This is a genomic window from Paenibacillus fonticola DSM 21315 (assembly GCF_000381905.1).
Taxonomy (GTDB): domain Bacteria; phylum Bacillota; class Bacilli; order Paenibacillales; family Paenibacillaceae; genus Fontibacillus; species Fontibacillus fonticola.
This window is the reverse complement of sequence record NZ_KB907249.1, coordinates 230,687-275,173: the sequence shown is the minus strand read 5'-3', so window position 1 is coordinate 275,173 and position 44,487 is coordinate 230,687. Positions and strand designations below refer to the sequence as shown.

Below are 44,487 nucleotides of genomic sequence, written 5' to 3'. Positions count from 1 at the left end.
CTTCGCTCCCATGGAGGTGATCCAGCGGTACGTTTCGTAACCCGTAGGACCTGCTTCGTAACAAAACGAAAGGGGATCGGCTGGCCCCAGTTCTTTGATGAGTTTACGAAGTGCCGCCGCCGAATGTGGAATGCTCCCGTAATAGCGAGGGGCTTCCCCGGTTGAATCCGCAATGGCCACCGAAATTTTTTCTTTGGATACATCTAAACCGACGAATTTTGTGATAGACTGCATAGTATCAGCTCTCCTTTGCTATGTAGCTCTGAAATGGTTGGTCTTTCCACTTTCCATTTTAACCTACGAGATGTAGCAATGTGGAGGGCTGTCTTTTGTTTACGTTCATCATAGCTAGAATCAAACAACAGTGGAACGGTCTTATTGGTCAAACCCTCGATCCCTTCACCGCATAGCGGGGCGTTTTTTGATTCGCGCGTTTCACGCACTTAACGGGCAAGCGCCTAAACAAAAAAGGAACAGGCCTCAGCCTGCTCCACTGGTTTTTCTGGTTTTTCTGGATTTTCCGGTTCTTTCGGTTTTTCTCAATCTTCCGGTTCTTCCGATTATTCCAATTTCCCCCAACCTTCTGGTACTTCCCGTTCTTCCGGTTCTTCCGGTTTTTCTCGCCCCCCGGTTCTTTCAGTTTTTCTCAATCCTCCGGTTCTCCCGAGTCTTCCGGTTCCTCTCGATCTTCTGGATCAAACGGGATCTTCCAGATCTTCTGGCTCCGCCTGATCTACTTGATCTTCTTAATCGTGCTGGATTACAGGAAGACAACCATGGACAGGATAAACATAAAGATCACGCCTGCGATCATCGGAACCGAGGTTCTTTTGACAATAGCAATCGGGTCAGTCTTCACCGTTCCCGCCACGATCAGCACCACGGCGGCGACCGGGGACACCGCGCGGAACAGATTGCCCGCCAAGCCCATTGGAACGGAAATTGCAATCGGACTGATTCCTGCTGCGTCCGCTAATGGAACCATCAATGGTACCATGGCGAAGATCAAAGCGGTACCGCTGCCGCTAAGAATAACGATCAGCGCCGTAATGGCTACTAGAACGAGCGGCAGAATGAAGTCTAATCCGTTGCCTTGAATATTTTGCATCGATTGCTGCAGCGCATCTACCAGGCCGATAGACTTCAGTCCTGTAACGAATACGGAGGCTGCAACGAGCAGGGCTACAATCGGTACGGCTCCACCCATTCCTTTAAAGAAGGACTCCGTTTTATCCAGTACACTGCGATCGCCTTTATGACGAATGACTTCGCAGACGATAGCAAGCACGAACGATACCAAGGTTGCCACCTCTACGCTGAGCTCAATAGCATTGCCTGTCGTAATCTGAATCGCATAAGTACCCAGCAGCAGAATAATCGGGAAGATTGGCAAAATTGCGTATACGGTTTTGAATAGCTTGCCGCCCTTAACTTCGATATCCTCCTTGGAATCATGATTCACTTCGGCTTCTGCCTGCAAATGGCTTGCTTTCTTGTCCATGCGCTTCTGCCAATAATAATGAACCAGTGCGATAAAGATCAATGTCGGAACGGATACGATAGCATGGTATCTGAACACATAGTCCGTTACCGTCAAGTCGGCGAACATCGCGTGCTTGGCCAATTCCTGGGCGATGGCGACATTGTCGCTTCCTAGCGGAGTAGGAACGATCGTAGCGGAGGTAGCGATGACCCCCGCCGCAGAAAGCGCCGACATGCCTGCTTTTCTAAGGATTGGGAACAAGGTTGCCAGCAAAATGATCGCCAGATTGGATGCACTCGGAATGACGAGAGACAATAGATTGCCTAGTAAAAATACGATAGGTACAAGAATATAAGCCGACTTAATTTTGGAAATAGGCTTCGTTAAAGCGTTGACCGTTACTTCGTTCGCTCCTATGGAGGACATATAAGCGGTATAACCCCCAAGCAGGAGGATGATGAAGCCCGCTGCCGTGAACGTCTGCTTAAACTGGATCACGATCACCTGAAGCGGATCCAGCCACAGTGAACCCGTCGATTCAAAATCCTTAACGGCGATACCATTCCCCATTGCTGTTGCGACCAAAATCAAGATGATCCCCATCAGAAAAAGCGTGATTTTAATGTCCATTTTCTTGATTAACATGTAAATAACGATAAGTACAGCGACAATCGCAGAGCCATACATGACTAAATTAGATCCCATAGCTGGTGTTCCTCCTAAGATGCAGATTGGATGCTGAAAAACTCAAATCAGATGCAGATCAAAGTGTCCTAAGATCATGATTCGTAATGTAGAGCCAGTTGATCAAGCTTAGTTTAGTTGCACTTGCTTAAGCCTTCCAAAAACCACGTTTTGAACATTTGCGGATCGATATCGACGCAAACTTTAGCGTTGTTCTCCTGGCCAAGATAACCTTTCAAATCCACGACAGTGCAGCCGGCTGTTAGGGAACCGCTTAATTCTACGTCCACAAAAGTATCTGCAACGGTAAACATCTCCGGTTGCAGGAGATAGGCGATCGCACAGCTGTCGTACATTTTCAATCCGGTCTTCATGCTGCCGCCGCGGTATTTTTGGAACAGCTGATAGATCATTTGTCCTGTCTCGTTCATGTCCTTTAGCCGCTCACTGTCTTCAGGATATACGAGCGCTTTCAATCCTACGTCAAGCCCAACCATGACGACAGGCAGATTGCTTTGGAACACGATTTTCGCCGCTTCCGGATCGGCAAATATGTTGAATTCGGCCATGACTCCGGCATTGCCGCGGGCTGTCGATCCGCCCATGATGACTACCTCGGCAATCTTCTCCTTTACCTCCGGGTACATTCGCAGGAGAAGCGCGATATTCGTCAAAGGTCCGATCGGGACTAAGGTTATCGGCTGTTCGCTTTCCATGATGACCCGATGCATCGCGTTGACCGCATTTTCTTGCAAGAGCAGCTGTTTCGTTGGCTCTTCGAAATCATAGCCGTCCATGCCGGTAGAGCCGTGGACATTGCTCGCATCGATCGGCGCTTTGATCAGCGGTCTGCCCGCCCCCATCGCTACCGGGATATCCTTCTTGAAGAACTTCAACAGCTTCAAGGCGTTCAGTGTCACCTTATCCAGGCCCACATTTCCGGCAACGGTAGTAATTAAGCGTACATCCAGCTCCTCGCTATACAGGGCGATCGCTAATGCAACTGCATCATCAATGCCAGGATCTGTGTCGATAATGATTGGTCTTTTTGTCATTTGTTTCGTCCTCCTTTAATAAACTGCTCAACCTCTTCTCCGGTTGGCATTCCGCTTTGTGCACCGAGCTTCGTTGTCGATAGAGCAGCAACAGCATTGCCGTACCGGCAAGCATCATTCAATGTCATTCCTCGGCTTAAAGCAACGGCCAGGCCGCCATTAAACGAATCCCCTGCTCCGGTTGTATCCACGACGCCGATTTTGTAGGCCGGAATAGTAAGTTCCTGACCATCTGCCATCAGCGAGACACCCTGGCTGCCTTTCGTAACGATAAGCTTTCCGTTCAATTCCTGCTCACTAAAGCGCTGCTTCAACAAAACTTGCTCATGCTCGTTAGGCGTCAGATAGTCTACCTGCTTTATTAGTTGTACAGGCAGCTCTTGAATTGGTGCCGGGTTCAGAATGACGGTTACGCCATTTTCTTTAGCAATCTCTACGGCCTTTTGCACACCTTCCAACAGTATTTCCAACTGGACAAGAAGAATATCACTGTCCTGGATGACTTCCCGTTTGGATTCTACAAAGGAAGCGGTCACATGGTGATTGGCGGCTGGAACGACAATAATGCTGTTATCTTGATTGTGGACGGTAATCGTAGCAGTAGCCGTATGAGCTGTAACCGGTTCCACATCACTTACATCAACACCTTCATTTCTGAGGTGCTGCAAAATGTCTTGACCGAAGCGGTCATTCCCGACGCAGCCAATCAAACGAACGTCTGCACCAAGCCGTGCTGCGGCTACCGCTTGATTGGCTCCTTTTCCGCCGGGATTCATCTGAAATTGCTTGCCAAGGAGCGTCTCGCCGATTTGAGGCACTTGAGCCGTTATCGTGACTAGGTCCATGTTGATGCTGCCGACAACAGTAATTTTGGGTTTCCGCTCCATTCCTATTTCTCCTTCTTAAGTAGATTCTCTCTCTATTAGCGTGACATCTAATATTTTATAGTTCTCCTGATCCACGGTCTGCTGCTCCATTAAGCTCACCAGCATCTTGGTCGCCTTCTCGCCCATTTCGTAAATCGGCTGCTCTATGGTAGTCAGCTCCGGCGTCGTCGCTTTGGACAGGCTGATACCGTCAAAGCCGATGATGGCAATGTCTTCGGGCACTCTTTTGCCAAGCTGATACGCCGCTTTAATTGCACCAATCGCCATAATGTCATTCGCTGCAAAGATTCCATCGATATCAGGATGCCTTTGCAGCAGCTCCAGCGTCGCTTGAATGGACGACTGCATGTCATATTGGCCTTCTGCGATGTATGTCTCGTCAAACCAAGGCTCGTTTCCGATAATTTCCTTGTAGCCTTCGCAGCGTTCTTCAGCATTGACTACGCTGCTATTTCCTTTAATGTGGCCAATCCTGCGGCAGCCTTTGCTTTGCAAATAGCGCGTTGCCATCATGGCCCCTTTCTTGTTCTCTACGACAATCGTCGGCAGGCCTTTGCTGATGACGCGGTCGATACTGACGACAGGAATGTTAAGCCGTACGATTTGAGCCGCGGTCAGCGTATTGGAAGAAACAATAATACCGTTTACATACTGCTGCTGCAGGATATCCAGGTAGTTTTGTTCCTTCTTCTGATCCCCATCCGAATTGCAAAGAATGACATTGTACCCTAACTGAATAGCCGTATCTTCAACAGCTCTCGCCAGCTCAGGAAAGAAGGGGTTCATAATATCAGGCACGATTAAGCCAATCGTGGTGGACTGTTTCTTAAACAGACTTCTAGCCACCTCATTCGGCTTGTAATTAAGTTCTTCAATCGCTTTTTCAACCTTTTTTCTCGTATCCTGGCCGACATACCCGCTGTTGTTCAAAACTCTGGATACAGTCGCTACGGATACACCTGCATACTTGGCAACGTCTTTGATTGAGATCATATCATGTGTTCACTCCACTCATAGGTAACCGGTTACACATTCAATATACTACTGGCAACGTGATTAGTCAACCGTTTTTTGCTTGTATCCAGAAGGCTCGTCTTTGAAAACCATCTGGCCAATCTTTCATTTTCAAGTCACTCATTTTCCGTTGTTGAGTAAATTTATTACTCCAGTAATTTCCTATCATGAATCACATATTTTTCAGTTTATAAAACTCGCCTTTCTTGATCAGAAGCTCCTCGTATGTGCCGCTTTCCACGATTCCCCCCTTCTTCATAACAACGATCCGGTCGGCATTTTTTACGGTGGAAAGACGGTGAGCTACAATAAACGTCGTTCTTCCCTTCATCAGTTGCTCCATCGCTTCCTGGACATGACGCTCCGACATATTGTCCAGCGCGGAAGTCGCTTCATCGAGAATAATAATTTTCGGATCGCGGACAAGCGCCCTGGCAATCGCAATCCGCTGACGCTGGCCGCCGGACAGCCGGCCCCCATGCTCACCTACCGAAGTATCCAGCCCTTCAGGTAAACTGTCGATCACATCTTGTAAATTCGCCATCCATACCGCCTGCTGCAGCTTCTCCTCGGAAATATGCGGCAGCCCATATGTAATGTTTTCGCGAATCGTGCCTGAGAATAATATATTGTTTTGCAGTACGATCGCCAAAGACTGGCGGTAACGGTTCATGCTCAGTTCATTCATCGGGATGCCGTCAATCCAAATTTGACCCGCTTGCGGCTTATAGAATCCGATAATCAGGCTTAATATCGTTGATTTTCCCGAACCCGATTCACCGACAAAGGCTACCGTTTCCCCTGGTTTAACGTTTAAAGAGAAGTCCTGCAGCACATGGCGATCCGAGCCTTTATAACGAAATGCGACACCTTGGAAACGGTATTCTCCCTGAATACGATCCGGCTTAAAACGTCCTTTGTACTCCTCCGTCTCCTCGGACATAATCACTTCCGTAACGGAATGCAACGACTCAAAGCCTTTGACCAGATTAGGATACACGTTCAAAATCGAAGTGACCGAGTTAATGATCATGGCAAAAAAGCTCTGATACATGACAATGTCCCCGATCTCCATATGCCCCAAATAAGACAGGTACGCCGTAAAGAACAGACAACCGACCTGACACAACTGAAAAACAGCCCAGTTCGTCGAGCCGAAATAAGCTTCGAGTATATCCAGGCGATAGCCTCTTTCCCGAATGTTCTGCAAAGCGGCGTCCACCTTGCGGATTTCGACATCCTCTAGCCCGTGAGCACGGGTGACTGGAATCATTTCCACCGTCTCGGATACTTTCCCTGACATTTCTTCGATCTTCTTCCGTACTTCGCGATTGTGCTTAGACATTTTGGAACGAAAAAAACGAACGAACAAGATCGCCGCAGGTGCCATAAAGATGAAAAACAGAGCGACAAACCAGCTATGATACAAGGTGAGAGTAATGACTATCGTGAGGCTAATGGCTGCGGGAATCAGGCTCGTCATCATTTGCCGCGACAAAAAATCGATCGCTTCTACATCGCGCAGCACTTTCGATTGAAGCCGGCCAGCGCTCATATTTCCATGATAGCTTAAAGATAACTGCTGCATCTTCCGAACGAGAGTGCTTCGCAGCCCAGCTTCTACATGCCGGACAGCTTTACTGATGTAGCTGACATGGAGCGTATGCATCGGAATATTTTGCAATATTACGACGATAATGACGGCGAGATTTATCCAAAATTCACGAATCGAGTGGCGGTCAGGATAGCTGACAATGTTGATAATATTAGCCGTAACAATCGACAGCACCCACTGCGGGGACGATTTGACAGCATAGCATATTGCGGAAAGAGCTACTTTGCTAATATGTTCACGATACAGCCGTGCGAGCAGTCGGAGCGGCTTAATTTTCGCTTCCTGCTCATTTTCAAACACTTTGGAGTAATCGAAGGACACCTCGGTTTTTGCCATGTCGTTCACCTGCTTCTAACTTGTGATAATATATGGTAATGTACCACAAAAAGTATAGAACTCTTCCTATGTTATCTCTATAACATTTTGCGTCTGTTTTAAAACGTTAGTTGAAGAAGTGTCCGATAATTCACCGCATGCACCGTTTGTACGCTTCAATTTCAATGTAAAAATCGGCGTCTGCCGCAATATAAGCAAAAAATAACAGCCCAGGCCAAGATCCCGAACTGTCTCATTTTTACCGTTATGGCGCAAAGCTTATTTGCTTTTCTTCTGGCTGTTGCCCTTTTCACTAGTTCCCCCCTTTTCATATAAGTCAAATTCATTCCAGTTGCTCTTAATTTGTTCGATCTGCTTACGCATGCTCGTGCCCTCCAATTCGGCAACAAGCATATATGCAACCCCTAATATCAACGCGCTTGTACTAAGAATCATTGGCCCTTTACCGACATAGTTCAGCATCTCGTTGAAAAGTTCTGCGCTCCAAGTGGAGGAGTTAGACCCATAAATCGCTGCAGCTAAATAGCGAATGCCGTACAGAAATGCGGCGATAATAATGAGCAGCATCCCTGTAGTTCTTCTATGCATTACTTATCACCTCAGCATATGTATGTATTTAATGCATTATATCACTTTGATAAGTTCATGAAGATGATCTTGGACATATCTATTTATTAGTAAATAATGAGTGGCTCTACAACTCGGCCTACCCATATGGCACTATCCATACACGCCCCCAAGCACGCTGGCGCAAATATCAGCTTATGCCGCCGAATTACAATCTCCTTCAGGACCAAACGGTGTGTGCCTATGTCCTCATGTCACAATTCTACAAGTTGTCACTCGCTTTATACAAGGGACTTAATTCATACTATTCGTACTGCTTTAAAATAAAAAAGAAGAAGATAACGGCTATTGTTCCCGTTATCTTCCTACTAAAATCACATTTTCCGCTGCTCCCGTATTAAATTTTCATTCGCTGCAGTCTCAGCGCATTCAATACGACGGATACGGAGCTCAAGGCCATTGCCGCTCCTGCAATCCAAGGAGCCAGCAGCCCTAGCGCAGCGATGGGAATGCCAAGCGAGTTATAACCGAGCGCCCAGAACAAATTTTGCCGGATGTTGCTCATCGTTTTGCGGCTCATATAGATCGCATCAGGAATGCTGTTCAGGTCGCCCTTCATTAAAGTGACGTCAGCCGCTTCCATAGCTACATCGGTTCCGGTTCCGATCGCCATGCCGATGTCGGCCATCGCGAGGGCAGGCGCGTCGTTAATTCCGTCCCCGACCATCGCCACCTTCTGGCCTTGCTGCTGCAGCTTTTTCACTTCTGCTGCTTTGCCTTCTGGCAGCACTTCAGCCAATACCTCGTTAATTCCAACCTGCCCGGCAATAGCACGGGCGGTTCGTTCATTATCACCGGTGATCATAATTACCTGAATTCCCATCGCCTTCAATCTGGAAATCGCAGCCTGCGAAGTTTCTTTGATCGTGTCGGCTACCGCTACAACTCCCGCATACTTCCCGTCAATTGCTGCTATCATCGCAGTCTTGCCTGCCTGCTCCAGTGCAGACATCCGGGTATCCGCATTAGCAGCGATTTGTACACCGTGTTTCGCCATCAGCCTCCGGGTGCCAATAATGATGTCCCGGCCTTCGACTTCAGCATGAATGCCGTAGCCAGGAATGGCCTCAAAGCTTGCCGCAGCGGGAATATCAATTCCTCTGTCTTCAATGCCGGCCACAATAGCCTCCGCCAGCGGATGCTCTGAACTTTTCTCAGCCGCCCCGACTAGCCGAAGGAAGTCGCTTTCCGCCATCCCTTCCGGTTCCACGTTGGTCAGTTCGGGCTTTCCTTTCGTAACTGTGCCCGTCTTATCAAGGATGACGGTATCCACTGTGTGCGTCGTCTCCAAGTGCTCGCCGCCTTTAAACAGTACCCCCAGCTCCGCTGCACGTCCAGAGCCGGCCATGATGGAGGTAGGGGTAGCTAGCCCCAGTGCGCATGGACAAGCGATAACCAATATAGCTATGGCAATTTCCAGCGCATGTGCGAAGTTGCCGGGGGAAGCCCAGAAATACCAGATTATAAAGCAAAGCACCGCAATGCCAACAACAATGGGAACAAAAATTCCTGATATGACATCCGCTACACGTTGAATCGGCGCCTTTGAACCCTGAGCTTCCTCAACGACTTTGACGATTTGCGCCAATGCCGTCTCTTTGCCTACTTTGGTAGCTAGGATCTTCAAGCTGCCATTTTTATTGATCGTGGCTCCAATGACAGCATCTCCCGCTTGTTTCTCTACCGGAAAACTTTCCCCGGTCAGCATCGATTCGTCTACCGACGATACGCCTTCAAGCACCTCTCCGTCCACCGGGATTTTTTCCCCTGGCTTGACAATGACGACATCTCCGCGCTGCACCTCTTCTACAGGGATCATCTGCTCCTTTCCTTCTCTAACGACAAGAGCAGTCTTGGCCTGCAGTCCCATCAAGCTTTTGATCGCTTCCGAGGTGCGTCCTTTAGCCAAAGCTTCAAACAGTTTTCCAAGAATAACGAGCGTGATCAAGACGGCACTCGTCTCATAATACATTGCCGGAGCATGCTGGCCCCCATTCCCCGCTGCGACCCATTCCAGTGTGAGATACAAGCTGTAAAAATATGCGGCCGACGTTCCTAGTGCAATAAGAACATCCATATTGGCACTCTTATTCCGCAAGGCTTTATATGCTCCAACGTAAAATTGCTTACCAATATAAAACTGCACCGGGGTAGCGAGTACTAGCTGGAACCAGGGATTCATAAATAAATCCGGCAGCCATATCCAAGATAGGAAAGAGAAATGACTGACCATCGTCCAAAGCAGTGGCAGCGATAAGAGCGCAGAAATGAGCAGCTTGCGTTTCTGCCGGGCAATTGCCTGTTCTCGGTAATCGCCCTCGTCAGCTTGTTCCTGCTTTAACACAGCCTCATACCCAAGCTTCGCCACGCGCTCCTGAATGTCCTGAACCGATACCTCCCCGGGGTTATATTGGACCCGCGCGGTTTCCAGCGCAAAATTAACAGCCGCGCTCGATACGCCAGGAATTTTAGCAATCGCCTTTTCGATTCTGACGGCGCAGGCCGCACAGTACATGCCATGGAGCTGCAAATCAGCGACATCTTTGACAACGTCGTAGCCGAGCTTATGAATCGTCGCTTCCAGCTTGGAAACATCGGTGAGTTCTGGATTATACGCCACGGTTGCCCGTTCTAAAGCAAAATTTACGTTCGCTTCCTGTACGCCTTCCAGCCGGCCAAGACTTTTCTCGATCCGGTTGGCGCAGGCAGAACAAGTCATACCCGTAATCTGTAAAGAAGTCGTATTATTCTCGTTGCCCATTTTTAGTACACCTCATTTCTATGAGTCGTGCCGCACAGAACTGTTGTTTATGCAGCATGCTATGTACTAATAAAATATACCCCCATGGGGTATATGTCAACCCCTAATTTCATCGAGATTAGGAGGAACGCGATGCCGCGAAGCTTGTTCATACCCATAAGCAAGCCGAATTAAAGCTGGCTCACTAAAGGCCGTACCCACAAAAGTTATTCCGTGCGGACCTTTTGTCGTATACCCCTCCTGAGTAATGACCCCTTCCGAAACAAAGCCGGCAGGTACAGTTATAGAAGGATACCCAGCCCGGGCAGCAAGATCGTTGACATCATCGTCCCCTAGAATCAGCAATGCGTCCAAATGATAATGCTCTAATGCGGCATCGATCCCCTGTCTCCCGGCCAGTTCAAGATTTCTCCGCTTGCTGTCCAAATACGCCTGCTCGGTCAAGGTACCGCTTGTCCGGTTCGACGAAAGCAGAATATCCTGTCCGAATTTCAAAGCGGCCGCTGCATGCCGCTCGTTAAACCGGATCACATCCTCCAGCGAACAAACTTTAACCGTTTCCGGTAGTGTCTTCAAGTAGTCGTTCAAATATTTCTTGAATTCAAAATATAGCACATTGGCATCCCACTGCTCCCCCTCGCAAGGCAATTCTACGGGATCGATGATCGTTGCCCCTTCGGCCTCAAGTACATGGATGGCTTGTTCGATCAGGGCCAACCTCCCTTCATCAAGATGCTGATAATAATATCGCGGAATGCCGATGCGGGATTTTGCCAGGGCAGTGCGATCGAGAAACGGCGTATAATCGGAAAGCGCCAAACGGCTCTTCGACAAAGTCACGGCATCCCTCGCATCTTGGGCAGTAAGCGCACCCAAGATAAGCGCAGCATCGGCAACCGTGCGAGCCATTGGCCCCGGCGTGTCCTGCGTTTCTGATAGCGGAATGATTCCACGCCGGCTAATCAGGCCCACCGTCGGCTTAATTCCGACAATGCAATTTTGGCTGGCCGGGCTGATGATAGAGCCTGTCGTTTCCGTACCAATCGCCGCAGCCGCCAGGTTGGCGGCAACCGCCGCCGCTGGACCGGAACTTGAGCCACCGACAAATATCTCCCCTGGACCATAAGGGTTTAACGTTTGCCCGCCTCTCGAGCTGTACCCTGCCCACATCGTGCTCGACATAAAATTGGCCCATTCGGTCATATTGGCTTTGCCGAGAAGGACAGCGCCGGCAGCGCGCAATTGCGAGGCGACGGAAGAATCCTCCTTCGGAATGGAGTTCGCTAAAGCTAACGAGCCCGCACTGGTGCGGGTCTGGTCATGCGTTCCGATATTGTCTTTCAGTAAAATAGGAATACCGTGCAGCGCTCCCCTGCTGCCCTGCTCCTTACGTTCCCGATCCAAAGCTCTAGCTGTATCCATGGCTTCCGGATTGACCTCGATTACCGACTTCAGGCGATGATCATAACGATCGATTCGGCCCAAATAGGCCGCAACCAAATCCTCAGAACTCATCTCCCCCTTCTCCATCGCCCTTTGCATCATACCGATGCTGGCCTCGATGATCCACTTTTCAAGCTGAATCCCCATTACACGCTCCCCCTCTTCTTATATTTCCACGTTGAACAGTTGTTTTTGGAATGTACCCTATATAACTTAATCTAACATATAACCGGACCAAACTTTTTCTAAGTCAAATCAAGTTGGTTCATGCTAATATTTTTGAAAATATGTAAAAAGCCCTGCCCCGCTTGCAGCGGTTCAGGGCCTTGCCCGTCTATCCTAATCGTTTATTGCGGATTCGTCGTCCAGATACCAGCTGTTTTAACAAATACACGCTGCGGAAGCTTCAAAGTAGCCAACGCCAGCTCAGCGACATCTTCCGGCTGCATCATCCGATCTTCTTCGCCAATTTTCAAGCCTGCATTTTCGGCAAGCTCCGTATTGACCGTACTAGGCGTAAGTGCCACAACACGAATGTTATTTTTGCGAACCTCCTGCATAACGGCCTCCGTTAAACCCATAACGGCAAATTTGGAAGCATTGTATGCGGAGCCGGTAGCAAAACCTCTTTCGCCGGCTGTCGATGCGATGTTAATAATATTCCCTTGATTTTGAGCGATCATTTTAGGAAGTACCGCTCTAGTCATGTAATAGGTTCCCATCAAATTAACTTGGATGATTCGTTCCCAATCCTGCGGATCCATGTCCACCAGTTTGCCGAATTTGGCAATGCCGGCGTTGTTGATCAAAATATCTACGCCGCCTAACTCGGATACTAGCTCCTCTACGGCCTTCTCTGCCGCTGATTGATCGGAAATATCGGCGGAAGCGATGGCAACCTTAATGCCGTGCTGCTCTCGCAACTCGGACTGTAGCGCCTCCAAATCAGAAGCGGTGCGCGCGATTAGTCCCAAATGAACCCCTTCCTTGGCTAGCGCCCGTGCGATTGCCTTGCCGATGCCTTTGCCTGCGCCCGTAATGATGGCAGTTTGGTTGTTCAAGTTCATGGTTTATCTCTCCTTTTTATTCCTAGCCCAGAACGATTTATTAGTCATTCCACATCCTATTATAACGAATCGCCTATGCCTATAACAAATTGTGGAACCGGAATTAAAGGGCGCACTGCTCGATTTCAAAACCAAGATCTTCGATCATTTGGTGGTCCTCTTTCACCTCTTGCCCGCCCGTTGTCAAATAATCGCCGACAAACCAGGAGTTCGCTGCATAAAGAGACAGCGGCTGCAAATGCCTTAAGCTGGATTCGCGCCCGCCCGATACACGAATTTCCTTAGCAGGACATATCAAGCGAAATAATGCCAGTACCTTCAACGCTTGCAGCGGTGTGACCGGGATAGACGATTCCAGCGGAGTCCCCGGAATAGGCACAAGAAAATTGACCGGAATCGAATCAGCGTCCAGCTCACGGAGCGCATATGCCATTTCTACAATCTCCGCAGGACTCTCGCCCATTCCAATGATAACGCCTGAACAAGGCGACATGCCGGACATCTTGACTTTCTCGACCGTCTCCACACGCTGCTCATAGGAATGCGTCTTCGTAATTGATGCGTAATTGGTCTGGCTTGTATTCAGGTTATGATTATAGCGGTGCACTCCAGCCGCAGCCAGACGCTCAGCCTGATCGTTCCGCAGCAAGCCGAGGCAGGCGCATATTTTAAGCGGCATCGTACGGCGAATTTCCGTTACCGCATCAATGACCTGATCCAGCTCCCCCGGCGTTGGTCCTCTTCCGGAAGCCACAATGCAGTATGTACCGGCCTGACGAGCCATCGCTTCACGGGCACCTGCAAGCAGCGATTCTTTATCTAAAAGCGAATATTTCGGTACGGCGGCGCTAGAGACAATAGATTGCGAGCAATATCCGCAGTCTTCCGGACATAATCCGCTCTTTGCGTTCATAATCATATTCAGTTTGACTTTATTGCCGTAATAGTGGCTTCTTACCTTATAAGCGGCATGCATAATCGGCAAGAGCTGCTCCTTCTCGCCTTCCAGTACAGCCAATCCTTCCTCCATCGTCAGCCGTTCGCCGTTCAGCGCTTTATCCGCGAGCTGCTCCCAATTCAACGTTTTCGCAGCATAACTCATGCTTCCATCATCCTCTTCTGTTTTCTCTATTTCTCGACTGCTCTCTTTGATTTACATTTAGTTCCTCTCGCATGTCATGTACTTTCTTTCAAATTCACTGCTGACAGTTGGGTCTTGAATATAAACACAGTCCTAGTAAATGATTGTTAACCAAGGATATAAATTAAGTTTACAATTAAACCAAACGAGAACATCTTACCAGAGTTGTTTCATTATTGTAAATAGTGTAAATGCCTCCCCGGCAAGATGATTCGTCAAATAGTTTATAAATATGCACTATCATTTCGGCATCGATACCAATAAGTATACAAATGCTGGTAGTTTAATTTATCATACAAACGATTGGCAGCCGCGTTATTTTGCACGACGAGCAGGTAGCTTTTTGTTGCGCCGCTCTCTCTGGCCCATTTTAAAATATGAAGCAGCAATTGCTCGCCATGCCCTTGATTACGAGCTTCTTTGGCGGTAACCAAATCGTATACACCGACGTAACCCTGTTCAATAATGGCTAACCCGCAGGCCACCGGTTTACAATTGTGAAGCAGAGTAAAAAAGCCTTGCTGGAGCGGCGAGCCGCTTAGGAGCCTCCTGGAAACGTCGAACTCTTTTGCAGAGAGTCCATTCATGACCGCCAGCGTTTTCAGCCATTGCTCGCTAAATCGATCCTCTATAATTACTTCCTGCTGCCTAGGCTCCCGGATAGGCTGTAAATTGTCTAACACTTTCACGCTCGAGGGCTCCCTCTTAGTATATCCCCTTTGGCACAAATACTGATCCAAGCCATCCGGTATAAACGGGGTCATTTTAAAAATAGTCGTTAATTTCGCAGCCTCATACATTTCTTCGCAATAGCGAACACGCTGTTCAATGTCTCCTTGTGGTTGAGTATAAATGGGACTGATTGAATTCGATCTCTTCGTATATCCTTCAGCAAAACGCAATAGCCAACCTTCGTGAACTATCGTTCTTAAAGCCGGCCACGCGTTTAAGGAAAGCTCCTCAACCAATAATGACATGTATTCACCCCTCACTATATTCCGTATAAAAATACAACATTCCGGATTAAAATTCAATATTAAATTTAAATTTCATATACTTTTTTGTATCGCTGCCCGATTGTGTTAGCATATACGAAGAAAAAGAACCGCTCTAAGAGCGGTTCTACAGCATACTTTATTTCCAAATGAAAGCATCAAGTTTGAAGCACCAAACAACATAAACCACAAAGCATAAAGTTTAACCTTACCGTTTTAAATCTTGAATCTGCCCACCATCGCCAACAGATCGTCAGACATTTTCGACAACTCGCTTGAAGAGCCGGAAACTTGCTGCATCGTAGCAACCTGTTCTTCCGTGGCTGCCAGCACATTCTGAGTGCCAAGCGCATTCGTATCGGAGATTTGCGCAATCGCATCAAATGCCGTGACAAGCTGCGTTGTTGCGGCAGACATTTGGCTTGAGGCCTGAGACACAGCTTCGATTTGCAAAGATACCTCTTGGATAGAATGCTGGATATTTTCAAAAGAATCTCCCGCGATCTGAACAGAGGCAATTCCCGATTCAACCACCTTGGTACCGCTGTTTACAATGCTAATCGTTTGCAGTGTATCCTCTTGAATCGCCGTCACAAGCTCAGCAATCTGCTGTCCGGATAGCGAAGATTGCTCGGATAACTTCTTCACTTCAGCGGCCACGACGGAAAATCCCCGTCCAGACTCCCCGGCCCGCGCCGCCTCGATCGATGCGTTCAAGGCGAGCAGGTTCGTCTGGTTCGAAATATCCGACATAACGCTAATAATTTGTCCGATCTCTTCGGAGCGCTCGCCCAATTTCGTTACACTTTCAGCGATTTGCTGGACGGTCACATTAATCTCATTCATATGATCGATCGCTGTTTGTACCGCGCCATTCCCTTGGATCGTCAACTCCGCAGATTCGACAACTTGCTTTGAGGCTAACTCGGAGCGTTGGGCGATTTGCTGAGCCTCGCTTGACATGTTATGAACTGAAATGACACTCTCCCGTATATTTCTTTCCTGAACCTCGGTGCCTAAAGCAACCTGCTCCGAAATTTCAGCGACCTGCTCGGTAGCCCGGGTCGTCTGTTCTGCTCCAACGGTCAGTTCTTCGGAAGAGGCCGCCACCTGATTCGCATGGGAGGACACTTCCTGCAAAAGATGGCGAAGATTTGTGCTCATTTCATTAAATGCGGCCGCTAATTTGCCGATTTCATCCTTGCTCTTGACCTGTATCGTATCTACTGTCAAATCACCGCCAGCAATGCGTTCAGCTGCGCCCGACAAGGCCAGCACCGGTCTTGTAATCATCCTGTTCATCGTAAAAGCGATGCCAAGACCAAGCAGAACGCTGACTGCCGCGACGGCAACAACAAGCATAAAAATCGTATTGACGTGCTTGGACGTCTCTTGATAGCTTTGATCAAGCAGATCCTGCTGTTCCTGAACTAACCGGTTGGACGCATTAATAAATGCATTTATAACAGGATCGACTTGTTCCGCGCCTATTTTTAAATAATCCTGCACTTTATTTTCTTGCTTCAAATCGATCATTTGATCGGCGAGAACGGTATACTCCTGCTGGAGCAAGTCCATGCCCTGGATCGTCTGCCAATCATCGATGTCGCCCACCGTAATGATCTCCTTCAGCTTGTTGCTTGTTTCCGTATACTGAGCGATTGCCGCTTCATATTCCAAGAAATTGCTCTCATCCCCATAGAGCAAATAGGACTCGACACTGGACTGTTCATTTTTAATCGCTATGTTCAAATCCTTGACTAAGCCCGAAGCCGCCACCCTCTCATTAATTAAATCCTTGTAAGTCGTATTGAGACTAGTTATCTCCATTAATCCGAAGGCGGCCAAACCAACCATTAACAACAGGATTGCGAAAAAACTCGCATATAATTTAGTGCCGATACTCATCTTCATCGCTAAAATCCCCTTTTATCCCGCTGCCAGGATTTTATTTGCTTCTTCACGAAACTGCTTTGCCGCTTCTTCCACTATCAACTCGCCATTTAGCACCTTGCCTTCGTAACGCTTGAGCACGCTAAGCACCTTCGAGCCCGCATTCGGAGCCGGTGGATCAATGTCCCGGGAATGCTTCTGAACATATTCGATATACTCATACTGAACTTTATCATTGTCACTAATTAAAGGCATGATTTCCTCACGGACTTTGGCAGAAATCGGTACGCCGCGTTCGCCAAGCAGCACTTTATTCGCCTCAACATCATTCGTTATGAAATCTACGAAGCTTGCGGCCGCCTCTTGATGCTTACTATACGATGTGACCGAAAAAAACGTAGCCGGGCGGATATAATTCCCTTCCTCTCCTCCCGCAATCGAAGGAAGGGGAAGAATTTTCACTACCCCCTCTTTCACCAGGTTTGCCGTTTGATTGCTCCATTGCGATATGAGCGCAGCGCCTTCTTCCTGAAACAGAGCAGCGCCGTCAGAACCAATCAGCCCTTCCTGTTTCCATGCTTTTTGCATATTCATATATTCGACAAAATATTTATCTTCTGTATAGCCGAGTGAATTCCCTTCCGCATTGAACATCGCAGCCCCGTTCTGACGAAGATAGTAAGGGAATTCATGCGCCACATTGTTCGCGAGCGGATAAAAACCTTCTTTATTGATATTGGCTTTCAAATCACGGGCCATTTGCATAATATCATCGTATGTCGATTCAGCGGTAGGATAAGGAATACCTGCCTGATCAAACAGCGCGGGATTGTATGCCATACTTGCCGCATTCGTTCCAAGCGGAATCCCATACAATTGTTCGTTAATCATTCCGCCGGAAAGATACGCATCATCAATTTCCCCACGCTGGATGATTCCATTTTCTAAATATGTATCAAGCGATACGATCAGCTTCCGTTCGGTATATTGGGCAATATGGTTATAATCCATTTGAATGACGTCCGGAATTTGCTGATCCGCTGTCAGTATGGCCATTTGCAAAAAATACTCATTAAAATCCATATAAATCGGCTCTACTTTAATCGTTGGGTACTTATTTTGGAACATATCAATAGCTGCTAATGTGCGTTCATGCCGGACATCCTTTCCCCACCATGCTACTTTAATCGTAACCGGTGAATTGTCTTCCTTGCTTTCTTTGATGCCTTTGTTTTCTGTACAGCCGACAAGTCCCATGACAGTTAAGATCACGAGCAGCATAAAAAAATAGTGCCGATTGCTTTTCACAGGTATCCCTCCTAAGAACTAAATCTATTTACCTAATAATCGACAAAATTCGCCAATTTTTTAATAGTCAGAAAGCGAAATGAAGAAATAATTAATTTGGGGCCAGGCAGCGTCCAAAAACGTCTTCAGCATAATGAAAAAAGAATGAAAAAAAGACTGCTCAAGAGCAGTCCTGCAGTACTCATATTATTCAAAATGTCACTTTTTGTTTTGCACTTCCACTTCCATCTCTACCTGAGACGACCATCCCGAAATTCTCGCCTCATTAGGCAATCTGCCTTGAAACTTCATGGTGCCATCAAATTTGCTATGTCTGTCCATAGATAGCTCGTTCTTCTCGAACTTCATATCGGTTAATCCATTCATCTGTTTAGTAAAGATGGGCCTGATTGTAAGGCTCTCAGCTTTCCCATAGTTGAAAAGCGTAAAGGTGCACTCTGCTTCAGTTTGTTTATCATTAATGTTGTAACGGCAGCTGGCCACCGTCACATCCACCGAATCGTCCCCCTGTGCATTGTGTTTTACGACATACATTGCAGCCTCCGAGATGGAAGGGAACACTAGAAAAAACGCGATACTGCCTAGGATAAGCCATCTCAATATACGCGGATATTTAGATCGGTAACTCCGGTATATGCCAGTTATGCCGATAGCAAGCAGTATAGTGCCAATAATGACCGGGAAATGCAACCCTGTATTGCTGCTCCCATTGCTCCATGGCGATATGCCCAGCGCTGTAAATAAAGTATCTCCAACAGAGTATTTTAAATGATGAAAGGGCAATAGAGCTAATCCCAAAATTAGTGCAATTATATAAAAAGGCTTTCTTCTCACTTGTTAGGCCTCCATCATGCTCCGGAAAAGAAGCTCCGTCGTGTTTAGCGCTGAATCTTCACTTCTCTTCACTTCATTTCATTGCTTAGCATTTACAGATCATAAGATGATTCCCGTCCGGATCTTTGAAATTAAACCATTGATTATGCTCGATTTGCGTTATCAGCTCCACTTGCTTCGAGCTCATATACCGATAAGCCTCTTCAATATTGTCTGTATTAAAGTGAAAGGCTGGCACTTTGAATACGTTATCTACCCGAAATATTTTACTATCCAAGACGATGTCGGTTTCCCCCTTCATAGGTAAAACATATAGATGTCCAAATAATACTTCCCCGTCTGCAGGCAAACCCAAAATGTCACAGTACCAGTCACGTGCTTGTTCAATATTGCTTACCGGAATAAATATGGCACCAACTTGATTTAAGATCGGACTCGAATTCATTTACGGCCTCCTTTATATTTTAGTCGCTAACCTCCTTGTCTCATCGATAAAGCGTTCTCGGCCAGCTTTCACCTTCATTTTAGCCTGCTTTACGCTCCAGGTGTAAGACGGTACGGATAAAATTTATCCCGTTTCATTTCGTACTCATTTATTTCAATAATAAGCGAATCTCTGAAATAAACGATACTCACTCCATCCCAAATATATTGCTGCTCATCATAAATGCACGCAAATTGCCACTCCACGCATGCAATTGATTGCTTTTGATCGAAGCCTATCTTTTTTACATTCCAGTATTCTACTTTATTATGACCATTGTTCCATTCTAAAAACCATCTTTCGTGCTCCGCCCTCCCATGAATTACTGCGCCAGTACATTCCCTCACAATCGCTTCATGATGCAGTGTACTTAAGAAGGCTTGGAAATCCTTATCAACCCATGATTTAAAATAGCTCCTGATCATTTGTTCGGCCAACTCATTATTCATAATGAATGAACTCCCTTCTATGTACCCTAGATTTATTCGTTATCTTAGTTCCGTCTTTCAACTCTATTACTCAATTAGTACGATTCTCCCACGCTTGCTCTGCCGCTTGCTGCAATGTATCCAAACCTTCCGGCAGCGAAATGGACCGGCTGAATATTTGATCTGTAATTTCCTGGGATATATCGGCGATTTCGGCCGGCAGTTCGGCATGATCTTCAGGTACGGCAGGAGTTAATTTGTAAAAAGACTGAATTTTCTCCTGAGCCGACGGATCCATCGTCAGCTGATTTAAACGGGTCGAAAATCCATCATTTGGGCGGTGATCCCAGCGGGCCGCTTCCTCGGAAACGAGAAATTTCAATAGCTCCCAGGCTGTTTCCTGATCATCCGCTACGGCCGTGATCGCATACATTCCCGGAATCCGCATTTCACTTGAACGCTCCGGCTCGGCTGGATTGACGGGCACAGTGACCGTAGACCAGTTAAAGGCTGGCTTCTCCTGCTCAATTCTTTTGTACTCTTCATATGAAATGACGACCATCGCCCGCTCCCCCGTTAAAAAGGGAGAAAGATACGTATTTAGATCCGGATTGAAATCCAGTGAACCGGCTTCATATGCCGAGAGAACATGGCCCCATACCGCTGCCCAGGAGCTGCTATTGAATGTAACCTGTTCTTGGTCGTTGAAGAATTGAAGCCCTTCGGTTGTGCCGATCTGCTGGATAAGTGCAAAAGGACTTGAATAGCTAAGGGATAATCCTTTCAGATCAGAGCTCTCAGATTCTGACCTAGTAAACTTGCCGGCAAGCTGCAACAACTCTTCCCAGCTCATCTGATCCGTTGGATAGGCAACGTCGTATTTATCGAACAAATCCTGATTATACACAATAGCCCTGCCATAAAAATTCGATGGCAACCCATATAGCTTACCGTTCCCATATTCTTTTGAAAGCTCAACAACCGCAGGCACAAATTGGTCCAGCTCCAGCTGATCCCTCTTAATAAGAGAATCGATTTCAGCGAGCAGTCCTTCCTCTACAAATTGTTTGATCCGAGATGAGGGAACATAAATCAAATCTACCGGATGATCGCGCAGCCACTCGGCAGGCTGCTCGGATTGAATCAATCCTTTTGTAGCAAAAATATTGAACTGCATATTAGGATATTCTATCGCTAGTAAATTAGAATATCTTTGATTAAAATGCTGCTCGTTCGTATAGCCTATGTCCAAAATAAGCTCCGCATCTTTAGGGAATGGCGGATGAGTTCCTGCTGAACAACTGGCTGCAAATAAAACAATGATTGCAGCTGCCATCATTTTCACTAACTTAATCAAAATGAAACCTCCATCGCTTCTGCATTAAATTTATTCATATGAATGGTACTACAACCTCCTTTGTCTCCCTGATTAGATTCATATAAAAAATAAACAACCCAGCCAAAAGAGGAGCTCTAATCTTCAGCTGGGTTGTTCGTATGCTTGAGCTTATTCTATTGTTAAGTATACACCAGAAGGACGTTCAAGGTCACCCGCCGGCCTCCTGAAGTACGATCCCGCTCCCGCACTAATGGATCGTTCCACTGAATCACTGTCCCCGGACCATCATTCTTGTTTGCCTAGTACGTCTATTAATGCCCGAGGCAAATTTAATTTTTGATTATTTATAATGATACTGGTCAAATCTTCGTGGGAATTGTCCTCATGCGAATGTTTGATCGTCTGGACTTCATTCATTAAGCGTTCCATTTGATGATCCAGCTCATCCGCTGTATCCGCCGCCTCCTTCAACTCCTGCAGCAGCCGCTGGGGAACGGACTGATTATATTTATAAAAAATTTTATGCTCCAGGCTGGCCCAAAAATCCATCGCGATCGTTCGAATTTGGACTTCGACGCAGACAGACTCCACCCGGTCGGACATAAATACCGGTACTTCAATAAGCAGATGCAAGCTCTTATAACCATTTGGTTTAGGCTCTTTAATATAATCTTTCACCTCAAGCACCTTCAAATCACTTTGCTTCTGCAGCATATCACTTACCCGGTAAATATCAGATAGAAAAGAACACGTTATGCGCATGCCGGCAATATCTTTTACCGTCTCTTTAATCGATTCAAAGGAGAAATCCCCGCCCTTGCGATACAGTTTGCTCATTATGCTTTCCGGTGATTTCAGCCTGGTTTTGGTATGCTCAATAGGACTATAATCGTGCAGAGACTCAAACTCCTCTTTTAAAATTTCGATTTTCGTCTCCATTTCGTCCAAGGCAAATTTGTAGCTTAATAAAAATCGGGTGATCTCGTTGCGCATTTTTTTTAGCTGCTCTAATTGTCGTTCGCTCATTCGGCTTCCCTTCCTGCTTGTTCCTTTTCCTATCATTATAACGAATTCGGATTGACGATGCACGCAGCGCGTCCAAGCGCTGCCCCCATTAACGGCTGCCTGGAGTTTTAGGTCTGGATAATAAGGTGGAGCGGCCTGTATACCACGCATACCACTGAAAAATACCGATCATCACCGTCAACCATAATCCGCTGGCCAGTAAAGCGCCAATGATATCGCTTGGATAGTGAACACCAAGATAAATTCGGCTGACACAAATCATGAATATCATCATGCAACTGAGCACAATAAGGAGGATCCGCCCGGATCTGGAACGGACATGACGCCATAGAAGGAAGGTCAGCGCAACATATAAGGCGAAAGCACCCATCGCATGACCGCTAGGAAAGCTGTACCCCGTTTCCTCGATTAAACGGTGCACGAGCGGTCTTTCCCGCTGGAACCCCAATTTCAATATTTTATTCATAAGGGCTGCTCCGCCCAAACTCGCTGCCAGAAACAATAGCTCCATTCGGTGCTGCAATACGAAAAATAATACAGCCATGGCCATACTCATAATAAGGATGGAAAACCTAACCGACCCAAGTGTAGAAAACAGCATCATGATGCCCGTCAAATGTTCATTTTCGTAGCCCTGCACCCATGCGGCGATGCTCAGGTCAATGGAATTCATCGGCTGGCGAGTCGCTATAAAGGCCATTATACTGAAGCCGGCTAACGATACGATACCCCAAATCAAAATGTATGGATTCAAGCGAAAAGGCTTATAAATCTGTTTCATATTTCTGTCCTCTCTTTTTCAGTCGCTCCCGCTAATTCCGGAATATTCATTGCTGGTTCAGCCTTATGCAGACTCACACTTAATACGATCCCGATTGCAATCATATTTGTAATCAGTGAACTGCCGCCATAGCTAATAAAAGGAAGTGAAATCCCCGTCAAAGGAACCAGGCCAATATGCATCCCGATGTTGACGAAAATTTGAAAAACAAACATAGCAATAATGCCGATGACAACATAGGAGCCGGCAAGCTCTTTATTGCCAATAACAACATTAATCAACCGGGTAACGAGGGAAAAATACAGCAGAAGCAGTACGGCCGAGCCTAAAAAGCCGTATTTCTCACCGATGACTACGAAAATAGAATCGGAGTAGGCATAAGGGATATAACCCTGCTCCAAAAAGTAGCCGTCATCACCAGTCAAGCTTCCGGAGCCGATCGCCAGCATTGAATTTTTCACATGCCAGGACTTGTCGGGATCACTCGCCGGATCAAGAAATGTTTGTATTCTTGCCATTTGGTGGGGCTTGGTTACTTTGGAGAGCAACTCGTTGTCCATGTAATACAGCCAAACGACAGATCCAATTAAAATGACCACAGTACCTAGAAAGAGCAGCATATACCGCATACGAATATTTCCCATCCACAGCATACTGATCAGTACGCCGGCAAAGACGAGAGCTGTGCCTAAGTCAGGCTGCTTCATAATAAGTACGATCGGAATCAGAAAAACGAGGCAAATGGGCAGAACATCCTGAACAAAGCGCAGCTTCTTGCCTTTTCGCTTGTTTAACATATCGGCGACAAATAAGATGGTAAAAATTTTAACGAGCTCGGAAGGCTGAAGCTGGAGCGAACCAATACTTAGCCAACGTACCGCGCCGTTAATATTTTCCCCTTTAAATTGGACAAATAGCAGCATCCCTATTCCAGATGCGTATAAAATATAAATCAGTTTGCCGAAAAGAATCCGATAGTCAAATAAAGCCACAGTCAGCAGCAATAGCAAGGAGAAGCTACTCAGCAGCATGTTGTTCTTATGCAGGCCGTCCAATTTTGTACCGGCTGTAGCCCCGTAAATCGCCACAGTGCTTATGATATTTAAACATATGATAATAAGCAAAGTTACGATATCCATTTTTTTAAGCTTGTCGAAAAAAGTCATAGTTGAACCCCTAAATTTAAAATACGTGTTGCCCAAAAAAGGCTGAAAAAAACGATTCATATTACAGAATCGTTCTCCTTGACTCCATTATCGCATCTCGCTTAAGTCGAGATTTCCATGATAACCTCTTCTATCCTGCAGTCTCAAGGTGTTATGATCCCATTCATAAATGTCCAGTCCATTCACATCCGCGCCTAATGACCATCCTAACAGAATTTCGGGAAGCCCGTCTTGGTCCACATCATTAATTGCGGAATAATCCAAACTGTAGCCGTGGCCTTCCATCTGCCACACGATCTGCCATGCTTCTTCCTTCCGCATCAGCAATGCCGCTGTAAGTGTTCGTGCGTTATGCCCATCCAGTTCATATACGACCACGGCCTCATCTGTGCCGTCTCCGTCCAAATCCCCGTATGAAATGCTGTTCTCTACTTGGTCAGACGCTGTCGGCAGCCGGGCTTCTTCCGGAAGCAAGGCTAGGAGGCTCGCCCGAAATTCATCTTCCTTATGAACATGTTCCCCAACATTCGGGGCCGAGATCAGCTCGCCCGGCATCGAAGGCACGGCACATCCGCTTAATGCAAGAAATGCTACCGCCATTAGACTTATGATGAGCCGATTTGACATGCGCATCCCGCTCCTTAATTCTTCTTTTTCCTATTTTATAAGGTTTCATTGTGAAAGGGGTTATGAAATAGTTAAAATTACAGTTCTTCGCTTCTTGGAAGAAAGATCGTCACCTTCGTTCCTTTACCTAACCGGCTGTCAATGGATATGTCCCCTTTGTGAAGCTTAATGATTTGCTCTGAAATGGATAAGCCCAGGCCGCTACCGCTCATACTATGGTTTCCTTTATAAAACTTCTGAAACAGCTTCGGAACGTCCTGCTCCGCGATCCCCGCTCCTGAATCTTCGACGGTAATAATGAACTGCTCTCCGGCAAGCCGGGCTGTAATGACGATAGTACCGCCAGGTTCTGTAAATTTAAGGGCGTTATCCAATAAGTTGATCATTACCTGCTTCAACCGGCTTTCATCCGCTTTAATGACAGGGAGCGAATCCCCGGCCTGCACCTGTAGAGTTATCCCTTGCCTGGCTGCTCTGGGCCGAAGCTGCTTGCCTATATTTTGCAGAAAATCTGCGCTCTGGAATGCCGTATAATTTAATACCATCCGGCCGTCTTCAAACTTCGAGAAGTCCAGCAGCTCATCAACGAGACGTGTCAATCGATCTGTTTCCGACTCGATAATTTCCAGGCCATCCTGAATCGTTGCTTTTCCCGTCAGCAGTCCGGATTTTAATGTAATGACCCAGCCTTTGATCGACGTTAACGGGGAGCGCAGCTCATGAGATACCGAGGAAATGAATTCATTTTTAAGCTGATCCTGCTCTTGTATTTTGACAGCCATCGTATTTAACGTATCAGCTAGCGCTCCAAACTCGTCTCGATACCTCTTCTGGGCTCTGGCCGTGAAATCCCCTTCAGCCATCTTTTCGGCGGTCTGCTTCAATCCGGTAATGGATCCTGTAATCGTTCTGGACAGCAAAATGCCAACAACAGCAACGAGGCCAATCACGATAAGACCAATGGATATCAACAGGACGGAAATCTGCCGGACCGTTTCCTTTGTACCCGCCAGCGAGGTTACAAAGCGTACAACGCCTATGGAATGTCCTGCATCCTGCAGCGGATAGGATACCGCCAATACTTCTTCCTCGGCGATTGGATCATAACCTCGCCACGTTTCAGGCTGCCCCCTGCTCGCCGCCAGGCGAACATCCCGGTATTCGAGCATGCTGTTCTCTGTTTGTAATCCTGTCGAATCCTGCATAAGCTGGCCAGATGAGCTAATAATTTGCACCTGGGCAGCGGAATGATGCGAAAATCCCTTCAACAATTTTTCCGCCTGCTGCTCTAAATTGCCGCCGGCAAAATACTGTTCATAAAAGGACGCCGAAAGCTCCGCCTGGCTGGTTAAAATTTGTTCAATATTATAGTTGTAATAATAATTAACCGCCGCAATAAGAAAAGCTTCCAAAATGATCACCGTTGTCACAATGACAACGAGGTAGCTTCCAACCAGCCTTTGCAGTATTCCCAATTCAATCGTCCTTCCTCCAGCGATATCCGACTCCCCACACCGTCTCGATTAACTGCGGTCTGGTGCTGTCTTCCTCCAGTTTCTCCCTCAGCTTCCGGACATGGACATCCACCGTTTTCGTATCACCGACATAATCTTCTCCCCAGACCAGATTCAACAGCTCATTTCTCGATAAAGCCACATCGGAATGCTCCAAAAATGCCCTTACCATCTGAAACTCCTTAGGGGTTACTTCAATTACATCCTCTAGTTTATACAGCTTATTGGATGTCAGGTCGAGCCGGATAAAGCCGGATTGCAGCACTTTATTTCGCGCCTCTCCCGCTTTATGGACACGGCGCAGTACGGTGCGAATTCTAGCCGTCAGCTCCATCGGATTAAACGGCTTGACGATATAGTCGTCCGCTCCAAGCTCCAGTCCTCTGATTTTATCCAAATCCTGTCCACGAGCTGTCAGAAAAATGATCACGATTTCCGGGTCGATTCCTCTTAAACGCTGGAAAATTTCGAAGCCGTCCTGGTCAGGAAGCATAATGTCCAGCACAACAACATCAGGCCTTTCTGCCGTGAAGCTCTGTAGTGCGGCTTCTCCAGTCGCCGCCTCCGACACTTCAAACCCGCTTCCTTCCAAATTAATCGCCACAAAACGCCTGATATGTTCATCGTCTTCCACGATAAGTACATGATTGCGGTTATCCAAATCCATATGGTCCTCCCTAAAAGCTTGTTCCAAAACAATATCCCCCTATTAAAACACTTATCACACTGTGATGCAAAATCCGCCGTAGGCTTCATATGATCAAAAAAAACCCAAACAGTCCATCAGAACCGTTGGGTTATTTATCCTTGCCACTCTTATTCCTCTATTTCAAAAATGGTGTCCACAATAATCGGCAAATTATCTCTCATAACTTCATAATCATTCCGGTGCTTTAAACCGATATAGCCCTTAAGTATCTAATTTATGACGACTCTAAGGAGGCTGTACGATGAAAAAAATTGTCGCTCTGGTTATCAGTCTGGCTTTGCTGTTATCCGCACAAACTGCCGCCCTGGCCCATTCCGGCAGAACAGACGCTAATGGCGGACATAATTGCTCTGAGAAATCGAAACAGAAAGGTCTTTGCAGCGGCTATCACTATCACAATTCCGGCACGAACAATTCCAGCACCAAATCAACAACCAAGTCCACCAAATCAAGTACTTCAACCAATAAAAGCTCCTCTAGCAAAACTAGCACAAGCAGTAAAAATACCGCTCCTAAAAAAGGATATACCACGATTGATATTACATTGATCGTCAATGGCAGCATCGTGCCTTTGGATCAAAAAGCCGTCATCGTCAATGGCACGGTACTGATTCCGCTGAAAAACTTGTTCGATGCACTGGGTGCTAACTTGGAATGGGATCAGGCCACGAAGAAAATCACCGCATCCAAGGGTGGCTCGACTGTGGAATTGACTGTGGACAGCACAGCCGCCTTAAAGCAAGACAAGCCGCTAACTTTGCGGGCAAAGCCAATTGTTATTAATGGCTATACGATGGTGCCGGCCCGTTTTGCCGCTGAGTCCTTCGACGCAGACGTGGACTGGGATTCGCAGACTAACACGATTACAATTACAACTTCGGAACGATAGACCTTTTGCTTCCAATGCGGTTCGAAGCTGTTTAACACCTTATTTTAATAGAACCCGGCCTAGTTCAAGGCCGGGTTCTGCAGCGTCTAGTATTCATGATGAAATGAACAGCCGAGTTATCCTTCTACAATTAATCTCTCCAGCGCTAACGGTTCTACATACTCGCCGTCTTTGTAGGCCCGCATATTTCCGCCGGAAATTTCGTCGATGAGCACGATTTGAGCGCCGTCGTCTACTCTGCCGAATTCAAATTTAATATCGTACAGCTCGATGCCTTTCTTCGCAAGCTCAGCTTTAACTACATTGCCAATCGATTGCGTCAGTTCCTTAAGCACTTTATACTCGGCGGAAGACAAAATCCCCAGCATGTCCAGCGCATCCTCCGAAATCGGCGGGTCCTGGCGCTCGTCGTCTTTAAGTGTCACTTCCACGAAAGCGTCCAGGGCTTGACCTTCTTTGGCATACATCCCATAACGGCGCAGGAAGCTCCCCACCGCTCTATAGCGGCAAATGACTTCAAGTCCTTTACCGAACATGGTTGCCGGTTTTACCGTCATCGTCGCATTATCGATATCAGCATCTATATAGTGCGTTGGAATTCCTTTTTCCTTTAAAATTTCAAAGAAATGCTTCGTTAAACGGAGCCCAGCCTTACCCGCGCCTTCCATCGTCAATCCGACCGTGTTGGCGCCTGGGTCGAATACGCCATTTTCTCCCGTAACATCATCCTTGAACTTCAGTAAATAGCTTCCATCTTCAAGTCCATATACGTCTTTGGTTTTACCCGTGTAGATATGCTTCATCCTCGAGATCCTTTCCAGTAAAAGATTATACATACAATATAGCACGCCTTTTAGAGGGAATACCAACTTTTTTAAATATCATCCACGGGGGGCACTTCCCTTATTTGCGGATCTCTTCGTCCAAAAGCGACTGATTGTACCGGTCCAACGCTGCCTGCTGGAGCTGTATGGCCCGATCAATGTTCAAGGATTTCAACCTGTCCACGTAGGCATCAAAAGCGCTGAGCGGTTCGATGCCTAGAATAATTTTAAGCGACATCTCGTCCACCAATGTGCTCACATCCTGCATGATCACTGACAATTCCGCACTTTCCTTCCCTGTCTTCGGCGTGGCAGGCAGCGTATGAAGCGCTGCAGCGGTATCCGTCCATAGCCGGATCGCTTCCTTCTGCTCCGGCAGCATATAATATTGCTCCATATAGCGGACATCCTGCACGAACGGCCCGAAATAGCTCGCCCGCGTATACATGGCAAGCGCTTGCGATGGCGCCAGCTTGTCCGGATTATTCAGGATCAGACCGGTATAAGCCGGATACCCGTCGCTCATCGTGTAGCTTAAGTTTTCAATGCCGAAATTGAACAGCATATGCCCTTCCGGGCCATAGCCATAATCAAGCATGCGTACTGCTTCCTCTAAGTTCCTGATGCTGCTGGATATGGCCACACCGCTTGAGCCGATGGCCGGGGCCCTTTGTCCGAATTTCGGCTGATCTCCCTTATGCAATATAGGGTAAGGAGCCGCGGCAAGCTGCGCTGCGGACTCATTCTCCTTAAGAATCGGCAGCCATGTGCCAATTCCCGCACCTGCATTCCATATGCACGCTCCGCTCCGCCCGCTGAGCATGCTCACATCCTGGGTCACCGAATCGACCGCCGCGAAGTTTGGATCGATCAGCCCCTCGGCATACCAGTCGCGGAACAGGGCCAAAAACTCCTTATACCCCTGCTCCTGCGGCCCGAATTTTACGATTCCATCCTCGAGATAGAAATCTTTTTTGACGCCGAATGCGCCGACGAATCCCCCGCCCTCTATGCCGAATAAAGGATAAGGAACCCCCAAAAATGTAAGGGGGGCTTCTATCTGCTTCTCTTTCTTGAAAGCTTGAAGCACCTCGTGCCAATCGTCAATCGTGATGGGGATGCCAAGACCCAGTTCGTCCAGCCAGTCCTTCCGAAGAATCGGCCCTTGATACGTCCGCAAGCGGTCATCACCTTGAATAAACGGGAAGACGTAATAGCTTCCGTCCGCGGTACGAATCTGTTTATCGATATCGGGATGCTCGCGCAAATATTTTTTTAAATTCGGCGCATAACGGTCGATCGCATCATTCAGCTTTAAAATGTATCCGTCTTGAATCGCCTTCTCTGGCCCGCCCGGAAATTTGCTCCACTCATATTCAATCATATCCGGCAGCTCTCCGGATGCGAGCAGCACATTGATTGCCTCCTTGGCCTGGTTGGACGGAGGCTGAATAAAGGTCAGCTTGACCCCTGTTTTTCGCTGCCACTCCTGGAAGAAAGGCACTTCTTGAAAGGTTGACTTAATTCCTGCGGCATTCCCGTTCAATTCTGCCCAGTAAGTGAGTGTTCCCTCGTTCTGGCCATTCCCTTCATCCCTACCGATGCGATCCTTTCCTTCCACAATCTGAGAATCGGCGGCTAATCTCCCGCATGAGGCAAGCAGCGCAGCCGCCAGTACTATCGTTCCGACCCGTGCGAAAATCGTCCCCCTTCTCATCTTCAAAGGCTCCTCCTTTAAGCAATCAGTAGATTTCTTTATACTTTCCCGGGGTAATGCCTTCGTACTTCTTAAATACGCGGATGAAGGTCGCCACATCATTGTAGCCAACCAATCGGGAAATTTCATTAATCGACTCCTGCTTGTTCTGCATCATTTCCTTCGCCTTCCCGATGCGTATTTTATGAATGTAATCCAGCAGTCCTTCCCCGGTCTGACTTTTGAACAGCCGCGATAAATAACTACCCTTCAAATCGAAATGCTCCCCAATCGCGTTCACGTTCAAATTCGCGTCCGTAAAATTGTCCTCGATATAACGGGTGACATTGGCGGCCAGATCGCGTAAGGACACTTCCCGTTCCTGGGATAGATTGGATGTCCGCTTCGATGCGGCATACGCACATACTTCAGCAAGTAATTTTTGCAGCTCTATCTGCATCTCCTGAATCGTATCGCTAGCGATAATATTGTCCATCCATAGCGGTTTTTCGCTTAGAATTCCGCTGTCAGCGCCGCCTAGCTCGTTAATTGCCTTGATCACAGTACCTACAAGATTAAAGATCAGGCAGCGCGCCAGTGTTAATGACATTACCGGCTTCTCAAAGTTCCGTTCGGTAATTTCATTCATATAAGAAGCAGCCTGCTCGATATCCCCCGCTTTAATGAAATTAATAAGCTGCTGTTCCACCTGCAGGGGATAGTAATAGCTGGACTGGACGTGATCGGTTCCGTCTGCATGGAGATCGGCAAAGGCGATGATTCCCTGTTTGCCGAGCACCATCTTGTACTCCATAGCATCGACCGCCTCCTGATAAGCCTCGGCGATGCCGGACCAGGAGGAATGGCTGCCGCTGATCGAAATCGTCAGCTCCATCTCATACTGCCATAGGAAGCTTTGGGCTTCCGCAGCAATGTGGCGGAGCTCTGCCAGCCCGTGAGGCACATCCGGCCGCAAATTGATAAGGCATGCCATCATATCATCGATTTCGGTCACGAAGCTGGCATGCTGACGCTGCAGCACCAGTTCCTCCACAACGTTGGCGATAATGAAAGGTATCAATTTCCTTCGCTCATTTAAATCTATGCCAGGAAGCTTCTCATAGAGGCTTTCTTCATTTTCCAATACGAGCAAAATAACTGCAAACTCCTGCGAATGCAGCGTCATATGGAAGGAGCGAAACGCCTCCTCATAAGGCACCGGGGTGTCCAGCTTGCCTTTCAGCAGCCGGTGAATCATATTGGAGCGAAGCACGTGCTGATGCTTCTTCAGCTGCGACGCAATCTGATCCTTCTCGCTCCTTGTATCCAATATGGCCTGCAGGATCATGCGCAGTTCATTCCCGTCTCCGTGCTCCTCCTCCGTATTCCGGTCATTCAGAGACTCTACAAGCTCCTGAATCGGCGAGTAATTCCGGCGCATAAAAAACCAGGTCAGCACTCCAGCGCCGATCAGGCTGATCATAATGCTGATATAGGTGAATTTTCGGACATACTCCGCTTTCTCCCAATAAATGCTGCTCGGGATAATGAGAGCGTACTTTAGCTCAGACACCGCGGATGATATGTAGAACAGCTCCGACTCCCCAACGCGCGAGGATGAGAGCCGGACGCGCTCTCCGTCCAGGAAAGGCTCCAGTTCCGGAGCTCCCGGACGGTTGGACATAAGTATTTCGTTATCCTGATTCAAAATAAGCAGCAAGCCGCCGCTAAAGCCGGAAATGCTCTCAATCGCTGCCAGAAACTTCGCGGCATCTGCCATGACCACAATGGTCCCGGTTTCCCTCCCATTCAAATCATTGGGGAGCTGGGTGATGTAGGCGATCGATGTCTTCGCCGGAGCAGCATCGAGATGAGGCATGACGGCAAAGCGTTTTGCCCCTCCCTGCTGCACCAACTCCAACCACTCATCGTAGGAGAGAGCTCCGGTGTTATGAAGTGTACGAAAGGCCGTCCTCATGTCCCGGATGTTGCCAGACCGGAGTACAGACTCCCCTTGATCCCAAACGACGTAAAACTCATCGATGAGGGCGTAAGATGTTTTGTATAAACGAAATTCCTTCACCAGCTGATAGGCGACGAACGGAGCCTCTTTTGCCGGCTTATTGGAATACATTAAATTTTGCAGCTTTTCATTCCACGTAATTTCCATATTGAGGCGTTTCATCAAATCGATTTGATTATCGATCGTATAGCGCATCTGCTTCAGCAAGGAATCGTTGGCGCGATGAATCTCGCTCTTAAGGGCATGATTCGCCTGCGCATAAATGACCAGGCTGATTATAATAGGCACGATAAGTACTGCGCTGTAAGACAGCAGCCAAGTGACAATAACGCTCTTCCGTCTTCGCCATAAGTATTGAATATTTAACAAGCTATCATCACCCATATAATATATTAAGTGTATAGAAATAAAACGCTTACAAGCTATTATACCGATATTATATTACATACTGGAATGCTTAATAGCGTCAATTGGATTGATAAAACGTTCAAAGCGGGAAGATATCCGCACTTACACTGGCAAAAAAACCCGAAGGGACATAAATTCGTCCATTCGGGTTCCATAAACCTTATTCATTAAAATCGTTTTATAAGTTCAAAATATTCGGCTAGTCCAGCCATTTAACTTCGCTAACGCTTCTACGAAGAAGTAATCGCCATAAATAAGGGAGACATCTACATTTTGCCCGGCCGGTTTATGTCCGGTTCCATGCAATAGAATGGCTTCATGCTGCGGCAAGTTCCAAGTTCCGTAGTTTTCATATAGTGAGCTCATAATTCGCTCGGCCGCCATTCGGTAATGCCTCCCCTCCGTTCCGCCCAGCTCCTCAGCCAGTTCCAATAACCCTGACGCCGCACAAGCTCCGGCCGAGCTGTCCCGGGGTTCTCCCGCAAGCCCAGTCTCTACCCTGAAGTCCCAATGAGGAACTTCGTCTTCCGGCAAATGGGCGATAAAAAAATGGGCTACGCGCTGTGCAGCTCTCAAATATTTGCGGTCGTTCGTATAACGGAATACGTTGGCCATACTGTACAGCGCCCATGCCGCCCCCCTGCTCCAGGCAGAATCCGGTCCCGCTCCTTGACCGCCTATAGCTTCAACGTATTCGCCTGTCTGCGGATCGAAATGGATAATATGATGAACTGAGCCGTCTTCCCGGATAAAATATTTCAGCATCATATCCGCGTGTGCTTTGGCAACATGCGAATACCGCGGATCACCGCTTTCCTCGGCCGCCCAGAACAGCAAGGAGAGATTCATGCCCGTGTCCACAATCGACCAGCCGTGCTTATCGCCATTCCAAGCACGGATGAAATGGCCCGGCAAGTTATAACGGCCAGCCAAAAAATTGGCAGCAAAGAGCCCACGCCGTTTCGCTTCGGCGTCACCGGTCAGTTTGTGCTTGATTACCGCCGTCGGTAAAAACTGAAAGCCGACGTCATGGTCAAAATGATTGGGCTGCATCATCAGCCGCTCCAGCCGTTCATCCCAGTCCCAGGCTGCCGCCTTGTACTGCTCTTTGCCTGTCATAGCGTAGGCGATCCACAACATACCCGGCCAAAAACCGGACGTCCACCAATCGAGCCGCATATCATCATATTGGCCGGAGGCTCCGGCTGTATGCGGCGACTTCCCGCCAATCGATTTCAACATCCTGTCCAGCTTCAGCAGTGTCTGCTCCCAAGCCGCCTCCACGCTGAACGCGTTCCCCTCACGCATATCCCTACCTCCTCTTTCATGCTGCATCCTGTATTAAACCCTAACCCTTCAAAGAACCGATCATAACGCCTTTAACGAAAAACCGCTGTACAAAAGGGTAGACACAAAGAATCGGTACCGTAGCTACCATGATTGTCGCATATTTGATCGTCTCGCCGATCTGGTGGCGGTCCCCCGCTGACGCTCCTGCCGCCATGCTGTCGGTCGAGTTGGCGATTAATATTTCCCTCAGCACCAGCTGCAGCGGAAACAGTTCCCGGCTCTTGATAAATACCGATGCGTAAAACCAGCCGTTCCATTTATCGACCGCATAATATAAAATCATGACGGCAATGACAGGCATCGATAACGGAATAATGATGCGGAACAAGATCGTAAAGTGATTCGCGCCGTCGATCTTGGCCGACTCCTCCAGACTGTCAGGAATCCCCATAAACGATGTCCGCATAATAATCAGATTAAACGTGCTGACGGCAAAAGGAATAATGGTCGACCATAGCGTATCGAGCAAGCCCACCCCTTTTACGATCAAATAAAGCGGAATAAGTCCCCCGCCGAAAAACATCGTAAACACGATAAAGAACATCAGCAAATTGTTCCACATTACGTTTTTGCGTGACAGCACATAGGCGCCTAGAGCAGTCATGAATAAATTAACCGCAACCCCGGCAATGACGATAAAAATCGTGTTGCGGTACCCTATCCCGATGCCCGGATTCGCCATGACGCTCTTGTAAGCATCGAGACTGAATCCTAATGGCCCCCACAGTATTCCTTTGTTCACGATCAGCCGGCCAGCATCGCTGAAGGAGGCGAACAGCACGTAAAGCAGCGGATACAGCGTAATGATTACTAACAGGATAAGTATGATATATATCCCAATATCGAACATCCGGTCGAAAAAAACCGTTTTAGCATTGTTCATTTTTTTCACTTTCACTTTCATTTTTCACCTCACCATAAGCTGCTTTTGCTCACTTTACGGCTAATGTAGTTGGCCGATACGAGTAAAATAAGATTGATGACCGAGTTGAACAAGCCGACCGCGGCGCTGTAGCTCCAGCCGAATTCCAGCAGCCCCTTGCGGTAAACGAAGGAAGAGATCACATCGGCCGTTTCATAGGTTATCGGATTGTACAATAGTATAATTTTCTCAAAGCCGACGTTGAGCAAATTCCCCATACGCAATATGAGCATAATGGCGATCGTCGGCATAATGCCTGGCAGTGTAATGTAAATCATCTGCTTAAGCCGGCTAGCCCCATCCATACGGGCCGCTTCGTACTGCTCCTGATCGATCCCCATCAATGCGGCGATATAAATAATCGATTCCCAGCCGATCCGCTGCCAAATCTCCGACAATATATAGATGGGGCGGAACAGCTCCGGCTTTTGCAGCATCGCCTGCCCGTCATAGCCCAGCCACATGAACATCCGGTTGATCAAGCCGTCGGCATTCGTAAAATCGGTAATAATTCCGCAAATGACGACGAGCGAAATAAAGTATGGCATGTACGTAATCGTTTGAACTACGCGCTTGAACAAACGATGACGCACCTCATTGATGAGCAGGGCGAGCAGGATCGGTGCCGGAAACTCGAACAACAGCGAGTAAAGGCTGATAAGCAGCGTATTTTTCAAAATGCGCAGGAAATAATAGCTGTTGAAGAAGTCTTGAAAATGCTGAAGCCCTACCCAATCGCTGCCCAATATTCCTTTCATCGGCGTATAGTTTTTAAAGGCGATTAAAGCCCCGTACATCGGCCCATAATGAAATATTAGATAATAGGCAATGACCGGCAGTATCATGAAGTAAAGGTATTTATTGAGGATGAAATCACGAATAAACCGGTTCTTGAAAGATTGCGGATTGTCCATTGTGTTGTTGCTCACCTCATTTCTATGGAGAGGGCCGTTACGGCCCTCTCATTGTCTTTCCAGCTTCGTGTTAACGGCTGTTGTACCGTTCCAAAGCGGCGCTCTGAATTTCAATCGCGCGTTCCAAATTCAGCGACTTCATTTTAGCGACATAGCTTTCAAACTCGTCAACCGACTCGGAGCCCAAAATGATTTTGAGCGTCATTTCGTCCACCAGCGTATTGATGTCGTTCATAATAGCCGCATATTCGGAGCTCTCCTCCGGCGTCGGCGTAATCGGCGGCAAATTGTATTTCGCCGAATCGGTATTTTGCCAAATCGTTACCGCGTCGCGTTGGGTCTGGAGCGCAAAGAACTGCTCGGCATAGCGTTTATCCTGAATGAATGGGCCGTTGTAGCTGCCGCGGGCATATAGGGAAATCCCTTGTGCCGGGGCCAAATTATCCGGATTTTTCATGACCAGGTCGGTGTATTTCGGGTAACCATCCTCCATGTTGTAGCTGACGCCTTCCGTTCCGAAGTTGAAGAACAAGCGGCCTTCCTCGCTATAGCCGAAATCCAGCATACGAACGGCTAGCTCGGGGTCTTTTGCCGCAGTCGTAATCGCCACTGTTCCTTCGGAGGCAAAGGCCTGGTTCCGCTGCCCGAATTTCGGTTTATCGCCTTTGTTCAGTACTGGATAAGGCGCTGCCACCAGTACGGCCTGCGGATCATTCGCTTCAACGAGCGGCTGCCACTTGCCGATCCCGCCGCCAGCGTTGCCGATCGTTGCCCCCGTCGCACCGGACGCCATATTTCCGTCAAGCGCCTTTGTGTCCGCCGTAGCCGCATTTTTATCGATCAAACCTTCCGCATACCAGTCATGGAACAGACGCAAGTACTCCTTGAATCCCGGCTCAGCCGGCCCATATTTAATTTGGCCGTCCTCCTGATAAAAGCCGCGGTTCACACCAAATGCGCCGATAAAGGCCCCGTTTCCGGATTCATTAAAAAATCTCGGCTTGCTGACAAAGGAAAGTGGTGCGGACGCGCCTTTTTTCTCTTTAAATGCCCGCAGCGTTTCCGTCCATTCATCGATCGTCTCAGGCACGGGCAATCCTAAGTCATCGAGCCAGTCTTTACGAATAATCGGCCCTTGGAACACCCGTAAATATTCATCCCCGCGAACGAACGGGAAAACATAGTAGCTGCCGCTGTCTGTCTTGACCATTTTGTCGATATCGGGGTTTTCCGCTAAATACTTTTTCAAGTTAGGCGCGTGCTGATCAATCAGATCGTTCAGCTTCACAATGTAGCCATCGCTGATCGCCTTCTCAGGTCCCCCCGGGAAATCGCCCAGGAAGTTGTATTCGAGCAAATCCGGCAAATCGCCTGAGGCCAGCAGCACATTCATCGCTTCTTTTACTTGCCCTGTCGGCGGTGCCGTGAACTTCAAGGATACGCCGGTCTGCTTTTGCCACTCCTGGAAGAAGGGAATTTCGTCATGCGAAGCTTTTACGCCGATCAGGTTCCCGTTGATTTCTCCCCAATAGGTCAATGTCTTGTCGGTCTGGATCGGGTAAACCGTCGCTTCGGCGGCGCCTTCAGTTTTTGGCTCAACCGCTCCGCCATCAACTTCTGCCTTCGTGCCTCCGCCCCCGGAGGAGCACCCGAGCAATGTGCCTAACAACATAATAATCAGGCCGGTAGTCCATGCTTTTCTCATTTGTTCAAACCTCCATTTTGCATATATTTGAGTTATTCACGCTATCCAGTCTAGCTAAGGACTTCAGCCGCCGATATGGGCAATAAAGTAAATCGCATGCTAATTTTGGCCACGCTCTGCTGACGATTTCTTTAATTCGATTTACGATTTGTTCAAAAAAAAGCATCATGGACACCTCGATAACGAGTCCATGATGCTTTCATTCCGATATTTCAGATCAGCGGTCCTAATCGGCTTGATTTGTTACCCGGCAGCGAACGAATCCGCTGCCGCGGAAAGATAATAGGCCAGCCCTGTTTGCTGACTTTCCAGCATTTGAAGATGGAAATCATCCTGCAGAAAAAATCGGGTCTGGGCGGCAAAATCCTCAGCAGAAATCGTATGTCCATGCTGGTTCAAATACTGAAGATGATCGCCTATCAATTGTTCTACCTCTGTACTGCTGTGTTTCATACCTGTTTTTAACGCCTTGGCCATTTCATCCATAAAGGCTGCTGCTTCCTTCGCCTGATCATTCATGTCTTGAACGTCAATTTGCACGGAATCAAGCAAGTCAAAATTATACGTTTCTTTTAAATGTTCGTTTTGCTCCTCCATGACCTCTTTCCACTCTTCCTCGCTATTGAAACCTTTAAACATCTCTTTATTATCCATAGGTTCTCCTTTCTCAATACTGCTAATGGAATGCTGCAGTGTTTGAATGATCCTGTCCAGCCTTTGCTGACGAGCCAATAGAAGCTCCTCCTGCTGCCTAAAAACGAGCATACGATCCGGCTCCAGATCGAGAATTTGCTTGATCTGCTCCAATGGAAACTCCAATTCCCGGTAGAACAAAATTTGCTGCAAACGTTCAAGTTCCTTCTGCCCGTATAACCGGTATCCTGCTTCACTGATCTCGCGAGGCAGTAACAGGCCGATCTTATGATAATGGTGCAGCGTCTTGATCGTTACGTTGGACAGCGAAGAAACCTCTTTTACCGTATACAGCATCTGCTGCCTCCTTTCTGATTTCCACTCTAAAGGCTCACCTAAGAGGAGAGTCAAGACCTGAATTTATTTTTTAAAAAACATTTGACCCTTACCCGACAGGAGGACCTATGATCATTCCGAATCGATCTTGTGGGAGGGTATCAAAATGTCCAATACAGTCCAATTGTTGCGCAACAGTTTTGTTCGTACGATCCTTATTTCTAATTTATTTTCCCAAATTGGAATATGGATTCGGATCCAAAGAAAACTGCCGTAAATCCAGCGAATCCGGGGACATTGCTTCACGAGATGGCGGATGGCATACGCCATGTCATAGCCAAAAAGGAGCTGCTGCTGCTAAGTCTCTGTTTCATGCTGGTAGGATTAGGAGTGGGGCTGATTTCGCCCTTGAGCGTGTTTCTTGTAACGGAGCGCCTGGGACTGCCTGTTCAATACTTGCAGTGGATTACTGTCCCTTATGGCTTCGGGGAAATTGTCGGCGGGATGACGGGAAATAGTTGCAGCAAATGAAATCGTTATGAACACTGCTTTCTTTTCCACTCCTCATGAGTTTTAATCACCTTTGCCCAAAGGTCGTCCTTTTCAAGCTTCGTAAAATGGTTCAACGGTTCTCCGAACACCTCACTTAATATGTCAAACCATGTGTTACGGCTAGTGATTTCGCTCTTTGTAGTGCCTTGCTCCTCATATTGACTGAATATGCAGCCTCTAAGCTCATTATTTCCCGATTTGTGCCTGTTCTGGACGAGAAGCAGGTTTACCCATGTAGAATCGGGGGATGAGCTTAGATGCTCATGCTTTGGTTTAAACACAGCTATATCGTTGACCGTTTCAGCAGCAAAATCGACGCCGATGAAGGCTCCCCGCGGATCATGCTCTAAGCGCCAGCCATTTGCTGCAGCACCGGACTGGACCAATTTGTAAAGATGTGCTCCTTGCCTGTATTCGCCGGGAATAAGCGGAATCGGTTCATACGGCATATCGCCTAGACCGACATCAACCAACCATGTATGTTCCTGCTGGTTATCGTCTGAAATTTGGACGGTTAAGCCTACATGAAAGGAATCTATTTTAGGCGCTCGGCCATGAGGCTGCACCCCCGCGCGGTGTAAAGATACGTCATATCCCAAAGATCGCAGCAGAACATTAAATGCTCCATTGAGGTGGAAGCAATACCCGCCTCCATTATGCATAATATGATTTAACGAATGCGGATAATCGATTGGAACGGGTTTCCCTGCAAATAGATCGATGGTCTGCCACGCAACTTTTTCTACATGGGCTCTATGTAATGCAAATAAAAAATCTGAAGTTGGTCTGCCCATCTCCTCGATGCCGAGACGCTTTAAATAAAGTTGCGTTTGCTTTAAGCTTAAGACCTGCATAACTCATTCTCCTTTAATGTTCCCCTTGATTCGCTGCTGCACGAGCCTTGATTGTTATTGTATTAAAAATGTTAACTGCTCACTTATTTCGCGATTTAAAGTATTCGTCTGCATCAATTGGCGAATGAGTCCGGGATTCACCTTTTCCCTATGAGCCTTCAGATAATCTAGGATCGTATTCGCTTTCGACCTTCTATTCATGAAGTAATACGCTAAGTACCAGACCTCAGGACTTGATATATTTATCCCATCCCATCGCCCCATATGATGAACCGGTAAATGAAGTATTGCCTTATCGGTATGTACTGCAAAATATCCTATGAAATCTATTTGAAGTGCGTCGATACTTATCCGGTACTGGCTAGCAAATGGATAATCTCCGCTCGGATGTTCAGTCCACTCATAATCTTGAACAACCTCGATTAATTTGTTTTTCGGACATTCTACAGTAAGGTCCCAATCGTTTATTGCATCAGTCAAGCCCAAATAGTACAATAATCCACTACCGCCAAGAGAATACGCAATGCTGTTGTATTCTAATTTTTTTATGATGGGAAAAATGGATTGTGGGTTCATCAGATTCCCTCCCTATTCTCGCCGGAGTTCACTGGCAGTCTAGTTGAACGCTTGTTCAGATGCTTACTCCAAACACTGGTTTTCGAACAACTCGCAAGTAATCTCTCTCGTCGTTGGGTTCACATGGTACCACTCGATGACTTCAGTCGTTTCTTTACTAGATTGCGTTACAATATAATTTCCTTCTTCATCATTTCCATATATCGTGAAGGAAGAAAAATTTAATTGCTCCGGGTCCAGTTTCGACTCTACTAACGATATTGCTTCCTCCTCACTCAGCCTGGATAATGGCTCATCTTCCACAAGATCAGGGTTATTCACTGCTTCAGCATCATTCTCTTCACTTACGGTGTCGCTTGAAGTGCCTAGTTCAGAAGCTCTTCCATCATATTTTAATTTTTCAGAAATCGGGATATCCGAAATCGTTATGGAGTCAACATACCGTTGCAAGTATTTAATTTGTATGAAGCAGTCTCCTTCCTCTGTCTTGGACAGTCCCGAAATATGCAGCATGCCCGTCCTTTCCTCTTGACTCCCTGTTTGAATATAAGCGACTTCATAATCTGTATATCCCTTGGCATAAAAATATTCATAGGCATATTCATTTTGATCATCCTGGATGGAATACATATATTTTTGTTGCTCTGCATCGTTTCGGGCCTGCTCCAGCCAATTTGTAATCGAATCATTATGATCGGGTTCAATGGTATTGAGTTGATAAACAAAAATGGGATCCTTGTCCTTTTCCCGAGTCGGCGCATGATCGATGGCCAGACCTGAACACCCAGCTAACAAAATTACACTAATAAAACATACAATTAAGCGATACATATTTTCTCCTTTTAATAAAACGACCTTCCATGATTATACATCTGGCTGATTAACGGGTACAGCCCTATTCATATAAATACAATTTTAGTATTTATCTACTACAGAGCCCAAAGTTGCCCCTCTAATATTGGACAGATCGGTTAGCTTTTGAAGATCTTTGACCGATCCTGTTACCACCATCCCCAAAATCCGAATATCATTTGCATCGGGTTCAGCCTTTCCCTTTTTTAAATATTTGTAAATTTGGTTGAATTCATAATAATGCTGTCCTTTAACTTTCACTCCCCTCTTCAAAGCATCCAGAAATTTATTCTCTGTCACATCAATCGGATGTACAGGGGAAATCCCGAAACCTCGAACAAAGTTTTCCCCTATCGGAGCTGCATAACTTTGATTCCCATTTCCATCTGTATACGGTTTGTAAAAATCTTTGTTATGATAAGTATCTACCCAGTACCAGGTCTGAGTGAGGCCCGAAGGAATCATCATTTGTTTCACTTCACTTAACGAATAATACTGGTCAAAGGAAATGGCCATTTCCGCGAGCTTGTTTTGATCCATTTCCCGCAGTAAGGGAATATCGTTCATAATTTTTCCATTGTAATCTACACCTGGAATGTAAAACAACATTTCTCTCTGGCCATTTATGGCATTATAGTTCCGGGCATACTCATACCCTTCATGTTCCATCTTCGTATCGGAGAGAGAGACTCCTGGTTCTGAACTGCTCCCCCCTATTGAAGTAAAAGCAAAAAAAGGCACCACTTGATAATTCACTTTTTTATTCGACCACGGAATCGGTACACCCTCAATCACTTTAACTTTGTAAAATTCCAATGTGCCGGACAAAAAGCTTCGCTCATCGCGATATCCTGTGCCAATCAAATTAGGCCCGCTGATTTCCTCAAATAAATTCTCATTGTTCATAGCACGGGCAGAGCTCCAATCAACTAGCTGGACATTGCCGATCATGACTCCAAATAGTACAGTTACGGACACAAGCAGCGAAATAATGACCGTACGCAGCATCGATTTTCGCTTAGCCTTTTTAATTATATGAATCATATTTAACGAATCCTGTTCTTGACCGAGTTTATTCATTCCTGTCACTCCCGTATCTTTTTTTGAACTGCTGCCTTGCCTGGTATAACGCCGCTTTAACATGCTCCATCCGCATTCCCAACAGCTTCCCTATTTCTTTGTATGGCAGCTCCATCTCATATTTCATAATGAGCAGCTGTTTATGAAGCGGTGCAAGCTGGCTAAGAATAGCCTCCACTTCCTCTTTCCTTTCCTGCTGCAGCAGAGCGTCCTCCGGCAGTTCATAATCAGGTATTTCCATGATGTCGATCTTAGCGGCGATCACTTTGTTTCGGCGGCAAAGATCGTAATAACGGTTAATAGCCACCTTATACAGCCATGCGCTGAACTTCCCGTTTTCGATAGAGTCTATGTATAGAAAAGCTTTATACACGGCCTCCTGTACGATATCCTCCGCATCGGATGAAGAGGCGCCCAGACGTATTAAATATTTCCGAATTTCATTCAGCTTGGGCTGCAGCAGCTCATAGAGTTGTCTGGTGTCCATACTTCACCACCTTTCATTCGTATAACGGGCGGGGGCCGGAAATGTTAAGGTTGCTGTTAAAATTATTTGAGTTTGGGATCAGTAGAGTGAGGAAACAACAAAAAACCGTACCGAGAAGACCCAGAGACGATCTCCATCCAATACGGTGCAAGGCGAAATAAGAATTTATCTAATATCCCTTTTCAAAAATATATATCTCTCCATTCCTTGGTGTAGAGAATCTATCCCCTATGTAGCCTCTATGCAATAACTCATGTCTCAGTACTTTCATAAAAGCGCCATGAGTAACGATCAAAACTTGATTATGGCTACGTTTGTGCTTATTGGCTTCAATCATATTCAAAAAGGTTCTAGCCCTTTCGATTGTAAATTGTTTATTTTCTTGTGAGCGGTGTTCCAGCAGCCATCCAAATCGCCCTAGGAGCAACCACAAATTCAAATGCACTTTATAATGCCTCATTAATCCTATTTTCATCAATACCTCATGAGTAATACATCTGGTGTAATTTCACCCTCATATTCACACTAATTCATTTTATGTTTCAAGTACTTCTTCTTAACCTCTTGTTCCTCCGTATCGGCAACCAATCCGAGTGGATCCATAGCGGTACATTCATCACTTTCTCCAGCGTAATAACTGCCTGCTCACAATCTATAAGCTCCAAAACACGTCTGATTTCAAAAGCATATTCGTGTCCCAGCAGTTCTACAACAGCATTGATATCCGCGCGCTTCATATTTAGCCCATATGCTTCTTGTGTACTTTCGGAACACCATATATGTCCAGTTATACGCTTGCCAGATCTAAAGATGTTGATTTCTAAAATATCATCATCGAAATAACCTACGGTTATATCGGACTGGCAATATGACAGGACATTGCTTCACTGAAAGTATCGATTGTTCCCCACTCAAACCAGTCGTTCAATATACTGATCCAGCCATTAAACTCACCGATATAGTAGGTGTGCTTTGTCAAGTCTGCCTGTTCTAGCAAAGCTGAAAAATCATCATCGAGTTTTATTCCTGAGTCTAATTTTATTTTCCCAAGGTTCGGTTTCTTCTGAGCAGCTTTCTCTGCAATTGTTTTCAAATAGGAAATCACTTCATCCTTGTTCGGTGACTTTACATGTACATTGGCAAATTTTGTTCCCATGCAAATTACCTGC

Annotated in this window: 40 protein-coding genes and 1 pseudogene; 2 read left to right on the top strand and 39 right to left on the bottom strand. The window is 46.9% G+C overall.

All coding sequences use genetic code 11. The features are described from left to right. From G358_RS29615 to G358_RS0107410, 24 genes and pseudogenes are all read right to left on the bottom strand, one after another. A pseudogene (locus G358_RS29615) lies at nt 1-234 on the bottom strand (IS110 family RNA-guided transposase); the annotation flags it as partial. A 526-nt stretch (nt 235-760) separates the two neighbouring features. Continuing rightward, nucleotides 761-2,188: a C4-dicarboxylate transporter DcuC gene (gene dcuC, locus G358_RS0107520; RefSeq protein WP_019636594.1), complete on the bottom strand. Its 1,428-nt coding sequence runs from the start codon at nt 2,186-2,188 to the stop codon at nt 761-763. A 113-nt stretch (nt 2,189-2,301) separates the two neighbouring features. Beyond that, on the bottom strand, nt 2,302-3,222 hold the full coding sequence (rihC, locus tag G358_RS0107515) for a ribonucleoside hydrolase RihC (RefSeq protein WP_019636593.1): 921 nt from the start codon (nt 3,220-3,222) through the stop codon (nt 2,302-2,304). Continuing rightward, nucleotides 3,219-4,109 carry a ribokinase gene (gene rbsK, locus G358_RS0107510; RefSeq protein ID WP_019636592.1) on the bottom strand — a complete coding sequence of 297 codons (891 nt, stop codon included), beginning with the start codon at nt 4,107-4,109 and terminating at the stop codon, nt 3,219-3,221. The genes rihC and rbsK overlap by 4 nt, the downstream gene beginning before the upstream one ends. Nucleotides 4,110-4,124: 15 nt before the next feature. After that, nucleotides 4,125-5,102 carry a LacI family DNA-binding transcriptional regulator gene (locus G358_RS0107505; RefSeq protein WP_019636591.1) on the bottom strand — a complete coding sequence of 326 codons (978 nt, stop codon included), beginning with the start codon at nt 5,100-5,102 and terminating at the stop codon, nt 4,125-4,127. Between the two features lie 193 nt (nt 5,103-5,295). Then, nucleotides 5,296-7,074, bottom strand: a complete 1,779-nt coding sequence (locus tag G358_RS0107500; protein ID WP_019636590.1) for an ABC transporter ATP-binding protein — start codon at nt 7,072-7,074, stop codon at nt 5,296-5,298. Between the two features lie 258 nt (nt 7,075-7,332). Continuing rightward, nucleotides 7,333-7,662 (bottom strand): hypothetical protein, encoded by a 330-nt coding sequence (locus G358_RS31590; RefSeq protein WP_084662704.1) that lies wholly within the window; start codon nt 7,660-7,662, stop codon nt 7,333-7,335. A 376-nt stretch (nt 7,663-8,038) separates the two neighbouring features. Beyond that, a complete protein-coding gene (locus G358_RS0107490) occupies nt 8,039-10,462 on the bottom strand; it encodes a heavy metal translocating P-type ATPase (protein ID WP_019636588.1) in 2,424 nt (807 codons plus the stop codon). 96 nt (nt 10,463-10,558) lie between these two features. Continuing rightward, nucleotides 10,559-12,052: an amidase family protein gene (locus G358_RS0107485; protein ID WP_019636587.1), complete on the bottom strand. Its 1,494-nt coding sequence runs from the start codon at nt 12,050-12,052 to the stop codon at nt 10,559-10,561. Nucleotides 12,053-12,252: 200 nt separating this feature from the next. Further along, nucleotides 12,253-12,972 carry a 3-ketoacyl-ACP reductase gene (locus G358_RS0107480; RefSeq protein ID WP_019636586.1) on the bottom strand — a complete coding sequence of 240 codons (720 nt, stop codon included), beginning with the start codon at nt 12,970-12,972 and terminating at the stop codon, nt 12,253-12,255. 103 nt (nt 12,973-13,075) lie between these two features. After that, nucleotides 13,076-14,074, bottom strand: coding sequence for a biotin synthase BioB (bioB, locus tag G358_RS0107475; protein ID WP_019636585.1), 999 nt, complete (start codon nt 14,072-14,074; stop codon nt 13,076-13,078). A gap of 263 nt (nt 14,075-14,337) precedes the next feature. Beyond that, nucleotides 14,338-15,090 (bottom strand): GNAT family N-acetyltransferase, encoded by a 753-nt coding sequence (locus G358_RS0107470; RefSeq protein ID WP_019636584.1) that lies wholly within the window; start codon nt 15,088-15,090, stop codon nt 14,338-14,340. 234 nt (nt 15,091-15,324) lie between these two features. Then, complete coding sequence (locus tag G358_RS0107465) at nt 15,325-17,022, bottom strand: methyl-accepting chemotaxis protein (RefSeq protein WP_019636583.1); 1,698 nt, start codon at nt 17,020-17,022, stop codon at nt 15,325-15,327. 15 nt (nt 17,023-17,037) lie between these two features. Continuing rightward, nucleotides 17,038-18,309 (bottom strand): ABC transporter substrate-binding protein, encoded by a 1,272-nt coding sequence (locus G358_RS0107460; protein WP_019636582.1) that lies wholly within the window; start codon nt 18,307-18,309, stop codon nt 17,038-17,040. A 198-nt stretch (nt 18,310-18,507) separates the two neighbouring features. Next, a complete protein-coding gene (locus G358_RS0107455) occupies nt 18,508-19,143 on the bottom strand; it encodes a hypothetical protein (protein ID WP_019636581.1) in 636 nt (211 codons plus the stop codon). Between the two features lie 85 nt (nt 19,144-19,228). Continuing rightward, nucleotides 19,229-19,588, bottom strand: coding sequence for a VOC family protein (locus tag G358_RS0107450; RefSeq protein WP_019636580.1), 360 nt, complete (start codon nt 19,586-19,588; stop codon nt 19,229-19,231). 89 nt (nt 19,589-19,677) lie between these two features. Then, nucleotides 19,678-20,076 carry a nuclear transport factor 2 family protein gene (locus G358_RS0107445; protein WP_019636579.1) on the bottom strand — a complete coding sequence of 133 codons (399 nt, stop codon included), beginning with the start codon at nt 20,074-20,076 and terminating at the stop codon, nt 19,678-19,680. Nucleotides 20,077-20,146: 70 nt separating this feature from the next. Next, complete coding sequence (locus G358_RS0107440; RefSeq protein WP_019636578.1) at nt 20,147-21,412, bottom strand: ABC transporter substrate-binding protein; 1,266 nt, start codon at nt 21,410-21,412, stop codon at nt 20,147-20,149. Between the two features lie 267 nt (nt 21,413-21,679). After that, nucleotides 21,680-22,420 (bottom strand): GTP pyrophosphokinase, encoded by a 741-nt coding sequence (locus G358_RS0107435; RefSeq protein WP_019636577.1) that lies wholly within the window; start codon nt 22,418-22,420, stop codon nt 21,680-21,682. An 88-nt stretch (nt 22,421-22,508) separates the two neighbouring features. Then, complete coding sequence (locus G358_RS0107430) at nt 22,509-23,201, bottom strand: phosphatase PAP2 family protein (RefSeq protein WP_019636576.1); 693 nt, start codon at nt 23,199-23,201, stop codon at nt 22,509-22,511. Next, nucleotides 23,198-24,367 (bottom strand): FtsW/RodA/SpoVE family cell cycle protein, encoded by a 1,170-nt coding sequence (locus G358_RS0107425; RefSeq protein WP_033403849.1) that lies wholly within the window; start codon nt 24,365-24,367, stop codon nt 23,198-23,200. The genes G358_RS0107430 and G358_RS0107425 overlap by 4 nt, the downstream gene beginning before the upstream one ends. Nucleotides 24,368-24,454: 87 nt before the next feature. Continuing rightward, nucleotides 24,455-24,994 (bottom strand): hypothetical protein, encoded by a 540-nt coding sequence (locus tag G358_RS0107420; protein WP_019636574.1) that lies wholly within the window; start codon nt 24,992-24,994, stop codon nt 24,455-24,457. A 77-nt stretch (nt 24,995-25,071) separates the two neighbouring features. Next, nucleotides 25,072-26,469 (bottom strand): sensor histidine kinase, encoded by a 1,398-nt coding sequence (locus G358_RS0107415; protein WP_019636573.1) that lies wholly within the window; start codon nt 26,467-26,469, stop codon nt 25,072-25,074. A 1-nt stretch (nt 26,470) separates the two neighbouring features. Then, a complete protein-coding gene (locus tag G358_RS0107410) occupies nt 26,471-27,175 on the bottom strand; it encodes a response regulator transcription factor (RefSeq protein WP_026342122.1) in 705 nt (234 codons plus the stop codon). Between the two features lie 283 nt (nt 27,176-27,458). Here G358_RS0107410 and G358_RS0107405 point away from each other — a divergent pair, with 283 nt between their 5' ends. Next, nucleotides 27,459-28,106, top strand: coding sequence for a copper amine oxidase N-terminal domain-containing protein (locus G358_RS0107405; RefSeq protein ID WP_019636571.1), 648 nt, complete (start codon nt 27,459-27,461; stop codon nt 28,104-28,106). 116 nt (nt 28,107-28,222) lie between these two features. On the opposite strand, the gene G358_RS0107400 is transcribed toward G358_RS0107405, so the two are convergent. The 8 genes from G358_RS0107400 to G358_RS0107365 all read right to left on the bottom strand — a co-directional run bounded on the left by G358_RS0107400 (nt 28,223) and on the right by G358_RS0107365 (nt 38,938). Continuing rightward, complete coding sequence (locus tag G358_RS0107400) at nt 28,223-28,909, bottom strand: phosphoribosylaminoimidazolesuccinocarboxamide synthase (RefSeq protein WP_019636570.1); 687 nt, start codon at nt 28,907-28,909, stop codon at nt 28,223-28,225. Between the two features lie 100 nt (nt 28,910-29,009). Next, the gene (locus G358_RS0107395; protein ID WP_019636569.1) at nt 29,010-30,647 is read right to left on the bottom strand and encodes an extracellular solute-binding protein; all 1,638 of its coding nucleotides are present in this window, start codon (nt 30,645-30,647) and stop codon (nt 29,010-29,012) included. A 25-nt stretch (nt 30,648-30,672) separates the two neighbouring features. Further along, a complete protein-coding gene (locus G358_RS0107390; RefSeq protein WP_019636568.1) occupies nt 30,673-33,018 on the bottom strand; it encodes an AraC family transcriptional regulator in 2,346 nt (781 codons plus the stop codon). 225 nt (nt 33,019-33,243) lie between these two features. Further along, a complete protein-coding gene (locus tag G358_RS0107385) occupies nt 33,244-34,365 on the bottom strand; it encodes a glycoside hydrolase family 88 protein (RefSeq protein ID WP_019636567.1) in 1,122 nt (373 codons plus the stop codon). A 40-nt stretch (nt 34,366-34,405) separates the two neighbouring features. Then, nucleotides 34,406-35,311, bottom strand: coding sequence for a carbohydrate ABC transporter permease (locus G358_RS0107380; RefSeq protein ID WP_019636566.1), 906 nt, complete (start codon nt 35,309-35,311; stop codon nt 34,406-34,408). 8 nt (nt 35,312-35,319) lie between these two features. Then, nucleotides 35,320-36,243, bottom strand: coding sequence for an ABC transporter permease (locus G358_RS0107375; protein WP_019636565.1), 924 nt, complete (start codon nt 36,241-36,243; stop codon nt 35,320-35,322). 70 nt (nt 36,244-36,313) lie between these two features. After that, nucleotides 36,314-37,948 carry a type 2 periplasmic-binding domain-containing protein gene (locus G358_RS0107370; RefSeq protein ID WP_019636564.1) on the bottom strand — a complete coding sequence of 545 codons (1,635 nt, stop codon included), beginning with the start codon at nt 37,946-37,948 and terminating at the stop codon, nt 36,314-36,316. A gap of 243 nt (nt 37,949-38,191) precedes the next feature. Further along, complete coding sequence (locus G358_RS0107365) at nt 38,192-38,938, bottom strand: MerR family transcriptional regulator (protein WP_019636563.1); 747 nt, start codon at nt 38,936-38,938, stop codon at nt 38,192-38,194. A 225-nt stretch (nt 38,939-39,163) separates the two neighbouring features. Here G358_RS0107365 and G358_RS0107360 point away from each other — a divergent pair, with 225 nt between their 5' ends. Next, nucleotides 39,164-39,448, top strand: a complete 285-nt coding sequence (locus G358_RS0107360) for a hypothetical protein (protein WP_019636562.1) — start codon at nt 39,164-39,166, stop codon at nt 39,446-39,448. Between the two features lie 5 nt (nt 39,449-39,453). Here the strand turns inward: G358_RS0107360 and G358_RS0107355 are convergent, their stop codons facing one another. From G358_RS0107355 to G358_RS0107320, 7 genes are all read right to left on the bottom strand, one after another. Further along, entirely contained in the window at nt 39,454-40,323 is an 870-nt protein-coding gene (locus G358_RS0107355) for an arylamine N-acetyltransferase family protein (RefSeq protein ID WP_019636561.1), read from the bottom strand. 54 nt (nt 40,324-40,377) lie between these two features. Further along, nucleotides 40,378-40,899 carry a hypothetical protein gene (locus tag G358_RS0107350; protein ID WP_019636560.1) on the bottom strand — a complete coding sequence of 174 codons (522 nt, stop codon included), beginning with the start codon at nt 40,897-40,899 and terminating at the stop codon, nt 40,378-40,380. Nucleotides 40,900-40,962: 63 nt separating this feature from the next. After that, complete coding sequence (locus G358_RS0107345; protein ID WP_019636559.1) at nt 40,963-41,730, bottom strand: hypothetical protein; 768 nt, start codon at nt 41,728-41,730, stop codon at nt 40,963-40,965. 84 nt (nt 41,731-41,814) lie between these two features. Continuing rightward, nucleotides 41,815-42,831, bottom strand: a complete 1,017-nt coding sequence (locus tag G358_RS0107340; RefSeq protein ID WP_019636558.1) for an anti-sigma factor — start codon at nt 42,829-42,831, stop codon at nt 41,815-41,817. Beyond that, entirely contained in the window at nt 42,824-43,318 is a 495-nt protein-coding gene (locus G358_RS0107335) for an RNA polymerase sigma factor (protein WP_019636557.1), read from the bottom strand. Before G358_RS0107335 ends, G358_RS0107340 begins: the two co-directional genes overlap by 8 nt. Nucleotides 43,319-43,487: 169 nt before the next feature. Next, nucleotides 43,488-43,793 carry a histidine phosphatase family protein gene (locus G358_RS29605; RefSeq protein ID WP_019636556.1) on the bottom strand — a complete coding sequence of 102 codons (306 nt, stop codon included), beginning with the start codon at nt 43,791-43,793 and terminating at the stop codon, nt 43,488-43,490. A gap of 375 nt (nt 43,794-44,168) precedes the next feature. Beyond that, a complete protein-coding gene (locus G358_RS0107320; RefSeq protein ID WP_019636554.1) occupies nt 44,169-44,474 on the bottom strand; it encodes a hypothetical protein in 306 nt (101 codons plus the stop codon). Between the last annotated feature and the right edge of the window lie 13 nt (nt 44,475-44,487).

What these genes read in the sequence shown, in the direction of transcription:
- dcuC (WP_019636594.1), bottom strand. Translation starts at nt 2,188, where the DNA reads ATGGGATCTAATTTAGTCATGTATGGCTCTGCGATTGTCGCTGTACTT.
- rihC (WP_019636593.1), bottom strand. Translation starts at nt 3,222, where the DNA reads ATGACAAAAAGACCAATCATTATCGACACAGATCCTGGCATTGATGAT.
- rbsK (WP_019636592.1), bottom strand. Translation starts at nt 4,109, where the DNA reads ATGGAGCGGAAACCCAAAATTACTGTTGTCGGCAGCATCAACATGGAC.
- G358_RS0107505 (WP_019636591.1), bottom strand. Translation starts at nt 5,102, where the DNA reads ATGATCTCAATCAAAGACGTTGCCAAGTATGCAGGTGTATCCGTAGCG.
- G358_RS0107500 (WP_019636590.1), bottom strand. Translation starts at nt 7,074, where the DNA reads ATGGCAAAAACCGAGGTGTCCTTCGATTACTCCAAAGTGTTTGAAAAT.
- G358_RS31590 (WP_084662704.1), bottom strand. Translation starts at nt 7,662, where the DNA reads ATGCATAGAAGAACTACAGGGATGCTGCTCATTATTATCGCCGCATTT.
- G358_RS0107490 (WP_019636588.1), bottom strand. Translation starts at nt 10,462, where the DNA reads ATGGGCAACGAGAATAATACGACTTCTTTACAGATTACGGGTATGACT.
- G358_RS0107485 (WP_019636587.1), bottom strand. Translation starts at nt 12,052, where the DNA reads ATGGGGATTCAGCTTGAAAAGTGGATCATCGAGGCCAGCATCGGTATG.
- G358_RS0107480 (WP_019636586.1), bottom strand. Translation starts at nt 12,972, where the DNA reads ATGAACTTGAACAACCAAACTGCCATCATTACGGGCGCAGGCAAAGGC.
- bioB (WP_019636585.1), bottom strand. Translation starts at nt 14,074, where the DNA reads ATGAGTTATGCTGCGAAAACGTTGAATTGGGAGCAGCTCGCGGATAAA.
- G358_RS0107470 (WP_019636584.1), bottom strand. Translation starts at nt 15,090, where the DNA reads ATGTCATTATTGGTTGAGGAGCTTTCCTTAAACGCGTGGCCGGCTTTA.
- G358_RS0107465 (WP_019636583.1), bottom strand. Translation starts at nt 17,022, where the DNA reads ATGAAGATGAGTATCGGCACTAAATTATATGCGAGTTTTTTCGCAATC.
- G358_RS0107450 (WP_019636580.1), bottom strand. Translation starts at nt 19,588, where the DNA reads ATGAATTCGAGTCCGATCTTAAATCAAGTTGGTGCCATATTTATTCCG.
- G358_RS0107445 (WP_019636579.1), bottom strand. Translation starts at nt 20,076, where the DNA reads ATGAATAATGAGTTGGCCGAACAAATGATCAGGAGCTATTTTAAATCA.
- G358_RS0107435 (WP_019636577.1), bottom strand. Translation starts at nt 22,420, where the DNA reads ATGAGCGAACGACAATTAGAGCAGCTAAAAAAAATGCGCAACGAGATC.
- G358_RS0107430 (WP_019636576.1), bottom strand. Translation starts at nt 23,201, where the DNA reads ATGAAACAGATTTATAAGCCTTTTCGCTTGAATCCATACATTTTGATT.
- G358_RS0107425 (WP_033403849.1), bottom strand. Translation starts at nt 24,367, where the DNA reads ATGACTTTTTTCGACAAGCTTAAAAAAATGGATATCGTAACTTTGCTT.
- G358_RS0107420 (WP_019636574.1), bottom strand. Translation starts at nt 24,994, where the DNA reads ATGTCAAATCGGCTCATCATAAGTCTAATGGCGGTAGCATTTCTTGCA.
- G358_RS0107410 (WP_026342122.1), bottom strand. Translation starts at nt 27,175, where the DNA reads ATGGATTTGGATAACCGCAATCATGTACTTATCGTGGAAGACGATGAA.
- G358_RS0107405 (WP_019636571.1), top strand. Translation starts at nt 27,459, where the DNA reads ATGAAAAAAATTGTCGCTCTGGTTATCAGTCTGGCTTTGCTGTTATCC.
- G358_RS0107400 (WP_019636570.1), bottom strand. Translation starts at nt 28,909, where the DNA reads ATGAAGCATATCTACACGGGTAAAACCAAAGACGTATATGGACTTGAA.
- G358_RS0107395 (WP_019636569.1), bottom strand. Translation starts at nt 30,647, where the DNA reads ATGAGAAGGGGGACGATTTTCGCACGGGTCGGAACGATAGTACTGGCG.
- G358_RS0107385 (WP_019636567.1), bottom strand. Translation starts at nt 34,365, where the DNA reads ATGCGTGAGGGGAACGCGTTCAGCGTGGAGGCGGCTTGGGAGCAGACA.
- G358_RS0107380 (WP_019636566.1), bottom strand. Translation starts at nt 35,311, where the DNA reads ATGAAAGTGAAAGTGAAAAAAATGAACAATGCTAAAACGGTTTTTTTC.
- G358_RS0107375 (WP_019636565.1), bottom strand. Translation starts at nt 36,243, where the DNA reads ATGGACAATCCGCAATCTTTCAAGAACCGGTTTATTCGTGATTTCATC.
- G358_RS0107370 (WP_019636564.1), bottom strand. Translation starts at nt 37,948, where the DNA reads ATGAGAAAAGCATGGACTACCGGCCTGATTATTATGTTGTTAGGCACA.
- G358_RS0107365 (WP_019636563.1), bottom strand. Translation starts at nt 38,938, where the DNA reads ATGCTGTATACGGTAAAAGAGGTTTCTTCGCTGTCCAACGTAACGATC.
- G358_RS0107360 (WP_019636562.1), top strand. Translation starts at nt 39,164, where the DNA reads ATGGATTCGGATCCAAAGAAAACTGCCGTAAATCCAGCGAATCCGGGG.
- G358_RS0107355 (WP_019636561.1), bottom strand. Translation starts at nt 40,323, where the DNA reads ATGCAGGTCTTAAGCTTAAAGCAAACGCAACTTTATTTAAAGCGTCTC.
- G358_RS0107350 (WP_019636560.1), bottom strand. Translation starts at nt 40,899, where the DNA reads ATGAACCCACAATCCATTTTTCCCATCATAAAAAAATTAGAATACAAC.
- G358_RS0107345 (WP_019636559.1), bottom strand. Translation starts at nt 41,730, where the DNA reads ATGTATCGCTTAATTGTATGTTTTATTAGTGTAATTTTGTTAGCTGGG.
- G358_RS0107340 (WP_019636558.1), bottom strand. Translation starts at nt 42,831, where the DNA reads ATGAATAAACTCGGTCAAGAACAGGATTCGTTAAATATGATTCATATA.
- G358_RS0107335 (WP_019636557.1), bottom strand. Translation starts at nt 43,318, where the DNA reads ATGGACACCAGACAACTCTATGAGCTGCTGCAGCCCAAGCTGAATGAA.
- G358_RS29605 (WP_019636556.1), bottom strand. Translation starts at nt 43,793, where the DNA reads ATGAAAATAGGATTAATGAGGCATTATAAAGTGCATTTGAATTTGTGG.
- G358_RS0107320 (WP_019636554.1), bottom strand. Translation starts at nt 44,474, where the DNA reads ATGGGAACAAAATTTGCCAATGTACATGTAAAGTCACCGAACAAGGAT.